Origin of the sequence: Sphaerisporangium aureirubrum (assembly GCF_042658925.1) — a bacterium.
Taxonomy (GTDB): domain Bacteria; phylum Actinomycetota; class Actinomycetes; order Streptosporangiales; family Streptosporangiaceae; genus Sphaerisporangium; species Sphaerisporangium aureirubrum.
Map to the genome: position 1 here is coordinate 1 of NZ_JBHSRF010000025.1, position 57,671 is coordinate 57,671.

Consider the following 57,671-nt stretch of genomic DNA (forward strand, 5'->3'; position numbering starts at 1 on the left):
GGTTCACGCAGGTTTTGACGTTCATGCCTATGGCGGCCGGGGGGGCGGCCATGGCGTTGATGTTCACGGGGGGTGGCGGGGGTAGTCCGATCATGTACGTCGCGGGGGGGATGTTCGCGCTGTCCATGGTGGGGATGAGTCTCAGCCAGCTCGGGCGGGCGTCGGGGGAGCGCAAGATGCGGCTCAACGGGCTGCGGCGCGACTACTTCCGGTACCTCTCGCAGACCCGTAAGAAGGTGCGCAGGGCCGCCAGGCAGCAGCGGGAGGCGCTGACCTGGAACGGGCCCGACCCGGGAGCCTTGTGGTCGGTCGTCATGGGGGCGCGGCTGTGGGAGCGGCGGCCCAGGGACGGGGACTTCGCGACGGTGCGGGTCGGTACGGGGACCCAGCGGCTGGCCGTCCAGCTCGTGCCGCCGGACTCCAAGCCGGTCGAGGACCTCGACGCGATGTCCGCCGGCGCGCTGCGCCGCTTCGTGCGCGCCCACTCCACGGTCGCGGACCTGCCGATCGCCATGGCGCTCCACTCGTTCGCCCGCATCGTGCCCACCGGCGACCCGGCTGCCGTCCGCGACCTCACCCGGGCGCTGATCGGCCAGCTCGCCACCTTCCACTCCCCGGACGACATGCGGATCGCCGTCTGCGCCGGCAAGGAGTGGATGTCCCAGTGGGACTGGGTGAAGTGGCTGCCGCACGCCCTGCACCCGGAGGAGACCGACGCCGCGGGCCCGGTGCGCCTGATGGCCGAGGATCTGCGCGACCTGGACCGGCTGCTCGGCACCGAGCTGAAGGACCGCGGCAGGTTCCGCCCCGGCCCGTCGGTGGAGTCGCTGCCGTACCACGTGGTGATCCTGGACGGTGGCTACGTCCCGCAGGACTCCCCGCTCGGCGCGGACGCCATCCAGGGCGTCACCGTCATCGACCTCAGCGGCACGGCCGCCCCCGCCGAGGAGGGGCTGACCCTGCGCCTGGAGGTGCTGCCCGACCGGTTCAACCGGATCCAGCCCGACCACGCGGGCAAAGAGATCGTCACCGGCCTCGGCCGCCCGGACCGCATGTCCTACCTCCAGGCGGACGGCCTGGCCCGCCAGCTCGCGCCGCTGCGCGCCTCCACGGCCAAGAGCGGCGAGGGCCAGGACGTCCTGGCCACCGACATGACGCTCACCGACCTTCTCGGCGTGCCCGACCCCCGGCGCCTGGACATCGCGGCCCTGTGGCGGAACAGGGCGGCCCGCAACCGGCTCCGGGTGCCGATCGGCCTCGGCGCGGACGGCCGGGTCGTCGAGCTGGACATCAAGGAGTCCGCGCAGGGCGGCATGGGCCCGCACGGGCTCATCATCGGGGCCACCGGCTCGGGCAAGAGCGAGCTGCTGCGCACTCTGGTGCTGGGCCTGGCCACCACCCACTCCTCGGAGATCCTCAACTTCGTGCTCGTCGACTTCAAGGGCGGCGCCACGTTCCTCGGCCTGGAGACGCTGCCCCACGTCTCCGCGGTGATCACCAACCTCGAGGACGAGCTGCCGCTGGTCGACCGCATGTACGACGCGCTGCACGGCGAGATGGTGCGCAGGCAGGAACTGCTGCGCGCCGCGGGCAACTACGCCTCGCTGCGCGACTACGAACGGGCCAGGGAACAGGGCGCCGACCTGCGGGCGCTGCCCACGCTGTTCGTGGTGCTCGACGAGTTCAGCGAGCTGCTGTCGGCCAAGCCCGAGTTCATCGACCTGTTCGTGATGATCGGCAGGCTCGGCCGCTCGCTCGGCGTCCACCTGCTGCTGGCCTCCCAGCGGCTGGAGGAGGGACGGCTGCGCGGCCTGGACACCCACCTGTCGTACCGGGTCGGGCTGCGCACGTTCTCCGCGATGGAGAGCCGCGTCGTGCTCGGCGCCGCCGACGCCTACGAGCTGCCGTCCGCGCCGGGCAACGGCTACCTGAAGTTCGACACCAGCGGTATGACCCGCTTCAAGGCGGCGTACGTCTCGGGCCCGTTCGCCCCCGAGGCCCGCAGGGAGCGGCGCGCCCCCGAGCGGCGCCAGGTCGTCGCGTACGGCACGGCGTACGTGCCGCCGCCGGTCCCGTCCGGGCCGCCCGAGCCGGAGCCCGAGCCCGCGGTGACCGGCAGGGACAGCCTGCTCGACATCATGGTGCGGCAGTTCGGCGGGTACGGCCCGCCCGCGCACCGCATCTGGCTGCCGCCGCTGGCCGAGCCCCTGACGCTGAGCCACCTGCTGCCCCCGCTCAGCATCACCCCCGAGCACGGCCTGACCACCTCCGGATGGGCCGGGCGCGGCAAGCTGCGCGCGGTGCTCGGCGTGGTGGACCGTCCGTTCGAGCAGCGCCGCGACCCCCTCGGGGTCGACCTGTCCGGCGCGGCGGGCCACCTGGCCGTCGCCGGGTCGCCGCAGAGCGGCAAGAGCACCGTGCTGCGCACCCTCATCACCGGCCTCGCGCTCACCCACACCCCGCAAGAGGTGCAGTTCTACTGCCTGGACTTCGGCGGCGGCACGCTCAGCTCCCTGGAGGGGCTGCCGCACGTCGGCGGGGTGGCCAACCGCCTGGACGTCGACCGGGTGCGCCGCACCGTCGCCGAGGTGACCGGGCTGCTGCAGCGCCGCGAGCGGGAGTTCGCCGAGCGGGGCATCGACTCGTTCACCACCTACCGGCGCCAGGTCGCCGGCGGCACCATCCCCGGCGACGGATACGGCGACGTGTTCCTCGTGGTGGACGGCTGGCTCACCGTGCGGCAGGAGTTCGACTCGCTGGAGCCCACCATCACCGACCTCGCCGCCCGGGGCCTCGGATACGGCGTCCACGTGGTCGCCGCGACCAACAAGTGGTCGGAGTTCCGGCCCGGCATCCGCGACCTGTTCGGCTCCCGCCTGGAGCTGCGCCTCGGCGACGCCTACGAATCCGAGGTGAACCGCAAGGCCGCGCTCGCCGTGCCGGAGGGCACCCCGGGACGCGGCCTCACCAGGGACGGCCACCACTTCCTCAGCGCGCTGCCCCGCATCGACGGCCTCCGGCAGGCCGACGACCTCACCGTGGGCGTGCGGGCCCTGGTGGACGGCGTCCGCGAGGCGTGGCAGGGCGCGCCCGCGCCCCGGGTGCGGCTGCTGCCCGCCGTGCTGCCCGCGACCGCGCTGCCCGGCCCCGGGCAGACCGGCCCGCGCATCCCCATCGGCATCGACGAGGCCACCCTGTCGCCCGTGCTCGCCGACTTCGACACCGACCCCCACCTCACCGTCATCGGTGACACCGAGAGCGGCAAGTCGAACCTGCTGCGGCTGGTCGCCGAGGGCATCGTGGCCCGGCACGCCCCCGCGCAGGCGCGGCTGATCGTCGTCGACTACCGCCGCTCCCTGCTGGACGCCGCCTACACCGAGCACCGCATCGGGTACGCCGCCTCCAGCACCACCGCCGCCGAGATGGTGGCCGAGGCCAGGGAGGCCCTGGTCAAACGGCTGCCGCCCGCCGACCTCACCCCCGACCAGCTGCGCTCGCGTACCTGGTGGAAGGGCGCGGACCTGTACTTCGTGGTGGACGACTACGACCTGGTCGCCACCGGCACCAACCCCCTGGCCCCCCTGCTCGACCTGCTGCCCCAGGCCCGTGACATCGGCCTGCACCTGGTGCTGTCCCGCGCGATGGGCGGCGCGGGCCGCGGCATGTTCGACCCGGTCATGCAGCGCCTCAAGGACATGGCCAGCCCCGCCGTGATCCTTTCCGGCGACCGCGACGAGGGCGTCCTGTTCGGCGTCCGCCCGCACGCCCTGCCCCCCGGCCGCGCCTACTACGTGGACCGCCGCTACGGCTCCCGCCTGGTCCAGACCGCCTTCCTGCCCGCCGAGGCGCCTTCACAGGGCTGACGGCGGGCCGCTCAGCCGGCCGGGCCGGGGACAGACAACACGGCTCCAGGACCGAAACCCGCCCGCAAACCCGGCGTAATAGGGCCTTTCTACGCTGCGACGCAGGCGCGAATCCGGGAGGTCACGCATGGCCGCGCAGGTGAAGGACTGATGGGGCCCGGCGGGCCCGTCACTGATGTGAGCAAGTCCAGGGTGGCCGGTGCCGGGGAGGACTTCCGCCGCGAGCACACCACCCTGAGCCGGGCGCTGAGCGACGCCGCTGCCGCGCTGGCCGCACTCGGCGACTTCTGGGGGAACGACGAGCACGGGCAGCTGTTCCACGGTGGCGGCGCGGGGCGCAAGGGCTACCGGGACGCCTCGGCGGAGGCGGCCGAGCACGGTGGCACGATCGCGACGGCCTACGCGCGGATCGGGGACAACCTGGAGCGCATGGGCACCAACCTCCAGGTGGCCGAGTGGGCCACCATCGGGGCGCTCGCGCACGCCGTCTCGGACGCCGGACTCGCCGTGCCCGTCACCAAGGCGGTGACCGAGTGAGCCCCGCTCCGTTCGGCGCGGTGCGGAACCTGGCGAACCGGCACCCGGTCGCGGGGGTGTTCGGTGTCGGGGCGCTGACGCACGGGGCGTTCGTCACGGCGATGCTCGGGGTCGAGTGGCCGGACGGTGACCCGGATCGGCTCCGGGCGGCGGCCGGGATCTGGGACGAGCTCGCGGAGAAGATCGACGACGGGCGGGTCGCGGCCGACGGGGCCGCGGTGCGGGTGTGGCTGGACAACTCCGGCCCCGGCGTGGCGGAGTTCCGGGCCATGTGGAGCGGCATGCCGTCGGGGTCCGCCGGCCCGGGGGCGCCGCTCGGGGACGGCTTCGCGGGTTACCCGGCGGACGTCGCCGCGTACTGCCGCCGCATCGCCGAGGCGTGCCGGGCGTACGCGGGGAGCGTCGATACGATCCGGCACGTGCTGATCGTCCTCGCCGTGCAGGCGTGGGCGAACATGCTGTACACCTCGATGTACGGCTGGACCACGGCCGGGGTGGGCACGCTGGTGCAGAAGCAGATCATGGAGAGGTTCTTCCAGAACCTCGCGCGCTCCCAGCTCAAGATCTTCAAGATCGGCGTGGAGAAGATCGTCCAGCGGGGCTTCTACTACACCCTGGACAGCGTCGCCTACGCCGGCATCCAGCAGGTCCTCCAGGCGGGCATCTACGCCGCCTCCGGGGTGCGCCGCGACCTGGAGGGACGCGACGTGCTGTCCCTCGGGACCAACGCTCTGCAGTTCGCCCAGGCGGCCGGCGCCAACATGGCGTTCGACGCCATGTGGGACCTCAGCAAGGTCCTGCGGTACGCCCCGCGGGACAGCCGGTTCGGCGACTTCCTCAGCCGCCTGTCCGGCTCCGCCGTGTACAGCGTCGTCGGCAACCTGGAACAGGACCCCACCGCCAACCCGGTCCCCACCGACTGGGAGACCTGGCTATCCAAGCTTCTGATCCACGGCGTGCGGTCCATCAAGCCGTCCTGAGCTCAGGCCGGAGGGGCGGGGTGGGCGGCGACGAAGTCGTCCAGGGCCTCCTGGAAGAAGGAGACGGCCGCCGCCACGCCGTCGCGGGTGAACCACTCCGGGTCCTCCCGGCGCGCGGACCGGCCCATGTCGGTCCAGAACGCCGTCTCCGGGATCTCGTCCGCGTCGTCGGGCAGGAACTTCGCCACCTCGGCGGCCGCGTCCCGCGCGGCCTCCCAGCCGAGCACGACGCCCCGGTACCGGTCGGCGTCCGATCGGTCCCTGGCGAAGTGGAGGTCGTCGCGCAGGGCCTGGCGGGCGTAGCCGCCGCTGATCACCCGCCACTGGCCTGCGTCGATCACCTCCGACGTGCCGTGGCCGAACCGGACGCCCTCCCGGCGGGCCGCGAACTCCGTCCCGTACGGCACCAGCACGTCGAACCTGACCGGCAGGCCGATCTCGCGGCCGTCGAAGCGGACCGTCCAGACCTCGCGTCCCTCGGTCAGGGTGGTGTGGGCGTCGTAGTCCGTGACGGAGTCCTTCTCGCCGGCCTCGTCCCCGGCGCGCAGCGCGACGGCCGTCACCTCGATGTACAGATACGCCTCGACGAGGGTTCTGGCCAGAGGCGGCGTCGTCATGCGTGCAGCCCTGCCTTCCGTGACAGCCATGCGGAATCCTGTGCCGACGACCCTATCCACCGCCCCGGGTGGTCAGCGGTGTTCCCCTAGGTCGCGGTAGGTGTCGCGGACGACCAGCAGGCGGTCGACCTGGAAACGGCCCGGTTCGGCGGCGCGCACCCGGCGGCCCCGGTCGGACCAGAACGCCTCGTCCGGCACCCGGTCGGCGCCCGGCGGGACGAACTTCACCACCTCCTCCACCGCGGCCACGGCGACCACCAGCGCCTGCCGCGCGGCCCCCCGATCCCCGGACGGCACGTTCCCCGCGGTCAGGTCCGCCACCCACAGCCACTCCCCGGCGTCCAGCAGCCGGGACGGCTCGGCCCCCCCGAACACCGGGAACCCGGGGGCCACCACCTCCCGCTCGGGCAGCCCGAACTCGTACCTGCGCGCCGCGCCGCACCCCGGGCAGACACCCGAGTACCGGGTGGCCGCCACCCCGCCCGCGTTCACCAGCGCGTCCTCCCAGGAGACCTCCACCGACCCGCACGCCGCGCACGGATGCAGATCCAGGTAGAGATGCGCCTCGTCCCTGGTCCGCGCCACCGGAAGCACCATCACTCTCCTCCTACCTCCCCACGCCCCACGGGCACGGCCTCACGTCCCCCTGCGTTCCCGGCTGCGTTCCCGGCTGCGTTCCCGGCACCGTTCCCGGCGCCGTTCCCGGATCCGGCGCCGTTCACCGGCCCGCCCCCGTTCCCGGGCTTCGCTCCGTTCCCGGCGCCGGTTCTCGCCTCGGGACCCGGCCTGCGTCCGCACAGGCACGGCCCGTCCTGCGGGCACTCGCACTCCTCCTCGTCCGGGGGGATCCACCCGGTGGTGTTCGCCAGCCTGCGCATCCGTGCCCTGAACTCGTCCCTGGTCTCCCCGGGGCGTCCGCCGACGGACCAGGGGCCGTGCCCGCCCGTGTCTCCGGCGCCGGGACCCCGGCCCGGCGGCGGAACGGTGGGCGGGGGCGGGCTCGCGGGCGCCGCCTGGGGGTCGTGGTTGAGGAGGCCGGCCATGCCCGGCCGGGAAGACGGGGCCGGGCCGGGCGCGGACCACGGCGGGGCCGGGACCGTGTGGCCGCGCGCGGCGACGAACCGGGCCAGCCCTTCGATCTGCCCCCGCAGCTCCGGACGCTGCTCCGCGGCGGCCTCGGTCCACCTGCGCGACAGATACCGGTACTCGTCCACCCGCGCCGCCACACACGCGTCCTCGGTCTGCTCCCGCGTCCCCGCCGGATCGGCCGCCGCCAGCGACGGCCGCAGGACCCCCTGCCGAGGCCGGACCTGCGCACTGGAGCCCTCTCCCGGCACGGTCCCCTGCTCGGCTGCGGTTCCCTGCTCGGCTGCGGTTCCCTGCGCGGGGGCGAGGCCCTGCTGAGGGCCGGACTTCTGGACGGGCGCGGTGGTCTGTTCGGTGGTGGGTCCCGGGGCGGGTGTGGGGGTCGGCTGGGGGGCGGTCAGTTTGCGGATGGAGTGGCCTACCTCGTGCAGCATCGCGCGGGTGACCTGGTCGGACGGGACGCGGGGGTCGAGTTTCATCAGGTGCGGGTCCTCGGCGGTGCCCGAGCCGAGGTCGGTCCCGGCCATCAGGTCGTCGGCCAGTTCCCGTACGACGGGGCGGTAGTGCTGCGGGGGGAGGCCGCGGACGTCCACCCGCAGCAGCGGGTCGCCGTCCGCCCACGTCGAGCCCGCGAAGCCGCCGCCGATGTCCGACGGGTGCACCTGCGCCCACGCGGCCCGCATCTCCGGCTCCGCCAGAGGGCCGGACTCGGGTGCCCGGCTCTTGACGAACCCGGACCCGGGGTCCACGGGTGCCGTGGCGCCGATACCGCCCATCGTCGAGCCGGTGATCTGGCCGGGGCCGTCACCCCAGAGCACGGTCGGGAAGATCGGATCCGCGGACCGGGGGATCGGCACGCCACGGCTCTCCAGCTCGGCCTCCACCCGGGCGGCGAAGGTCGGCCCGGCGGTGTCCGGGGGACGGTTGAACAGGGCCCGCAGGTCCAGGTCACCGGACACGGAGGCCGCCCACAGCTCGGGAGGAAGGGTGGCGAAGGCCGCGGCGAAGCCGCCGTCGGGGTCGTCGCTCGCCAGGCCGCCGTCGGTGGTGGCCACGTAGCCGCGCACCAGGCCGTCCTCCCGCACGCCGATCCACACGGGCGTGCGCAGCTCCCGCGCCAGCAGCCGGGCCCAGGTCAGCGCGAGGGGGAGCCGTACCGGGTCGGACGAGGTGACCAGCGACACCGGGCCCGCGCCGCCGGAAGTCCGGCGCCGCACCTCGTCGGCCACCGCCCGGAACACCCCCGCCGCGCCGTCCGGCCGTGCCGCCGGGGGCACGGCGGCGGCGAGGAGCTCGTCCAGGACGTGCGGCGGGGCCGCGTGGGCGGCGGGACGGCGCCACGGAAGGCGCGGAGCGGGGCGGGAATCGTCGTCGAAACGCCAGCCCGGCGGGTGCGCGGGGGCGGCCTCCATGCGGCTCAGCATGTCCCGGTACTCGGTGGCGGGCATCATCAGGAACGCGGTGCCGGTGACCGGCACGGGCAGCGCGGCGCGGGTGCCCGGCCGTTCCGAGCCGTCCCGGCGGACGGTGCGGCGTTCGAAGGCGACGTCGAAGTCCACCCTGAACTCCGCCGTGACGTTGGAGCCCTTGACGAAAAGGCTCGTCTCGTCGCGGTTGCCGCCGCTGGACGACGCGCGGTCCCCGGCCTGCTCCCCGGCCGAGAAGCTCTCGCCGGTTCCGAGCGCGTCCTGTCCCAGGCCGCCGCCGGTCCCGAGGGGGGCCAGCCTGCCGCGGTCCACCGCGGACTCGTACCTGCGCTCCTGCCGGTCCACCCGGCCGACCTCCACCCCCGCGCGGGGCCCGACGACCAGGTGCGGCTCGGACGGCCTGGCGCGGATCCACACCTCCACCACTTCGTCGTACGAGCCGGGGACGGGCAGCCGCGTCACCATGTGCCCCTCGGGGTCGGTCATCAGGCGGAAGTTGGCGGTCCGCGCCATCGGCGCGAGCTCCTGCCCGACGGTCACCCAGTGCTCGCGCACCCCTTCGCGGCCGAGCAGGTCGTCCCCGGCCAGCCGCTCCCGCACCGCGTCGATCAGGGACTCGGCGCGCGTCATCTCGGTGTAGAACGTCCCGGGCAGCGGCGCCTGCCGCGGATCGGGGAACCGGTACGGCTCCTGCGCCGCCCGGTCCGCCGTGATGGTCAGGCCGTCCGGCACCAGCCGCACCGCCCGCCCGCTCAGCTCGATCCGGACCGGCTGGGACGACGGGGAGAGCGGGGCCGGCAGCGAGCGCAGCCGCCGGCTCGCGGCGTCGTAGACCTGGGTGACGCGGGCACCCGCGGCGTGCAGCGGGCGGGTCAGCCGGGTCGCGGGCCGGGTCGGCGGGAGGGGAACGCGTTGGGCCTCGACGACCACCGTCAGGGCGTGGCTGACCCGGTCGGCGCCGTCGAACGACGCGGTGCGCTGCAACAGGGTGCGCTGCACGGTGCTCGACGCCGACCGCGTGTGCCCCCGGTCGGTGCCCACCCCGGTGTTCCCGCCGGGGCCGGACCCGGCGGCGTCGCCGCTCGCGCCGAACCCGCCCGAGTGGCCCGACGACGCGGACCGGCCGCGCAGCCGGTAGGCGTACTGCTGGGTGATGTGCACGACCTCGTCGTTCTTGCCCTCCAGCAGCGTGACGCCCTCGCCCATCTCCGCCCGCACGGTGACGCGCACCAGGTCGGTCCGGTGCGGCCCGACCCGCACCGGCAGCTCCCACTCGAACCCGTGGGCCGCCGCGATGTCGTCGATCTTGCCCCACCAGTTCTCGCCGGCCAGGTCGCCGAACATCGCCCGCCATAGCACCGGATCACTGGCCGCCGCCTCGGGGGCCACGGCGGCGACCGCCCGCATCACCGCGTCGAACGGCTCCATCGGCAGGTTGTCCGGCCCGGTCAGGTCGACCGTCTCGAACGTCGTCAGGCCCATCGCGTCCCGGAAGTGCGCCGGCAGGACAACCTCCGGCCTCGGCCGCTGCCGCGCGGGGTCCAGCATCTCGGCGAGGTCCTTGCTCGGCGCCGACGGGGTGTCGATCCGTCCGGCCATCCTGTCGAACAGCGCCTCGGCGGTGTGCCCGGCCACCAGGGGGCCGACCGGCGTGCCCGCCGTCAGGGCCGCCTCGCGCTCGGCGACGTAGCGGCGCGCCACCCGCAGGGCCATCGCCGGGTCCAGCCACAGGTCGCCGTTGAGGTAGCGCTGCACCGCGTCGGCCACCCGGTGCAGCGGCAGCGTCATCTGGTTCTCGCCGTACAGCAGCAGGGCGTCGCGTTCCGGCAGCGCGTAGAGGATCCTGGCGGGCAGCGTCACCCGCTGGGGATCGTTCGAGCCCGCCTCCCGGCCGGTGACCACGACGTCGGCGGTCATCAGGTAGTGGTTCTTCCTGCCGGTCTCGATGGTGAGCTGCTCGCGGCCCGCCGTCGTGGCGTGCGTCGCCGAGTGCGACGCGCTGCCGGACAGCGCGCCGGACACGCCGAGGCCGCCACCCGGGCCGTCCTGCTGCCGCAGGCCCAGACCGGTGGACGCGCTTCCCCCCACGCCGCGCTGCGCGCCGAGCGTGCTGGAGCTGCTGCCGAGGGCCAGGATGATCTCGCCGGTCACCAGGTCGCCGTCCCCGACGAACGTCGACTCTCCCGGCACCACGTCGATCGACACCGTCGCCTGGGTCTGACCGGCGAGGCGGGGGCGGATCACGACCTCGGTGCGGTGGCCGGAGTACAGCCCGGCGGGGTTGGAGATCAGGTTGCGCACGTTGGCGAACGCCGCCAGGTGATGGAACGCCGCCGTGTCGCGGCGGGCGCTCGCGGGCAGCACCCGCAGGACGGCCTGCATCAGGTCGCCCGCGTCCATGTGCAGCAGCGTCGAGCGGCGCAGCATATCCATGGTCGTGGGCTGGGTGTCCGGGGCCGGGTCCGGTGTGCGGCGCGGCAGCAGGTCGGCGGGGACCAGTAACCGGGCCGGGACGGGGGTCGCCGACGACTCGGGGGAGATGAGCCGCTCGGTGTGGCCGTGGCGGCCGACGATGTCGACCGTCATGCGGTACCCGGTGGCGAACACCGCCGTCTGGCCGTTGCTCTCGATCAGGGTCACCGAGTTGAGGGTGTTCCCCGCCGACCAGGCCGAGCTGCGGCCCCAGGCGCCCTGGGCGCTCGCCTCCGCGCCGGTCCACACCAGGCCGGTGGCTCCGGGGGCGGGCCCGGCGCCGGCGCCGACGCCGAGCGCGGTACTGCGGGAACGGCCCCGGGACCGGGTGGCGGAGCTGGAGCCGATGTTCAGGGACACGTGCGGCTCGGCGGTGGTCACGCCCACGTAGTCGGCGGCCGGGGTGGCCGTCAGCCGCACCCGTACCGTGACGTGCTCCAGCGACTGGCCGAAACCCACGCGGATCAGGTCGAAGAAGACGCCGTCCTGGGCCGCCTGGTCGATGCGGGTGCGCAGCGCGTTCGCCGACAGCTGCTCGGCGACCTCACGCATGTTGGTGAGCTGCGCCTCCCGTTCCACCGGCACGCGCGACAGCCGGGGCATGCCGTCCGGGCCGGGCTCGGGCAGCAGGCCCATCCGCCGCAGCCTTCCCTCGACCTCCTCCTGGCGGCGCGCCACCTCGCCGGGGTCCAGGTCCACCGTGGCCGGGCCCGCGCCGCGCGGGTTGCCCGTTCCCGGGCGCATCCAGCCGGGCAGTGTGGCCTGGCGGCCGGTCGGGGCGCCCGGCGTGGGGTCGTCCCGGAACACGAGCGTGCCGTCCGGGTTGCGGCGGGGGATGCCGTTGTCCCTGACGACGGCCCTCGGGTCCACCGGCCAGCCGTAGCGGGCGGCGTCCGGCTCGGGGGTCTGCACCAGGGCCGTGCTACGGCCGCGCACCGGGAGGTGGGGGAGGGACTGGCCCAGCTCCTGGAACGTCACCTCGTGTGTGACGACCAGCACGTGGGTTTGGGTGTGGCCCATCCAGCGGCGCACCAGCGGCAGGATCGCCATGCCGCCCGAGCTGAGGCCGTCCGAGCGGGACGACGAGCGCTGGAACGTGGCGAACACGCGGGCCTTCAGCGAGGCCAGGCCCCGGGCGCCCGGCCTGGCGTCCGATCCGTCCTTGACGCCGGCGGTGAGGGCGAAGCCCTTGGAGCGGGACGCGGTGGCCGAGCCGCTCGCGCCGGAGAAGCCCACGCCGAGCCACTCCTGGTGCTGCTTGGTGCTGGCGTTGCCCACCAGGACCGGGACGGATCGTACGGTGGAGCGCACCCGCAGGTAGCCGACCGGGCTGCCGTTGTCGCTGATGACCCGCTGGAGGCCGTGCGGGTCCTCGATCGCCTCGTTCAGCCTGCCGGGGAGGTCCTCGGTGAGCACCGTGTGGATCTGCGCCCTGGCGTCCGCGCCCAGGGTGACCTGGCTCCGGCCCGCTCCGCCCATGGCCAGCGCGGCCACCGTGTCGTCGGCCAGCTGGTTGAGGCCTTCCATGGCGATGACCGCGTGCCGGGGGAAACGGGCTCCCGGCTCCCGGGCGGCCGGTGTGAACGGCTTGGCGGGTGCGGGCTCGGTGTGGGCGTGCGAGATCCACAGGTCCAGGGCGGTCGTGTCGCCGGGCAGGCCTTCGGTGACCCGCCGCACCGGTGTCCACGTGCCGGGGTCGCCGCGCCGGTCCGGGACGCGCATGTCCACCTCGTACTCCGCGCGCAGCCGGAACATCGTCGCGTCGCCTCGGTTGTCCGTGACCTGCCCCGGCAGCACGAACTCCGCGGCGCTGCCCGAGGTCTGCGTCAGGTGCCCGCGGCTCCACCGTCCGTTCAGCACCGCGTACTTGGCCAGCTGGCGCACCGCGGCCCAGCCGGGGTCGACCGGCGGCACCAGCCGGGCCAGCGCCACGGGGTCCACCTTGAACGCCGCCCCAAGGAACCGCGCCGTGGTGGCCGCCACCCACCCCCCGCCCTGGGCCAGCCGCCCCACCATCATCTCCGAGGCCGCCACCCCCGGATCCGGCACCTCCACGGCCTCACCGAGCCGCAGGCGGACCCTGATCTCTCCCACGGTGCCGTTGCCGACCCGCAGTACCGCCCCGTCGCCCGACACCAGCCGCCGGTACTCCGCCCGCAACTCCCACATCAGGTCCTCGGCCGTGAACCGCTGCTCGACCCCCCTTTCCGCCAGCAGCCGGTTGACCTCCCGCGTCAACCCCGCCATGTGCGGCAACACCCCGTGCGGCACCCCCGCGGGCAACACCGCCGCCGCCGGCCGCACCACGTCCACCGCCCGCCGGTACGCCTCGAACGCCTCGTCGGCCCCTCGGACCGCCTTCTCCAGCTCCGCGACCCTGCTGGGGGAGAGCCCGGCCGGCGTCGCGACTGCCGCCGTGGTGGGGCCGGTCGCCGGGGTGATGGGGCCGGTGGCCGTCGAGGCGTCGAGGATCGCCACCACGGCGGCGTACGCGCGCTCCAGTTCGGAGGCCCGTTCCGCGGCCGTCCGGTACGCCTTGGCGATCCGCTCGAACCGGTCCGCCGTCAGCCGCTCGTGCGCACGCTCGGCCCGCTGCCTCCGCCTGCGCTCCTGACGCCCCACGTCCTCCGCCGTGGCCGCCTTCCGCGCGAGCTTCTTCGCCTTCCCCGCCCGCTCCGCAGCCTCGGCCGCCCGCCCTCGATTGATCCGCGACCGCTCCCGAAGCCCCTGCTCCGCCGCCGCGAGACTCTCCCGCATCCGCCCGACCCGCTCCACCGGCTCGGCCGCCCGCCGCCCCCCGGGATCCACGTCCTGCCCCGGATGGCCGGAGGGGTCTGGGGCCGCCGTCGCGGGCGGTGCTGTCGTTCGGATACCTTCGGCGGCCCATGGGGGGATCGGCGGCGTCTGGCCGTGGGTCTCCAGGTCGCGAGCGAGGCGCTCCATCTCGGCCTGGTGGTGCGTCCTGGCGTCGACGGCACTCGCGGCCCAGGCAGAGGCGAGGTGACCGTACTCGGCGTACCGCGCCTCGACGTACGCGTCGAACGCACCCATGGCCGGCGCCAGCGGGTTCATCGCCCCGAGGAAACGGCGGACAACGCCTTGCTCCGGGCGGACGGCGCCTTGCTCCGGGCGGGCGGCGCCCTGGGCGGAGTGGACGGTGCCCTGCTCCGGGCGGGCGGCGCCCTGCTCCGGGCGGGCGGCGCCTTGCTCCGGGCGGGCGGCGCTCTGGGCCGGGTGGACGGCGCCCTGCTCCGGATGGACGGCCGGCTGAGGACCGGGGGCGGTGGCGTCCGGCTGTGCCGTCGGGGCGCCCTGGGGGGCGGTGGCGTCCGGCTGTGCCGTCGGGGCGCCCTGGGGGGCGGAGGCCGCGTGGCTGGGGGAGGTCAGGGCGGCGATCTGCCGGGCGATCTCGCGGCGTTCCCGGTCGAGGGGGGCGATCAGTAGGGAGTCGGTGTCCGGCGGCCGGGACGCGGGGGAGCTGTCGGCCTCGTCGGCCAGCTGCCGGGCCGTGTCGTTCAGGTCGTAGGCGGCCACCCGGTCCCAGCGGTGGCCGACGACCTCCTGGGCGACCGAGACGGCCAGGGCAGCGGTGTCGGGGAACGTGTCCGTGAACAGGCCGAGGGCGTTCAGCGCCCCCTCCATCGGCGGCCGATACTCCGCCCTGGCGACGGCGGCCCCGAGCAGGGCCGCCGCCTCGGCCCGCAGCCGCCCCTCCTCGGCCTCGTCGGTCACCCGGACCGCCAGCCGCGCACGCACCCGGTTCACCACATCGGCGGGCACCCGCGACGTCCGCCCCCCGCCCCGCACCCGAACAGTCCCATCCCGAAGCGGCAGCGCCCCCCGCGCCACCACCGGCAACACCTCACTCACCGTCCGATCCACGACCCCCACAACCCGCGGATCCGTGACGACCCCACCCCGCCCGACGATGGCCCCGCTGTTCCCACTCGCGGCGCTGTTCGCGTCCGGGGCGCTGTTTCCACTCGCGGTCCTGTTTGCGTCCGGGGTGCTGTTTGCGTCCGGGGCGCTGTTTCCACTCGCGGTCCTGTTTGCGTCCGGGGTGCTGTTTGCGTCCGGAGTGCTGTTTGCGCTCGGGACGCTGTTTCCGCTCGCGGTGCTGTTTGCGGTCGGGGCGCTGTTTCCGCTCGGGACGCTGTTCCCGCTCGCGGCGCTGTTTGCGTCCGGGGCGCTGTTTCCGTTCGCGGTGCTGTTTGCGGTCGGGGCGCTGCTTCCGCTCGGGACGCTGTTTCCGTCCGGGGTGGCTTCACTGGTCGGAGCGCCGGTCCCGTCCGGTGAGGGGTTCCTGCGGGGTCCTGGTGTCGCGGTGGCGTTCCCCTGTCCTTGAACGGGGCCGCCGCTCTGCGGGCCCCCGCCGGTGGCGGGTGTGCCCGGAGCGGTGCCAGGTGTGGCGGGGACGCTCGCCACGATGCCGGACGGTGTGCCGGACGTGCTTCCGGGTGGCGTGGACGGCGCGGCTCCCGCAGGGGCGCCCGCGCTCGGCGCGGCGGCTGGTGGGACGGCCGGCGTCCCCGGGTTCGCCGTCCCCGGAGCCCCGCCGGTAGGCGAGACCGCCGCGGGATCACCCGGAACGGCCACCCCCGGAGGCGTCACCGGGGCGGCCGGGGGAACTCCCGGAGTGATCGGCGTCGCGGGAGGCGTCGTACCGACCCCCGCACCCGACGCCGGCGGCGACGCCGGCGCGGACGCCGTAGGAGCGCCACTCGTACCGGACCCGCCCGGCGGCGTGTTGGACGTCCCGGCGTTCCCACCCGGCGTCCCGGCGGCCCCGCCCGGGGGAGGAGTGGCGGGCGAAGAGCCCACCGGCCCCCCACCGGTGGGTGCACCGCCGGAGGGCGCACCACTCGTGGGCGCCGCACCCGTAGGAGCGCCGCCTGACGGCGCGCCGCTCGTGGGCCCGGCACCCGACGGCGCGCCGCTCGTGGGCCCGGTACCGGAGCCTCCTGCCGGTCCTGCGCCGGTGCCGGTGGGCGCGGTGGAGGTGGAGCCGCCAGGCCCGCCTGCCGTGGACGTGCCGGCGGGTGCGTTGTCGGGGATGGGCGCGTCCGGCGGCGGTCCACTGGCCGTGGGATTCCCCAGAGAAGCACCACCTGTGCCCGTGCCACCTGTGCCCGTGCCACCTGTGCCCGTGCCACCTGTGCCCGTGCCACCTGTGCCGCCGGAGTTGGTGCCACCCGACCCCGTGCCCCCACCCGTGCCGGTGCCTCCACCTGTGCCGCTCGAGTTGGTGCCACTCGTGCCCCCACCCGTGCCCGTGCCCCCACCCGTGCCGCTCGTGCCACCCGAGCCGGTGCCTGCGCCACCCGTGCCGCCGCCGGCAGGGCTGCCGGTTGGGTGGCCGCCGCTGGTGGGGGCGCCGGTGGTGGGGGTGCTCATGGTGGGGCTGCCGCCTGGTGAGCCGTCGCCGGTGGGACCGTTGGCGCCTGTGGCGGGGGGGTTGCTTCCCGTGGGGGGTGCGGTGGTGGGGGCGGTGGTTGGTGGGGGGGTTGTCGAGAGGGTGCGGTGGGCGTCTGTGGTGTTGGCGGTGGTGGTGGCGTTGTTGAGGGTTGCGAGGGGGTGGGTTACGGCGGTGGCCACGTCGGGGTTGAAGGGGCTGATGGTGTTGGTGCGGCCGGCGCCGCCCATGGCGGCGCCGAGGAGGGACTCGCCGGTGGGGAGGGACCACTGGCCGTAGACGAGGCCGTTGGCGAGGAAGCTGCCGGCGGGGGAGGCGGCCATGTTGTTCAGGCCGGTCTGCACGGCGCGGCCGGGGAAGCGGGCGAAGGCGTTGCCGACCCCGGGGGCGGTGCCGCCCGCGTTGTTCAGGGTGCGCAGCAGGGGCATACGGTTGCTCAGCCTGGACAGCGGAGACGCCAGCTTCAGGCCGATCACGGCGCCGCTGCCCGCGCCGATGGCGGCGGCCTGGGTCTTCTTCCAGTCCCACTCGCTGCGGGTGCCGAGCTTCATCTGCTCGCGCTGGCTGTAGGCGTCGATGAAGACTTCCTCGCCGATCTCCTCGATGATCTCCCTGGTGTAGTGGTTGCTGAGCACCGTGCGGGCCAGCCCGGCGCGCCCGGCGGTCGTCGCGGCGAGGCGGGTGCCGAAGCTGCGCCCGGCGACGGCGACCAGCCGTTGCAGGATGCGCCCGATGGCCGCGCGGGCCGTCGCGGCGATGGGCCCGATCACCGGCGTGGTGGCCCCGGCGGTGAAGAACGCCGCCACCAGCGCGATGAACGCCGCGCTGACCGCCACCCAGAACGCGACGTTGATCGAGATCTTGGAGTACTGCGTCTCGCGCGCGAAGGCGTCGGCCTGCAGCGCATAGGTGAGGTTCTCCAGGCCGAGCGCGGGCACGCTGGAGGCGTCCGACTCCAGCAGGCGGCGGGCCTCGGCGAGGAAGGCGGGCGTCGCGGGCACGTCCCAGCCGTTCAGCACCGCCACGCACGCCTCCACGACCGGCCCGGTCGCGTCGCACAGGTCCTCGCCGAGCGCCTGGTGCGCCCTGGCGAGGTCCCACAGGCCGCTCTCGCTCGCCTCGGGCCAGCTCTGCCCGGAGACGATCATCGCGATCAGCAGGTTCGCCCACCCGGGCAGGCTCTCCCCCCAGGCGGGCGTGACGTCGCTGGTGGTCCCCGCCCCGGTGGCGATGGACGGCTGGCCGCCCCCGCCGGTGGTGTTCGGATCGACCGGACCGCTCGTGCCCTGTGCCACGTCCTCACCCCGTCGTCATGCCGGGCCTGTTCGCTCCCCCGCGAGGCCCGGACTGGTCAGATGCTCTGAATCGCGCGGGCCTGGCCCTCGTCGGTGGTCCTGGTGCGGGTGACGGCGGTGTGGACCTTCTCCCCGAGCACGCCGACGTCCGCGACGATCCGGTCGCCGTCGCGGATCATCCGTTCGGGGCCGCCGTCGCCGAGGTAGGCCGATTTGAATGCCTGGCCGGCCGAGTCGTTCCCCCACGGCGACCGGGCGACGTGCTGCTGAACGGTCTGCTTGCCGCCGGTCCAGGCGGTGGTGACGGCGGACGTCGCGGTGTCCCAGCGGGCCAGGCCGAGCTGGGCCTGCTGATGGCGTATGTCGATGTGGTCGCCCATCGGCGGGTCACCTCTCTCCGGGAAGGCGCGCGGTCATCTGGTCCAGGACGGCCTGGAGGTCGCCTTCCAGGTGGGCCTTCATCTGCTCGCCGGGGATCAGAGGCGCGAAGATCTCGACGACCCGCTCCCGCGCCTTGGCGGCGGCGCTCTGGACGGTGGCGGTGATGGTGTCGGCCAGCTGGCGGGAGTCGGGACGCCGGTAGACGCGGGGGTCGATGTCGAGGCGGACGAGGTCGCCCCGCGCCCCGACGGTGGCGGAGATCAGGCCGTCCGGGGACTTCTCGGTGACCTGGAGGGTGCGCGCCCTCTCGTGCAGGGCCGGGATCTCCTGCTGCATGCGGAGGAAACCCGCCCGCAGTTCGTCGGCGTAGGCCTGCAGTTCCGCCGCGTCCCCGCTCCCGTAGGGCTCCACCGGACCTCCCCGAGCAGCTGTCCTCATGGAACAGAAGGCGTAACCGCATCGGAACGATGCACTAACTTCCGGGAAACAGTGCTATGGCCGCATATTCTGGCATTTCTCCTGATGCTCGGCAAGCTTCGTGCGACGCACGCAAACTACTGAACGGAATATCCGTTTTATGGGCTTTTGTGGGGATAAAGGGTAATCAGAAATCCAGGGGTACGACGTGTTCCCGCAGGCCGGCCACCTCGTCCCGCGGCACCCACCCCCGGTGCACCCCGCGTTCCACCCGCTCCAGGCCGAGCTCCAGCGCCACCGGCAGCAGCCCTCCGACGTACTCCACGAGGAACTCGCCGTCCCGCTCGTCCCGCACCTGGCAGGTGGCCCCCCGCCACTCGCCGATCATGACGGCGAACACCACCTCGTCGCACTCCACGGCGGGCACCGCGCGCACGAACACGCCGGACGCCACCTCGGTGAACCCCTCGGCCGGCCCGCCGGCGCGCAGCCGGATCCACACCCCGTCGGGGCGCGGGTCCGGCACGGCGGGGTACTCGGCGCCGAGCCACCGCGCGCGGTAGCCGTGCCGGACCGCCGGGATCACTCCGCGCTCCTGGGGCGGAACGCGACCAGCAGCCACCGGTCCAGGTCGCCGTCGTACACCGCGCGGCGGTGCTCCTCGCCGTCGGCGGTCAGCTCCCAGATCTCCGCGCCGTGCGGCAGGCCGGCGCCGTCCACCCGGTACTCGCGGATCACCTGGTCGCCGTTCGGCGCGAAGCCCAGGCCGGGGAACGGCGGCTCCTCGATCACCCACCCGGCCACCGCGGCCATGGACTCCTCGTCGACCCCGCCGTACGGCACGCGGTACAGGTTGAGCCCCGCGGCCCGCCACCGCAGCAGGTGCACCGAGCCCTGGGCGGTGCGCACCCCCTCCTCGCCGCCGCGCCCGAGCGCGTCGGCCAGCACGGCCGGGGTGGCGATGTGCGCGACGTCCATGGCGTGGTGGCAGTACCCCGACACCCGCGACTCGCCGCCGGCCAGGTGGGCGTGCAGATCGACCGGGCGCAGCAGCTTCTGCAGCACCGGCGGCCCGGCCCCGGGCAGCGCGTCGCGGTCCTGGGCCAGCGACGGTGCCGCCAGCCGCGCCACCGTGCCCGCCTCCAGGAAGAACCCGGCGGGCAGCCCGGGATTGATCGCCAGCCCCCACCGCGGATCGGGCCATCCGGCCGCCAGCTCGGGCAGGGAGACCACCCGGTGGTACGGCGTCACCTCGCCGATGGACTCCCGCATGGCCTCGGCGGAGGTGAAGGCGACCACCCACACCCGCTCCCCGTTGGCCACCGTCGGCCAGGCGGGCGGCTCGTCGCCGCTCGCGGCCCGCTCGGTGATCGGCAACCCGAACTGCGCGACCCGGAGCAGAGCCAGGCATCCCGCGACATCCTCGTCCGCCCACGCCATGCGCAAGCGCTCCTCCAGCGGCACGTCCACGACGATCACTCTAGGCGTCTGTGGCGCTTGTGCGCGGTCCCTGGCCGCCAGGGGTCAGTCGTCGCCGTCGGCGCGGGCCTCGTCCTCGCCGAGAAGGGGGCGCATCACGGCCTCGGCGCGGCTGGCGACGTTGGTCTCGGCGTCCTTGGCGGCGCGGAGGATGGCCTCCGCGAGGGCCTCGGAGCCCAGGCGCAGGGCCCGGGGGTCGATGTGGAGGGAGGCCAGGGAGCCGCCCGTGCGGACCTCCACGACGACGCGGCCGTCCTCGGCCTCGCCTCTGCCCAGGGTGGCGGACAGGCGGCGGCCGACCTCCTCGAACTGGGCCGTCTGGACGGCGAGCGTCTCCAGTACCTGATCGACCTCGGGGTCACCGGTCGGAGAGAACGGTTCGCCGCGCCACGTCATACGTATTCGCCTTCCGCGTCAATGGATGGGTTCGGAGGTCCCCGGCGCCGCGCGGTCCCGCCGTCCGAGGATCCCCGCCCTCCGGCGCACCGCACGCGTCGCCATATGGCGTCTCACCGTATCGCGAGGGGTCAAACCCCGGTGACCAAAACGAGACTGGGTCAGGCCGACTCGCGGACCACGAGTTCGGTGGGCAGGATCACCGGCCCGGTGTACTCGGCGCCGTCGATCAGGCCGAGCAGCAGCCCGACCGTCTCCTCGGCGACCCGGGCCAGCGGCTGCCTGATGGTGGTGAGCGGCGGATGGGTGGTCATGGCCACCGCGGAGTCGTCGAAACCGGCCACCGCCACGTCTTCCGGCACCCGCCGTCCGGCGGCCCGCAGGGTGGACAGCGCCCCGGCGGCCATGAGGTCCGACCCGACGAACACCGCGTCGATGTCGGGGGCACGTTCCAGCAGGCGCGCCATCGCGCTCTCCCCGCCGAGCTGGGTGTAGTCGCCGTGCTCGATGAGTCGTTTGGCGGCCCGCCGCCCGAGCACGTCGCAGAAGCCCGACAGGCGCAGCGCCCCGCCGGGGGTGTCCAGCGGCCCGGTGATCGTGGCGATGCGCTTGCGCCCCTGCCCGGCGAGGTACCGCGTCATCTGCCGGGCCCCCTCGCGGTCGTCGGCCGCGGCGTACGGGATCACGCCCTCCCGCCCGAGGACGGCGCCCTGCGCCACCGCCGGGATGTCCCGCAGCCGGTCGGGCAGCGGGTCGCCCGCGTGCGTGGAGATGAGCAGCACCCCGTCGGCGTGCCCGCCCCGGACGTAGCGCTCCACGCGGTCGCGGTCGCTGTCGTCCGCGGCGATCATCAGCACCAGCGACACGTCCCGCTCGGCGAGCCGCCGGGTGGCCGTGCGCAGCAGCACGCTGAAGTTGGGGTCCTCGAACAGCTTCTCCTGCGGTTCGGACAGCACCATGACCACCGAGCCGGTGCGCTGGGTGACCAGGCTGCGCGCGTTGCGGTTCACCACGTACCCGGTCTCGGCGATGGCGCGCTCGATCGCCATCTTGGCCGAGGTGCTGACGTACTTGTCCCCGTTGAGCAGCCGGGACACCGTTCCGCGGGACACACCGGCCGCAGCGGCCACGTCGTGGATGGTGGGGCGTCTCCTCTGCACGAGCACTAGCTTTTCACGCCCCCGCTGGACAGGTCGGTCCGCCAGTGGCGCTGCATGGTGAGGAACAGCGCGATCAATGGGATCAGCGACAACAGCGCTCCCGTGAGGATCAGGTTGTAAAGCGCCGGCTGGTTGGCTCCGGCGGCGAGCAGCGTGTACAGGCCGACGGTCAGCGGGAACTTGCGGTCGTCGCCCAGCATGATGAACGGCAGCAGGAAGTTCGTCCAGATCGCCACGAACTGGAACAGGAAGATGGTCACCATGCCGGGCACCATCAGCGGCAGCGCCACCTGGCGGAACGCCCGCCAGTCCCCGGCCCCGTCGATGCGCGCCGCGTCCAGCAGCGAGTCGGGCACCGCGGCCGAGGCGTACACCCGGGCCAGGTAGATGCCGTACGGGCTGAGGATCTGTGGCAGCAGGACCGCCCAGTAGGTGTCGGCGAGGCCGGCCTTGGACAGCAGGAGGTACTGCGGGATGGCGAGGACCACCGCGGGCACCAGGATGCCGCCGATCAGCAGGTTGAAGAACAGGTTCCGGCCCGGGAAGCTGTACTTGGCCAGGGTGTACCCCGAGATCGCCGACACGCCCGTGGACAGCAGGGCGCCCACGCCGGCGTACAGCACGGTGTTCAGCATCCACAGCCAGAACACCCCGTCCCGGTACGCCGCGAGGTCCGCGAGGTTCTCGAACAGCCCGGTGCCGACGGCGAGAGTCCCGGTGGAGAACAGCTCGGCCCGGGACTTGGTGGCCGCGATCACCACCCACGCCACCGGGAACAGGCAGTACAGCGCCCCGCCGAGCAGGATGACGGTCGGGCCCGCCCCCCGGAGGGCATGGGTCCCCTCCCGGGCGGCGGCGCGGGCGGGCAGCGCGGTGGTCGTCATCGGCGCTCCTCGAACGCGCGGTCGCGCACCACGCGCAGGAACCCGAACGACAGCACCAGCGCGATCGCCGCGACGACGATCGAGGTGGCCGCCGCCGAGTACAGGTTCCCGGTGACGAACGCGTCCCGGTACACCTTCATCAGCGGGCTCCACGTCGAGCTGATCGTGTTGGTCAGCGGCCGCAGCGTGGTGGGCTCGGTGAACACCTGGATGGTGGCGATGAGGGAGAACACCGTGGTCAGGATGATCGCCGGGGTGAGGATCGGGATCTTCACCCGCAGCGCGATCGTCAGCTCGCCCGCCCCGTCGATCCTGGCCGCCTCGTAGTAGGTGCGCGGCACCGCCCGCAGCGTGGTGTACAGCACGAGCATGTTGAACCCGACCCCGCCCCACACCGCCACGTTGGCCATCGAGTACACCACCGTGCCCGCGCCGAGCAGGTCCGCCTCGCCGCCGATCGCCGACAGCAGTCCCTGCGCCGGGCTCAGGCTCGGCAGGTACAGGAACCCCCACAGCAGGGTGGCGGCCACCCCGGGTACGGCGTACGGCAGGAAGATGGCGATCCGGGAGAACCGCGCCAGCCGCACGTGCGCGGAGTCCAGCAGCAGCGCGAACAGCAGCGCCAGCCCCAGCATCACCACCAGCACCATGGCGCCGTACCCGAGCACGCGCAGCCACCCGGCCCACAGCTCGCTGTCCCCGATCGCGTCCGCGAAGTTGGCGAACCCGACGTACACCTCCCGCCGCGCGCCGCGGCCCAGCCCGAGCCCGGACACCTTGGTGGCGCGCAGGCTCAGGTAGGCCGTGTACCCGATCGGCAGCGCCAGGAACAGCGCGAACAGCACGATCGCCGGGGTCAGGAACAGGTACGGCGCCGCGCGGGAGCCGCTGCCGCGTCCGGTCATTGCGCGAGCTGGAAGCCGGACTTGCGCATGTCGGCGACCGTCGTCTCCTGCATGACCCGCACCGCGTCCCCGAACGGCGCCTTGTCCCGCAGCGCCTTGTCGAACGCGTCCTTGAAGGCGTTGTAGGTGACGTTGACGTTGGGCCCGAATGTGAAGCCCCGCGCGGTCGCCGCGACCTCGGCGGCCTTCGTCCAGAAGTCGGGCTGGCTGGAGAAGTAGGCGGGCGGCTGGGTGATCGCGCTCTGGCCCTTGGTGGACGCCGGGTACACCGCGCCCTCGTCGATCAGCAGGCGCAGGGCCTGCGGGTCGGTGTTCAGCCAGGTCGCGAAGCGCACGGCCGCGGCGCGGTTCGGCGACTTCTCCGCGACGGCGGTCGACGAGCCGCCCCAGAAGCCACTCGCGTTCTCGCCCGCGCTCCACTGCGGCAGCGGCGCGATGGCCCACTTGCCCTTGCCCTTCGGCGCGTTCGCCTCCAGCACGCCCGGGCCCCACACGGCGGACGGCCAGCTCAGCAGCGTGCCGTCGTTGAGCGCCTTGTTCCACGCGGGGGTGAAGTACGGCATGTCGTCGATGGCGCCCTCGCGCACCAGGCCGCCCCAGTAGTCGGCGACCTTCAGGGTGGCGGCGTCGTCGATGCCGACCTTCCACGCCTCGCCGTTGATGGCCCACCACTGCGCGCCCGCCTGCTGGGCGAGCCCGGCGAACGAGCCCGGGTCCTTGCTGGAGAACGTGCCGAGATACACCTTGGGGTCCTTGCCGCGCACGGTGCGGGCCGCCTTGGCGTACTCGTCCCAGGTCTTGGGGACCTCGATGCCGTACTTCTCGAACAGGTCGGGCCGGTAGTACAGCATCATCGGCCCGCTGTCCTGCGGCACGGCGTACACGCCCTCGGTGCCGAGGGTCACGAGGTTCCACAGCTGCGGGGTGAACTCGCCGCGCACGGACGCGGTCTCGGCCGAGATGTCGGCCACCGCCTCGGCGGCCACGAACGACGGCAGGTGCTGGTACTCCGCCTGCACCAGGTCGGGCGGGTTGCCGGCCTTGGCGGCGGTGAGGAACTTGGCGGAGGCGTCGTCGCCGCCGGCCTGCTTGCTCACCGTGACCTTGATGTCGGGGTTGGCCTGGTTCCACACCGCGACGATCTTGTCCATGTTGGGGACCCAGGTCCAGTAGGTCAGCGTGACCGGTCCCGCGGGGGCCGAGCTCGCGGCCTGGCCGGAGGCGGCGGGGGTGCCGGGGGAGCCGGATCCACCGCACCCGGTGGCCGCCAGGGTGACGGTGAGTAATGCCGTCGCCACGGCGGAAAGGCGCTTGGTGCGCATTCCTGCCTCCATCGTCTGGAGTCATTGATCAAGGATTAAGCGACACACTCTGGGAACGTTCACAGACTGAATCCCGGGTTCTGAGCCGTCAAGGGTTTGTTGCCTGGTCGTTAACTTCCAGTTTCAGGCGGTGCGCCGGGCCACGGCTTCTCAAGCGAAGGCCGCTGAGTTACTGTGCACGTTCACAGAGACTCGGTAGGGAGAAGCCCATGCCCCGGCGCTTTCCGGTCGGTATCGCCTACGGAGGCGACTACAACCCCGAGCAGTGGCCGCGCGAGGTGCAGGAGGAGGACGTCCGCCTGATGCGCGAGGCGGGGGTCGACCTGATCAGCGTCGGCCTGTTCTCGTGGGTGCTGATGGAGCCCGCGCCGGGCGAGTACGACTTCGCCTGGCTGGACGAGGTCGTCGACCGGCTGCACGGCGCCGGCGTCGCCGTCGACCTCGGCACCCCGACGGCGACGCCGCCCGCGTGGTTCTCCCGCCGCCACCCCGGCTCGCTGCCCGTCACCCGCGACGGCGTACGGCTCGGCACCGGGGCCCGCCAGTCGGCGTGCCCGAGCTCGCCGGAGTACCGCGAGGCCACCGCCGCGCTGGCCCGGGCGCTGGCCGGGCACTACCGGGACCACCCGGCCGTGGTGATGTGGCACGTGCACAACGAGTACGGCGCGCCGCTCGGCGAGTGCTACTGCCCGGCCAGCGTGGAGGCGTTCCGCGGCTGGCTGCGCCGCACGTACCGGGACCTGCCGGCGCTCAACGCGGCGTGGGGCACCACCTTCTGGGGCCAGCGGTACGGCGACTGGGACGAGATCGACGCCCCCCGGGCCAACCACACCGTGGTCAACCCCGCGCAGCGGCTCGACTTCATGCGCTTCACCTCCGACGAGCACCTGGCGTGCTACCGCCTGCAGCGCGACATCCTGCGCGAGCTCACGCCGTCCGTGCCGGTGACCACCAACTTCATGGTGACCAACTGCTCCTCGATGGACTACTGGAGCTGGGCACGCGAGGTCGACGTGATCGCCAATGACCACTACCTGCACGCCGAGGAGCCCGACAACCACATCGACCTCGCGATGTCCGCCGACCTCAGCCGCTCGCTCGGCGCCGGACGGCCCTGGATGCTGATGGAGCACTCGGTCGGCGCGGTCAACTGGCAGCCGCGCAACATCGCCAAACGGCCCGGCGAGATGCGGCGCAACAGCCTCGCGCACGTCGCCAGGGGCTCGGACTCGGTGCTGTTCTTCCAGTGGCGGGCCTCCCGCTTCGGCGCCGAGAAGTTCCACTCGGCGATGGTGCCGCACGCCGGCACCGACTCCCAGGCCTGGCGGGACGTCGTCGGGCTCGGCCGCGACCTCGCCGCGCTGGCGGACGTGCGGGGGAGCCGGGTGGCGGCTCAGGTGGCGCTGGTGTGGGACTGGGAGTCGGCCTGGGCGCTCGAACTGGAGTGGCGCCCGTCGGTCGACCTCGTGTTCCGCGAGCGGATGGACGCCTACTACGCCGCGCTGTGGCGCGAGCACGTCACCGTGGACTTCGTGCACCCCACGGCCGACCTGTCGGGATACCGGCTGGTGGTCGCCCCCAGCATGTACCTGCTCACCGAGGCAGGCGCCAAGAACCTCCACCGGTACGTGGAGGCGGGCGGTCACTTGTTCGTGTCCTACTTCTCCGGGATCGTCGACCGCAACGACACCATTCACCCGGGGCCCTTCCCCGGGGTGCTGCGCGAGGTGCTCGGCCTGACGGTCGAGGAGTTCCACCCGCTGCGGGAGGACGAGCTGGTGGAGCTGACCGGCGGCGGCCGGGGGCGCGTGTGGTCCGAGCGGGTGCGCCCGGCCGGGGCGCGTGCCGTGGAGCTGTTCGCGGACGGGCCGGACGCGGGGCACCCCGCGCTGACCCGGCACGACCTCGGGCCCGGCGTCGCGTGGTATCTCGCCACGGCGCCCGGGGACCTGCGCCCGGCGCTGGCCGGGGCACTCGACGCGGCCGGGGTGGAGCGGCCGTACGGGCTGCCGGAGACGCTGGAGATGGTCCGGCGCGGCAGCCACGTCTTCCTGATCAACCATGGCGGCGAGCCCGTCACCGTTCCCGGGGTCTCCGGGCGGGACGCGCTCACCGGCACGGTGCACGAAGGCCACGTCACGATACCGGCGGGCGGTGTGACCGTGGTCCACGAGTTCGGTGCGTCATCTCCCACCTGACCGGAGGTCACGATGAAACGAACCATCGCAGCCCTGCTGTGCGGAGCGGCCCTCGCGCTGCCCGCCATCCCCCCACCCGCCGGGGCCGCGAGCACGGCACTGGCCCCCCTGTCCATCAGGGGCGCCGACGTGTCCAGCCTGCCGAAGTCCGAGGCGTTCGGCGGCCGATGGCTGGACGCGGGCGGCACCCGCCGCGACGCCCTGGCCATCCTCAGGGACAGCGGCGTCAACACCATCCGGCTGAAGGTCTGGGTCAACCCGGCCGACGGCTACAACAACAAGTCGCGGGTGCTCGCCATGGCCCGCCGGGTCAAAGCACTCGGCATGGGCCTGCTCGTGGACTTCCACTACTCCGACAACTGGGCCGACCCCGGCAAGCAGTACAAGCCCGCCGCCTGGACCTCGTACAACTTCACCCGCCTGCGGCAGGCCGTGTACGACCACACCTACGACGTGCTGAACGGCCTCAGGTCACAGGGCACGGCGGCCGACATGGTGCAGGTCGGCAACGAGATCAGCTCCGGGATGCTGTGGGAGGACGGCCGCAGCTCCAACTGGGGCAACCTGTCCCAGCTGCTCATCTCGGGCACCAGCGCCGTCCGCACCGTCTTCCCCTCTGCCAAGATCATCCTGCATCTGCCCGACGGCGGCGACAACGCCCTCTACCGCTGGTGGTTCGACAACGCCCGCTCCCGCGGCGTCCCGTTCGACATCATCGGCTTCTCGTACTACCCCGTCTGGCACGGCACCCTCGCCGCCTTCCGCAGCAACATCAACGACATCACCGCCCGCTACGGCAAGCCGGCTCTCGTCGTGGAGACGGCCTACCCCTTCACCGCCGGCAACGACGACTTCCTGGCCAACGTCGTCGGCGGCTCCGAGCCCTACGCCGGCTACCCCGCCACCTCGGCGGGCCAGACCAACATGCTCCGCGCCGTGAAGGACGTGGTAGCCGCCGTCCCGAACGGCCGCGGCCTCGGCGTCGTCTGGTGGGAGCCCACCTGGACCGCCGTCCGCGGCAGCGGCTGGGACCCCACCGACCCCAACTCCGGCAACGCCTGGGAAAACCAGGCCCTGTTCGACTTCAACGACCGAGCCCTCCCAGCCCTAGCCGAACTGGGCCGCTGACCCCACTCCCACAGGCCTAAACGGCCGACCCCGGCCGCCCCTGACCCGCACCACTCCCGCCGTACCAAACGGCTGCCCCGGGCCGCCACCCCGCACCACCCCCACGGGCGGCCGAACCGGAGCCGCCAACCCCGCACCACTCCCACAGGCGGCCGAACTGGGCCGCCACCCCGCACCGCCCCCGCCGTACTGGCCACGCGTCGCGGATCGGCGCCGGTACGGCGGGACGTGGTACGGAGAATTCGGCGCCGTGGTACGGCGGGAAACCCGTGGTGTGCACGGCGCCGGGTGAAATGGTCCTTGCGGAGGACGCGCTTCGCGCGGAAGCCGCAAGGGCTGTTCTCATGCGGGGGATACCCCCGCACCCCCGGCCCTGCCGGGCTCGTCGTTCCCGCCGCACCCAGCCGAGACGTGCCCCATGCCACCCAAAAGCCTTCCCGGCGGGCGGGCTGACCGGGACTACTTCGGTGTGCTCCATCTTCCGTCCGTCGATGGGAGCCCTGCTCCGGGTCTCGGGACTATCCGTGTCAGCGCCGGTAACAGGGCGGCGCGGGAACTCGTTGTCGGCGACTCTGCTGGCGAGTTGGGTGGCCTCGGTGGAGGCGTGGCCGAGGCGGCAGACGACTTCAATGGGGACGACGTCATTGATGAGTTCGGTGGCGGAGCAGGGCGGGGAGGCTCCGCGTCAGGCCGGGCCGAGGATGCAGAACTCGTTGCCTTCCGGGTCGGCCAGAACCTTCCATGGGACGTCGCCCTGGCCTACGTCGACGAGCGTCGCGCCGAGGGCCGCAAGCCGGGCCACCTCCGCTGCTTGACCGTCAAGGGGGTAGGGCAGCAGGTCGAGATGGACGCGATTCCACGTGTCCTTCAGGTGGGGCGTGCGGAGGAACTCCAGATACGGGCCGACACCCTTGGCGGAACGCAGCAGCGCATGATCGTCGCTCACCTCGTGCGGGGTCCAGTCCATCGCCTCGCCCCAGAACCGGGCCATGGCCCGCGGGTCCACGCAGTCGACGACCACCGCGGCGATCGGCCCGGTGTCCCGGTAGTTCTCCCGAGGTTCCAGGACGCAGAACAGGTTGCCCTCCGGATCGGCCAGAACCGTCCACGGGACGGCGCCCTGCCCCACATCCGCGGGCGTCGCGCCGAGCTCCTTCAGACGCGCGACCAACTCCGCATGATGGGCCGCAGAGTTGGTCGCGAGTTCGATGTGCGCGCGGTATTTCACTGTCTCGGGGTCCGGAACGGCGATGACATCGATGCTGACGGCATCGAGGACCGGCCAAGCGGAACCCACAGGCTTAGCACTGGTCGCACCGGTCCCCTCACTGGAAACACCCCAGCCGAGTGCCTCCGCCCAGAACCGGCCCACCGCCGAGTCATCCCGGGCTTTGAAGTTCACCTGAACAAGTTGCAGCGCCATGCCGCAGACCCTATGCCCAAGGGATGAACCGACGGTCGAGACCGCCGAATTCGGACGGGCAGCAGGAAACCGCTCGCAACTTCCCGCCACACTGGGGTGGGAGGCCATGGCCACACGTCGCGTGACTGTCAGAAACGACCCTTCCCCGAGCAAGATGGGAAGGCGCCTGCGCATCGGGTTGCCCGCCGTAAGACGGCGCCGGTTTCGCCGTACGTGGACCCGGCCGTGTCGGCGCCGGAGAAGTGACCCCATAGATGGGGCGCGGGAGGCACGTCTGCGCCAAGGGTGCTGGGCACGTCTGGGCCAAGGGTGCTGGGCACGTCTGGGCCGGAGCGCGGGGTGCGGGGTGTGGTGGGACACGATGAGCCCGGCAGGGCCGGGGGTGCGGGGGTATCCCCCGCATGAGAGCAGCCTTTGCGGCTTCCGCGCGAAGCGCGCCCCCTCGCAAGGACCATTTCCGTGGGCGCCTGCGCACACCGGGTTGCCCCGCTGTGAACGGCGCTGGTTTCGCCGTGCCTGGATCCGGCCGTGTCGGTGCCGGAGACGCGTGACGAAGTGGATGGTGCGGGAGGCACGTCTGGGTGCCTGCGTACATCGGGGTGCCCGCAGTTAGCGGTGCCGGGTTCGCCGGTACATGGGGTCGGCCGGGTCGGGGTTCAGGGTGGGGCGGGGGGTGTCAGCCGCAGTTGCCGAAGGGGACGGTGGTGGAGGCGGCGCCGGCGGTGCCGGTGAAGCGGACGCATTTGCCCTTGGCGGTTTGGATCACTGGGCCGGCGTAGTAGGCGAAGGAGCCCTTGTCGGTGATGGGGGCCGAGCCCTGGATCTCCAGGGTCGCGGACACCGGGGTGGCGACGCCGATGTTGGCGGTCTTGAGGGTGACCACGCAGTTGGCGCCGGTCGTGGTGTCGTACAGCTGGTAGGTGGTGCCGCCGCTGAAGGTGCTGGAGCGCTGGACGTAGAAGGCGCTGCCCTTGCCGGCCGAGTTGCACACTCGCTGCGGGTTGTACGGGTTGGTGCCCACGGGCTGGGTGCGGGGCAGCGAGTACGACGGGCGGGCGGTGGTGCGCGGCGGGGCGGTGATCGTCCGGGTCACGGTGGGCCTGGGCGGGGCCGGGTGGGTGCCCGAGGGGGTCGGCCGGACCGTGCGGGACACCGTGGGGCCGGGGGTGGCGGTCCGGGACACGCTCGGCTGCGGGGTGGCGGGTCCGGACGCGGTCGGCGTGACGGTGCCGCTCGGCGTCGGCGTCCCGCCAGCGGTCGGGGTGCCACCGGGGGTCGGAGTCCCGCCGGGAGTGGGGGTGCCGCTGAGGGAAGGGCTCGGGGTGCCGTTGTCCGGGGTGGGTGTGCCCGGGGCGCTGGGGGTTCCCTCGGCGGACGGTGACACGGTCACGGTGACCGTGGGGGCCGGGGTCGGGGTGGCCGGGCCGGTCGGGGTCGGCACGGGGGTGGGGGCCGAGGTCGGTACGGCGGGCGGGGTGAACTGAGGGCCGGGGGAGATGGTCGGGACGGACGGGTCGTCGCCGATGTCCAGCGGGTAGACGCCGGACTGGGACGGCCCGGGAGTGACGGCCCACGGGACCGTGACCTGGGCCCGCGGCGCGGAGGTGCCGCCGACGCCGCTGGTACCGCCGGTGTCCGCGGCGCCGTCGCCGGCCGCCGACCCCCCGGCGGCGTCGCCTTCCGCGGCCAGCCGCCCGATCTGCTGCGGTGCCGAGTAGTGGCTCGCGCCCCACAGCCCGAGCCCCGACAGCCCGACCACGAGGCCGAGCCCCGCGGCCAGCCCCACCGGGAACCGTCCGCCGATCTTCTTACGCGTGATCGTCGTCGCGGGCTCGTCCGTACCGGTCACGGCGACGGGCGCCGCCTTCTCCGCGGGCGCCTCCTCGGTGGGCAGCGCCGGAGCCCCCCACACCTGGGCGGGAGCCTCCTGCGTGGGCACCGCCCACACCGCCCCCGCCTCTTCGTTCTCCACCGGCGGCACCACGGCGGCGGGACCGCCGGGAACGGCGGGCAGCCCACCGGACGCCGGAGGCGCGGGCCGGGTGACCCCGGTCACCTCACCGGCGGGCGCCACACCCGGCTGCGGCCCGGCGGCGCGGTCCTGGCCGAGGAGCCAGAGCATGGCGCCCTGCGCGGTGGGCCGGTCCGCGGGAGCGGGCGCCAGGCAGGCGGCCACCACATCGCGCAACGGAGCGGGGAGGACGGTCAGATCGAGGCCGGGCACACCGGACGGGGTGGTCCCGGTCGCGGCGTAGGCGAGCGTCGCGGCCCAGGCGTGGACGTCGTCCGCAGGGGTGCCGGGGACGGGGAGGCCGGGGGAGGGGAGGGCGAAGTCGGTGACGCGGGGGCCGTCCGGGGTCAGCAGGATGTTCTCGGGGCCGAGGGCGCGGTGGGTGAGGCCGGCGAGGTGGACGGCGGTGAGGGCCGTGAGGGCGCCGACGGCCAGGCGCTCCAGGGGGTCGCCGGTCAGCGGGCCGTCCGTCTCGACGGTCTCGCGCAGGGAACGGCCCTCGACGTGCTCGCGGACCACGTACGGCCGGTCGCCGTCCCAGCCGGCGTCCACGACGCGCACCGTGTACGCGCTGGACACCCGCCGTGCCGCGGAAAGGTCGTCGAGGACGGCCGCGCGCGTCGCCGCGTCGGCGCCGGGACGCGGGGGAAGGGACGTGACGACGAACAACCGGTCCGCCGCTTCGCCAGCTGCCGCGGTGCTCCCGGTACCGGCCGGAACCGGAGTCACGCTCACCCGGCCGAGGTAGGCGATGCCGCGGGGACCCTGTCCAAGGCGTCCAAGCAGGGAGTATTCGCCTATTATTTGGGGGTCCCCCGGCATTAGTGCCTGCATGTCCCTTTGCCTTCCCCTGTGGATCACACAATCTCCGCAGCACATGACACCACAGGAACAAGTAACATTCCGGATATTTAGTCACTTGTGTAGCACCTGTTACGGTCTTGTTGATCTACCGGCGAGTAACGGGCCAAGACCTGATCAGGCCTCATGAAATCGCGGCCCCAAGACGGCCGAGCGCCTTTTCGGTCGCCCGCGCACATCTCCCCAGGTCACTCGTCCGGCACGACCGCCCGCCCGGGCCGCCACCCCCGCCTGCGCCCGAGCGGCAGCACCAGGCTCACCCCGGTCACCAGCGCCGCCGCGCCGAGCGCGATCACCGTCACGCCGACCGACATCGAGATGGCCTCCCGGTCCGGCGGCACGGCCTTGCTCACCACGCCGGACGGCAGCGGCGGCGGCACCGGAGGCGCGATGGCGACCGCCTCCGACGGCAGGATCGCGGTGACCGCGAGCAGCGGATTCACCATCCCGGCCCCGTTCCCGGCCCCGGTGGCCCCGTCCGCGGTGACCTCGATGCGCCGCCGCACCCGCACGTTGTCCAGCTCGGGATGCCGGGCCCGCACCAGGGCCGCGACCCCGGCGACGTACGGCGCGGCGTAGCTCGTGCCGTCCAGGTCCTGGCGGTACGCGCCCCCGGGCCAGGTGCTGGTGACGTCCTGCCCGGGCGCGAGCACGGACACCGGTGTGGTGGCGTTGGAGAAGTCGGTGCGGTGCCCGTCCGGCCCGGCCGAGCCCACCGACAGCACGCCGGGGTAGGCGGCGGGGTAGGCGGGCGCGGAGGCGCCGTCGCCCGTGTTGCCGGTGTTGCCCGCCGCGGCCACGATGACGACGTCCCGGGCGAGGGCGTAGTCGACGGCGGCCTTCAGGTCGGGCTGGTCGTTGGTCTGGATGGACACGTTGACGACCTTGGCGCCGAGCTCGGCGGCCCGCACGATGCCCCGCGCGAGCAGCGCCACGTCGCCCCGCTCGTCGTTGGTCTGCTTGATGGAGATGAGCCGGGCCTTCGGGGCGACCCCGCTGAACGGGATCTCCGGCATGTCCGCCCCCGCGATGATCCCCGCCACCGCCGTCCCGTGCCCGAGGCAGTCCCGCGCCCCGGTCCCGGTGAGGTCGACCGCCTTGGCCACCCGCACCTGCGGATGCCGCGCGTCCACCCCGCTGTCGATCATCGCCACCGTGACGCCCTCGCCCCGGGTCAGCGGCCACACCCCGGTGAACGCCAGCCGCCGCTGCCCCCACGACTCCCCGACCTGCGTCCCGCCCCGCTGCGGCGCGCACCGCACCGGCGCCGCCTCCGCGAGCACGGGCGCCGCGCCCGGCCCCGCCGCCAGCGCCAGCGCCAGCCCGGTGGCGAGAACCCCTCGACCGCCCATGCCCCAGCCCCCTCACGCGAGCCGCACCGGCGCACGCCGTACGGGTCCGCCGCAGAAGCGTAGTGCGGCCGTCGCCCGTCCGGGGCGGGGACGGCGGCAAGCATCCACGCCGGGGCCGCGCGCCATGAAGATCCCAACAGCCGGTAAGCGTTGACGATCAACGAGGTTGCCGGGGGAGCGGCCGGGAAGTAACCCCTCGGCGGGAGCCGGGGAATCCCGCGTGCGGGATGTCGGGGGAGCGCGATGCGCGTCACTGGTGTGTTCCTGGTCTGCGCCCTGTTCGCCTGGGCCACGGCGGCCTGTGGCCCAGGCGACGGCGCGGCGGGCCCCGAGGAACTGGGCCGGGCCCGCGCCGCCGTGACCAGGCTGATCGACCCGAACGTCGACTTCGCCCACCGCGCCGACACCGCCTGGCACTCGCCCTTCCAGCCCGCCGAGCGGGACTGCGCCCGTCTCTTCGACCTCGCCGAGGGCAGGCCGGACGAGGAGGAACCCGCCCTCGCCGAGTCCGCCTCCTTCGAGGGCGACCACCTCGGCGAGACCGCGGGGGTCGTCCTCGCGGTCTATCCGGACGGCGACGCGGGCCAGGCCCTGCGCCACATCCGCGACCTGATCCGTTCCTGTCCCTCCGCCACTATGGACAGCGCGGGCCGCGGTGACCGCCTCGTCGCCTCCGGGCTTTCCCTGCGCCCCCTCGGCGACGGCATGGAGGCCCGCCGTTTCCGCGGCCGGGTGGGCGGCTACCCGTACGAGATGCACCTGGTCGTCGTGCGGACCGGCGACCTGCTCATCTCCCTGGTCCACACGGGCGTGGCCCACCTCGATCCCGCGCAGACCGAGCGCCTCGCCGAGTCCATCACGGCCGCCGTCCAGGAGCCCGCCGGCCAGTGATCCGGGTGGCGGGACGGTATGACGGCCGGGCGGGGGGGACCAGTAGCCTTGGCGCGTGAGCGAGAAGAGCCTCGATCCTGAGGACAGCAAGATCATTACGCTGGCGCGGGCGGTGCGGGCGCGGAACGGCACCGCCGAGGGGGCGGCCGTGCGGGACGAGACCGGGCGCACCTACACGGCGACGAACGTGGACCTGCCGTCCTTGAAGCTGACCGCGGTGCAGGTGGCGGTGGCGATGGCGGTGTCCGGCGGGGCCGTGTCGCTGGAGGCGGCGGCCCTGGTCACCGACGGTGAGGAGCCGTCCGACGAGGACACCGCGGTGATCGAGGATCTCGGCGGCGCGGTGCTTTTCCTGGCCGCGCCGGACGGCACCGTGAAGGGCCGCTTCATCTGATCCGGGACAATGGGGAGCGTGAGTTCCTCAGCCACTAAGTTCCGTGCCGGTTTCGCCTGTTTCGTCGGCAGGCCCAACGTGGGTAAGTCGACGCTTATGAACGCGCTGGTCGGCGCCAAGGTGGCCATCACGTCCTCCAAGCCGCAGACGACCCGCCGCGCCATCCGCGGCATCGTCCATCGGCCGGGCGCGCAGCTCGTCGTCGTCGACACCCCTGGCCTCCACCGGCCCCGTACGCTCCTCGGCGAGCGCCTGGACAGCCTGGTGCTGTCCACGCTGACCGAGGTGGACGTGATCGGTTTCTGCGTGCCCGCCGACGAGCAGATCGGCAGGGGCGACCGCTTCATCGCCGAGAAGCTCGCCGCCGTCAAGAAGACACCGGTCGTCGCCGTGCTCACCAAGTGCGACCTCGCCGACCGGGAGCAGATCGCGCGCCGGCTGCTCGCCGTGTCGGAGCTCGCGGACTTCGCGGAGATCATCCCGGTCTCGGCGGAGTCGGGGGACCGGCTCGACGTGCTCGCCGACCAGCTGATCGAACGGCTGCCGGAGTCGCCGCCGCTCTACCCGGACGGCGAGCTGACCGACGAGCCCGAGCAGATGCTGGTGGCCGAGCTGATCAGGGAGGCCGCGCTGGAGGGCGTGCGCGACGAGCTCCCGCACTCCATCGCGGTGGTCGTGGAGGAGATGGGCCCCCGCGAGGGCCGGGACGACCTGCTGGACGTGTACGCCCACATGTTCGTGGAGCGCCCTTCGCAGAAGGCCATCGTGATCGGCCCTAAGGGCGCGCGGCTGAAGGACGTCGGCACCCGGGCCCGCGCCCAGATCGAGGCCCTGCTCGGCACCCGCGTCTACCTGGACCTGCGCATCAAGGTCGCCAAGGACTGGCAGCGCGACCCCAAGCAGCTGCGCCGTCTCGGCTTCTACGACTGAGCCGTCTGAGCCGATTGAGCCGATTGAGCCCTCGCGACCGAGCCGCCTGGGAAGGCCCGGTCGTCTGAGCCGTCACGCCGGAGACGCCCGGCCCGCCTCGGCCTCCCCCCAGGTCAGCCTGGCCCGCAGCGCCGGGGCGTCCGGGGCGAGGGCGGAGACCAGGGTGCCGGGACCGGCGAGGGGCAGCACGGCGCAGCCCTCGGAGAGCAGCGGAGCCGCCGGGCGCACGCCGGTGAGCAGCACGCTGCCGACGCAGCGGGCGTCGCCGTACACCGCCGGGCTGCCGTCCACCGCGGGGTCGCCCACGGAGAGCTCCTGACGCAGCAGGGGCACGCCGCCGGCCGTGGCGTCGAAGCGCGAGCGGCAGGCGCCGGGGCGTTCGCCGTGCCGGCCGAACACGATCTCCTCCCGCCAGGACACCACCGCGTCCTCGTCCAGTTCCAGCCGTACGTCCATCCGGTGATCGCACCCGGCCGCGAGCACGGTGGGCTCGGGGGCGTAGCGCAGCACCGCCCCGGCGCCCACCCGGGCGCGCACCGTCACGCGGGAGGTGCCGGGGCCGGGCAGCACCAGGGTGCTCGCCACCGACGCGATCTCCAGCGTGGTCCCCGCGGCCACGTCGACCACCAGTTCCAGCAGGTCGCCGCCGAGCGGGCCCGCCGCGGTGGAGACCAGATGGACCCGCTCCGGCCCGGTCTGCCGCAGGGTCAGCGGCGGATCCGACCGGAGCGAGCGGAGCACGGTGCGCCCGCCGGCCCGTTCGGTGCCGACCACCGCCCGCGCCCGCAACGTACGCCGCTCGACCTGGAGCACTCAGGAACCGGAGGTCGGGACGGCGTGGCCGTGCGGCCCGGTCTGGGCGTGCGCCCAGGCCTGGGTGACCCCGTGGACCCACTCGGCCACGGCGTACACCTCCGGTACCTCACGGATCGAGGTGAACAGCACGGGTTTGCCGTCCCGTACGGCCGCCGCGTCCCTGGACATGACGGTCAGGTCGGCGCCGACGTGCTTGGCGAGGTCGGTCTTGTTGATGACCAGAAGGTCGGCGCCGGTGACCCCGGGGCCGCCCTTGCGGGGCACCTTGTCGCCGCCGGACACGTCCAGCACGAAGATCTGCTGGTCGGCCAGCCCTCTGCTGAAGGTCGCGGTCAGGTTGTCCCCGCCGCTCTCCACGATGACGAGGTCGAGCGGCCCGAAGCGTTCCTCCAGGGTCTCGATCGCGTCGAGGTTGGCCGCGATGTCGTCGCGGATGGCGGTGTGGGGACAGCAACCGGTCTGCACGGCGACGATGCGCTCGGGGTCGAGCACCCCCGCGCGGCGCAGGAAGTCGGCGTCCTCGGTCGTGTAGATGTCGTTGGTGACCACACCGAGGCGCAGAACCGGTCCGAGTGTGCGGCACAGCGCCGCGACCAGGGCGGTCTTGCCGCTTCCGACCGGGCCGCCGACGCCGAGGCGCAGTGCCCGGCCGTGCGGGTCGGGACGGTCGTGGCGGTCGTCGTGATTAGCTGACAAAGAGCCGTACCTCCGTGCGTAGGTGCTGTTCGGCCAGCAGATCGAGTGCGGGGGCGGCATGCGCGGGAAGCTCCTCCCACGCGGTGCCGGCGTGCCCCGCGCGGGCCACGCCTTCGAGCTCCGGCGCGAGGCCGGCGAGCACCCGGTGCACGACGACGGGGTCGAGCCCGAGCAGCCGGACCGCCGCGGTGGCGGGCCCGGTGATCGTGGTGTACGCGGACGCGAGGGCCGCGTCGTACGGATCGCAGCCCGCCGCCGCCGCGACGGCGCCGAGCGCGATCGGATGGTGCGTCCCCTCCGGCAGGGCCTTCGCCAGCGCGTCCAGCGCGGCCGAGGGCCAGATGCGCCGCGCGCTGCGCAGCAGCAGCCGCCCCTGGGTGCGGCTCGCGTCCCGCTGCGCGGGCGACGCCGTCCGCGCGTCCGCCTCGGCGTCCAGCTCCCGCCAGGCGCCTGCCGGGCCCTCGTCCGGTGCTTCCGCACGGCCCGGCCGTCCGGCACCGTCCGGCATTCCGGCGGGCTCCGAGGCGCCGTCCGGGTCCGATGCCGCCAGCGCGCACGCTGCCGCGGCGAGCGCCGCGGCGACCAGCCCGGTGGTGGCCAGGCGTCCGCGCAGGAACGCCGTCAGGTCGCCGGAACCGGTGATGGCACCGGTTCGCACCGCCTGTTCGGCGCCCCCCGAGTGGGCGTGGCCGCCGGCCGGGAGCCGGGAGTCGGCGAGGAGCAGCAGCGCCGCCGTCATGGTCAGAACAGGAAGTAGCGCTGGGCCATGGGGAGTTCCACGGCCGGGGCGGGTTCGATGAGCTCGCCGTCCACCCGGACGGCGAAGGTGTCGGGATCGACGTCCACGACGGGCAGAGTGTCGTTGTGCGGCATGAACGACTTCCCCCGCCGCCGCACGTCCGCCACCGGCACCAGCCGCCGGTCGACGTTGAGCCGCCCGGCCAGCCCGCCCTCCAGGGCGATGGGCGCCACGAAGTGCAGCGACGTCGCCGCGGCCGTCTTCGGCGCGGCGCCGAACATCGGGCGCGGCATCACCGGCTGCGGCGTGGGGATGGACGCGTTGGCGTCGCCCATCTGCGCGTACGCGATGACGCCGCCCTTGAGCACCACGTCGGGTTTCACGCCGAAGAACGCCGGTTCCCACAACACCAGGTCGGCGAGCTTGCCGGTCTCCACCGACCCGACGTGCGCGTCCAGCCCGTGCGCCACGGCCGGGCAGATGGTGTACTTCGCCACGTACCGCTGGGCGCGCAGGTTGTCGGCGGGCCCGTCGCCGGGCAGGGCGCCCCGCCGTTTCTTCATGACGTGCGCGGTCTGCCAGGTGCGGATCACCGTCTCGCCGATCCGCCCCATCGCCTGGGAGTCCGAGCCGATCATCGAGATCGCCCCGATGTCGTGCAGCACGTCCTCGGCGGCCATGGTGGACGGCCGGATCCGCGACTCGGCGAACGCGAGGTCCTCGGGTACCGCGGGGTTGAGATGGTGGCAGACCATCAGCATGTCGAGGTGCTCGTCCAGGGTGTTCACCGTGTGCGGGCGCGTCGGGTTGGTCGAGGACGGCAGCACGTTGCCGTACGAGGCGACCTTGATGATGTCGGGCGCGTGCCCGCCGCCCGCCCCCTCGGTGTGGTAGGCGTGGATCATCCGGTCGCCGATGGCCGCCAGCGTCGACTCGACGAACCCGGCCTCGTTCAGGGTGTCGGTGTGGATGGCCACCTGCACGCCGGTCGCGTCGGCGACCCGCAGGCAGGCGTCGATGGCCGACGGCGTGGTGCCCCAGTCCTCGTGCAGCTTGAACCCCGAGGCCCCGGCGCGCAGCTGCTCCAGCAGCGCCTCTTCGCTGACCGTGTTCCCCTTGCCGAGCAGGGCGACGTTGACGGGCATGCCGTCCATCGACTCCAGCATGCGGGCGAGGTACCACGTGCCGGTGACGGTGGTGGCCTTGGTGCCCTCGGCGGGCCCGGTGCCGCCGCCGATGATCGTGGTCACCCCGGCGGCCAGGGCCTCGTCCACGATCTGCGGGCAGATGAGATGGACGTGCGAGTCGATGGCCCCGGCCGTGAGGATCTTGCCGTTGCCGGACAGCACCTCGGTGGAGGGGCCGATCACCAGGTCGGGATGGACGCCGTCCATGGTGTCGGGGTTGCCGGCCTTGCCGATGGCGGCGATGCGGCCGTCCCGCACGCCGATGTCGGCCTTCACCACGCCCCAGTGGTCGAGGATCACCGCGCCGGTGATGACCAGGTCGGGGGCGCCCTCGGCCCGGGTCGCCCGGGCCTGTCCCATGGATTCGCGGATGACCTTGCCGCCACCGAAGACGACCTCGTCGCCCCCGCCGTCCTGGCCCCTGCTGAGGTCCTCCGACACTTCGACGAACAGATCGGTGTCCGCGAGACGGATCCGGTCGCCGGTCGTCGGGCCGTACAGGACGGCGTATCTCGGGCGTTCGATCGCCGGTTCAGGCATTCGCGTCCCCGTCCGCGCTGGTGGTCGATGGTTCGGTGGCGGGCGGTCCGTGGTCGAGCGGCCCGGCCCATTCGGGGCGCAGGCCGGGGACGACGCGGCGCCCGCCGATGGGCACGAGGGTGACGTCACGCTCGACGCCGGGCTCGAACCGGACGGCGGTGCCCGCGGGCACGTCGAGCCGCAGCCCCCACGCGGCGGAGCGGTCGAACTCCAGCCCGGGGTTGGCGGCGGCGAAGTGGTAGTGCGACCCCACCTGGACGGGCCGGTCGGCGGTGTTGACGACACGCAGGGTGACCCGCTCGAGTCCCGGGTTGAGCGGGACGGGCGGGCCGGTGTGCACGATCTCTCCGGGGATCATCGGCGTGTCTACTGGATCGGCCGGTGGACGGTGACGAGCTTGGTGCCGTCGGGGAACGTCGCCTCGATCTGCACCGATTCCAGCATCTCGGGGATCCCCTCCATGACGTCCTCGCGGCGGAGCACCTTGCGGCCCGCCTCCATCAGGTCGGCCACGCTGCGGCCGTCCCTGGCGCCCTCCAGCAGGAAGGAGGCGATGATCGCGGTCGCCTCCGGGTGGTTCAGGCGCAGCCCACGGGCTTGCCGGTCACGGGCGACACCCGCCGCTACATGGATGAGCAGGCGTTCCTGTTCGTGTGGGGTGAGCCGCATGGCCGGACCCTAGGCAACCGCGGTTTCGGTGACGTGACGTGGGGATTTCCGATTCGTGTCGGCCCCACCGGAGCCCTCTGTCACCATACTCCGCCCGGCCGCGCACTCAATTCACCAGAATCTTTCGCTATCGGTGAGAAATCCACGCGTGGCGTTTCCCCCATTCGGCCGGCGCGAAAACCCTTATGGTGCCGGGTCTCTGAAGTGCGGTCGTGTTGTTGCGGTGAAGAGCCGGTAAACGGCAATTAACAATCGCGACGTTGTCGCGAAACCTCGTTCGCACACCTTTGCGGCAGACGGGTCGGTGCGGGGGCCGTATCGGCAAGGAGGAGTAATTGCGGAATTCAGCTTGGCGCATCGGGGCCGCCGTCGCGCTCTTGGCGACCGGACTCACCGCCTGTGGCGGTGAGCCGACGACGGCTTCGGGCGGTGCCTCCGCAGGGGCTGGGAACGACACGATCAAGGTAGGCATTCTGCACTCGCTGAGCGGCACCATGGCGATCAGCGAGGTCACCGTCAGGGACGCGGAACTGCTCGCCATCGAGGAGATCAACGCCGCGGGCGGCGTGCTCGGCAAGAAGATCGAACCGGTCGTCGAGGACGGCGCGTCCGACTGGCCCACCTTCGCGGAGAAGGCCACGAAGCTGATCGCCCAGGACAAGGTGGCCACGGTGTTCGGCGGCTGGACCTCCGCCAGCCGCAAGGCCATGCTCCCGGTCTTCGAGAAGCGCAAGGGCCTGCTGTGGTACCCGGTGCAGTACGAGGGCCTGGAGAGCTCTCCGAACATCTTCTACACCGGCGCCACGACCAACCAGCAGATCGTCCCCGGTCTGGACTACCTGAAGGAAGAGGGCAAGAAGAAGATCTTCCTGGTCGGCAGCGACTACGTCTTCCCGCGCACCGCCAACAAGATCATCAAGGCGTACGCGGCGGCGAACGGCATGGAGATCCTCGGGGAGGAGTACACGCCGCTCGGCCACACCGAGTACAGCACGCTGGTCAACAAGGTGGTGCAGGCCAAGCCGGACGCGGTGTTCAACACGCTGAACGGCGACAGCAACGTGGCCTTCTTCAAGCAGCTGAAGAGCGCCGGGGTCACCGCCGAGCAGATGCCGGTCATGTCGGTCAGCGTCGCCGAGGAAGAGGTCAAGGGCATCGGCGTCGACAACATCGCCGGGCACCTCGTGGCGTGGAACTACTACCAGACCACCGACAACCCGGCCAACAAGAAGTTCGTCGACGCGTTCAAGGCTAAGTACGGCGCCGACCGTCCGACGTCCGACCCGATGGAGGCCGGCTACAACGCGGTCTACCTGTGGGCCGAGGCGGCGAAGAAGGCCGGCAGCGTCGACATCGAGGCGGTGAAGAAGGCGGCCGGCGGCATCGCGCTGGAACTGCCCGAGGGTCTGGTGACCATCGACGGCGAGAACCAGCACATGTACAAGACCGCGCGGATCGGCGTGATCGAGGCCGACGGCCTGATCAAGGAGGTCTGGAACTCCGGCAAGCCCATCAAGCCCGACCCCTACCTGAAGACCTACTCCTGGGCGGGCGGCCTCACCTAACAGGAGGCGTGCCCGACGAAAGAGCGTGGCCGGGCGAGGGTCTCACCCGGCCACACCAGAACGGGTTCCGGGACGCGGGAGGCGACCCGACCGCGGGAAGCACCGCGGCGCGGCGACGCGGCGCCCCCGCGTTCCGGAACCGGCAGGGCCGTCCCCGCCCGCCGTACAGAAGGGATCTTCGGCTTATGCACAACGGGACTGACATGGCCGGCGCGCCGGACGTGCCGTCATGGCGGTCGGCCCGGGCGCGAGGGAGGTGACGGCCAGGTGGAGGCGGTAGTCAACCAGCTCCCCATCGGACTGTCCATCGGGGCCGTGCTGCTGCTCATCGCGCTCGGCCTCACGTTCACGTTCGGCCAGATGGGCGTGATCAACATGGCGCACGGCGAGTTCATCATGGCCGGCGCGTACACCGCCTATCTGCTGCAGGACTGGGCCGGACGCCAGGCCGTGCTCGTCGCGCTCCCGGTCGCGTTCGCCGTGGCCGGCGTCATGGGCTGGATCCTCGAACGCACGGCCATCCGCCACTTCTACGGCCGCCCCCTCGACACGCTGCTGCTCACCTGGGGCGTCAGCCTGGTGCTCCAGCAGCTCGCCCGCGACCTGTTCGGGGCGCCCAACGTGCAGGTCTCGGCGCCCACCTGGCTTCAGGGCGGCCTCGGCATCCTGCCCTACAACCGCATGTTCATCATGGCCCTCGCCATCGGCAGCGTCGTCGCGATCTGGGTGTACATGACGCGCAGCTCCCACGGGCGCCGCATGCAGGCGGTCATGCAGAACCGCCAGCTCGCCGCGGTCAGCGGCATCAACACCGGGCGGGTCGACCAGCGCACGTTCTTCATCGGCTCCGGCCTCGCCGGGATCGCGGGCGTGGCGCTCACCCTCATCGGCCCGGTGGGCCCGGCCCTCGGCACCTACTACATCGTGGACGCGTTCCTCGTCGTGGTGGCCGGCGGCCTCGGGCAGCTGCGCGGCGCGGTGCTCGCCGCGGCCGCGCTCGGCCTGCTCAACTCCTACGCCGAGTTCTGGACCAACGCCAGCCTGGCCAAGGTGATCGTCTTCGTGGCCATCATCGCGTTCCTCCAGGTCAGGCCGCAGGGCCTGTTCGTACTTCGATCGAGGGCGCTCACATGACGACCACCGTTCGCGACGTCGTGACGGTCGCGGCCCCGCCACCCGGGCCGTCCTGGGGCACGCGCCTGCGCGGCCCGGCCGTGTTCGCCACCATCGCGGTGCTCGCGCTGGTGGTGGCCCCGCTGCTGCTGGAGCCGTTCCGGCTCGGGCTGCTCGCCAAGTACCTCTGCTACGCCATCGTGGCCCTCGGCATCGGCCTGGCCTGGGGCCAGGGCGGCATGCTGACCCTCGGCCAGGGCGTGTTCTTCGGCTTCGGCGGCTACGCCATGGGCATGTACCTCAAGCTGCACGACGCCGGGGGAGACCTGCCGGACTTCATGGTGTGGAGCGGCGTGGAGAAGCTGCCCGGGCTGTGGGTGCCGTTCGGCAATCCCGTGCTCGCCGTCGTGTTCGCGGTGGCCGGGCCCGTGCTGCTCGCGGTGCTGCTCGGCTCGCTGGTGTTCCGGCAGCGCGTGCGCGGCGCGTACTTCGCCATCCTCACCCAGGCGCTCGCCGCCGCCCTGGTCATCCTGCTGGTCGGCCAGCAGGGGCTCACCGGCGGCACCAACGGGCTCACCAACTTCTTCGACCTGTTCGGCCAGGACCTGGCCGCCGACAACACCCAGCGCGGGCTGTACATCGTGGTCGCCGTCGTGCTCGGCCTGCTGTACCTGCTGGCCTGGCAGATGGTGCGCAGCAGGTTCGGGCGGCTGCTCATCGCGGTGCGCGACGGCGAGGACCGGGTCCGGTTCCTCGGCTACAACCCCGCGACCGTCAAGACCATCACCTTCGCGGTGTCCGCCGGCATGGCGGGGCTGGCCGGGGCGCTGTTCGTCCCGGTCGTCGGCATCATCTCGCCCGCGCTGCTCGGCGTGGTGCCCTCGCTCGAACTGGTCGTCGCGGTCGCGGTCGGCGGCAGGTTCTCCCTGGCCGGCGCCATCCTCGGCGCCGTGGTCATGGGGTACGCCAAGACCTCGTTCAGCGAGCAGTTCGCCGACGGCTGGCTGTACCTGCAGGGCGCGCTGTTCATCCTGGTCATGACGCTCGCGCCGAAGGGCATCTTCGGGGTCGCCGCCGCCGCGCGCGGCATGATCGCCGCACGCAGGAGGGAGCCCGCATGACCGAGCACGACGGCGCGCTGCTGGAGGTGCGGGACCTGGCGGTGGTGTTCGACGGGTTCCGCGCCATCGACGGCATCGACTTCACCGTCCAGCACGGCGAGCTGCGCTTCCTGATCGGCCCGAACGGCGCGGGCAAGACCACCCTGATCGACGTCATCACCGGGCTCACCAAGCCCGCCGCCGGGTCGGTGCGGTTCGAAGGGATCGACCTGGTGGGCCGCAAGGAACACGAGATCGTCCGGATGGGCGTGGGACGCACCTTCCAGACCTCGGTGGTGTTCGAGAAGCTCACCGTCGTGGAGAACCTCGACCTGGCGGCGTCCTTCCGCAGGCCGCTGTGGTCGCTGGCGCGGCGGCGGCGCGGGGTCTCCGACGCCGTCGCCGCGGCGATGGAGATCACCGGGCTGGACGCCCTCGCCGGGCGCCCGGCCGGGGTGCTGTCCCACGGGCAGCGGCAGTGGCTGGAGATCGGCATGCTGATCGCGCAGCGGCCCCGGCTGCTGCTGCTGGACGAGCCGGTGGCCGGCATGTCGGCCGACGAGCGGTCGCGCACCGGGCTGCTGCTCACCGAGATCGCCAAGGACCACACGGTCATCGTGATCGAGCACGACATGGAGTTCCTGCGGCGGTACGCCTCGGTCGTCACCGTCCTGCACGAGGGCAAGGTGCTGACCGAGGGATCGGTGGACGAGGTCCGCGCCGACCCGCACGTGCAGGAGGTCTACCTCGGCCGGGCACGGGAAGAGGCCGGCGCCGGGGACCACGACGCGAGGGGTACGGCGGCCGTCGGCACGTCCGCCGGGGAGGTGAAGTGATGCTGTCGGTACAGGGCCTGGAGGCCGGGTACGGCAGGGCGCGCGTGCTGTTCGGCGTGTCGTTCGAGGTGGAGCCGGGGAGCCTGGTCTGCGTCATGGGGCGCAACGGCGTCGGCAAGACCACGCTGCTCAACACGGTGATGGGCGTGCTGCCCGCCACCGGGGGCACCGTCACGTTCGAGGGCACCGACGTGACGCGCCTGCCGCCGCACGAGCGGGTGCGGCTCGGCCTGGGCTACGTGCCGCAGGGGCACGAGACGTTCCCGCAGCTCAGCGTGCAGGGCAACCTGCTGGTGACGCTGGAGGCCTCCCCGCACAAGGACCCCACCGCGATCGACGAGGCGCTGGAGGTGTTCCCCCGGCTCAAGCCGCTGCTGAAGCGGCGGGCGGGCTTCCTGTCCGGGGGCCAGCAGCAGCAGCTCGCCATGGCGCGGGCGCTGGTCACCCGGCCCAAGCTGCTGATCCTGGACGAGCCCACCGAGGGCATCCAGCCGTCCATCATCCTGGAGATCGAGGAGGCCATCGAGCGGCTGCACGGCTCGGGGCTCGCGGTGCTGCTGGTCGAGCAGTACCTCGACCTGGCGCTGCGGCTCGCCGACCGCTTCCTGATCCTGGACGCCGGGCACGTCGTGCGCGACGGCACCGCCGACGACCTGCACGACGAGGAGGTGCACCGGCTGCTCGCCGTGTGACGCTCACTCCTTGCGCGCGCTCTCCCGGGGGAGCGGGCGCAGGGCGTACTGCGCGTCGAAGGCCGGGCGCTCGGAGCGGATCGGCGGCAGGCGCGTGAAGTTGTGCCGGGGCGGCGGGCAGGAGGTGGCCCACTCCAGCGAGTTGCCGTGGCCCCAGGGGTCGTTCACGGTCACCTTCGCCCCGCGCCGCCAGGTCAGCCAGGCGTTGAAGAGGAACGGCAGCGTGGACGCGCCGAGGAGGAACGCGCCGGCGGACGACAGCTGGTTCATGATGATCAGATTGGGCTCCGCCGGGTAGTCGGCGTAGCGGCGCGGCATGCCCTGCGTGCCGAGCAGGTGCTGGACGAGGAACGTCAGGTGGAAGCCGGGGAACAGCATCCAGAAGTGGAGCTGCCCGAGGCGTTCGTTCAGCATCTTGCCGGTCAGCTTCGGCCACCAGAAGTAGAAGCCGGAGAACATGGCGAACACCACGGTGCCGAACAGGACGTAGTGGAAGTGCGCCACCACGAAGTAGGTGTCGCTGACGTGGAAGTCCAGCGGCGGCGACGCCAGGATGACGCCGGTCAGGCCGCCGAACAGGAACGTCACCAGGAACCCCACCGCGAACATCATCGCCGTGGGGAAGACCAGGTGGCCGCGCCACATCGTGCCCACCCAGTTGAAGAACTTCACGCCGGTGGGCACCGCGATCAGGAAGGACATGAAGGAGAAGAACGGCAGCAGCACGTGCCCGGTGACGAACATGTGGTGCGCCCACACCGCCGCGGACAGCCCGGCGATGGCGATGGTCGCGCCCACCAGGCCGATGTACCCGAAGACCGGCTTGCGGCTGAACACCGGCAGCACCTCGGTGATGATGCCGAAGAACGGCAGCGCGACGATGTAGACCTCCGGGTGGCCGAAGAACCAGAACAGGTGCTGCCACAGCAGCACGCCGCCGGTGGCCGGGTCGTAGATGTGCGACCCGAGCCTGCGGTCGATCACCAGCGCCATCAGCGCCGCCGCCAGCACCGGGAAGGCCAGCAGCACCAGCATGCTGGTGAGCAGCACGTTCCACGTGAAGATCGGCATGCGGAACATCGTCATGCCCGGCGCCCGCATCGCGATGATCGTGGTGATGAAGTTGACCGCGCCGAGGATGGTCCCGAGGCCCGACATCACCAGCCCCATGATCCACAGGTCCGGCCCGACGCCGTCCGAGTACTGGGCCCGCGACAGCGGCGTGTACCCCGTCCAGCCGAAGTCCGCCGCCCCGCCCGCCGTCACCATCCCCGCTATGACCATCAGCCCGCCGAACAGGAACAGCCAGTAGCTGAGCATGTTCAGCCGGGGGAACGCCACGTCCGGCGCCCCGATCTGCAGGGGCATGATCGCGTTCGCGAACCCGGCGAACAGCGGCGTCGCGAACAACAGCAACATCAGCGTGCCATGAATGGTGAAGTACTCGTTGTACGTCTTGGCCGACACGAACTGGAGCCCCGGCGTGAGCAGCTCCGCCCGGATCACCATCGCGAGCAGCCCCGCGAACATGAAGAACCCGAACGCCGTGATCAGATAAAGATTCCCGATCACCTTGTGGTCGGTGGTCGAGGCCCATTTCACCAGGGCATAGCCGAAATTCCGCCGCCGTGTCTCCCGCTCCGGCAGGACATCCGAGACCATCCGCCCACCCCCGTCCGCCCGTGGCGGCCATACCTCCCTTCATTCCCCCGGTGTCTACGCGTCAGGGCGGATTCCCGCCAAACCCCTGCCAAAGCAAGCGGTGACCCGCCGCTTCGCGCGGCGGGTCACCGTTCGGGGCAGGTCTTACTCGAAGCCCCAGTGGCCGGAGTCCTGGAACAGCCGGGCCGGGACGGAGTCGGCGATGGCCTTGTAGCCGGTCGGGTTGAAGTGCAGGTGGTCGCCCACGTCGTAGGCAGGCAGCAGCTGACGGGGGTTCGCCGGGTCACGGGTGACCCTGTCGAAGTCGATCACCGCGTCGAACCGGCCGCTGGTGCGGATCCAGCGGTTGACGATCTGGCGCGCGTTCTCACGGAACCCGTCCGGGTCGTCGTAGCCGGGGACGTTGCCGCCGAACGCCGTGATCGTCGCGCCGTACACCTTGAGGTTCTTGGCGTGGGCCCGCGTGATGATCTGCTCGTACGCCGCGATCAGGTCGGCCGCGACCGTCTCCTGCGCGGCCTGGGTGGCGGCGGCCGTGCCGATGTCGTTCACGCCCTCGAAGACCAGCAGCCACTCGGCGCCGCTCTGCGCCAGCACGTCCCGGTCCAGCCGGGCCAGCGCGTTCGGCCCGAGGCCGTCGTTCATGACCCGGTTGCCGCCGGCGGCCTGGTTGAGCACCGCGATGTCGCGGGTGGACGGGTTGGCCTGCAGGCGGTCGAGCAACTGGTCGGGCCACCGGTCGTTCCCGTTGGTGGTGGAGCCGCGCCCGTCGGTGAGCGAGTCACCGAGCATCACCACGCCCGCCGTCGAGCCGGGAGACCACACCTCGACCCCGCTGAGGAAGTACCAGTGGTCGGTCCGCGTGGCCCCGGTCAGATCCTGGTCGGTGACGTGGTCACCGGAGACGATGTACGACGAGGTCCGGGAGCCGGGGTGCGAGGTGATGTTGTTGGAGGCCTGGCCCGTGGCCAGGTAGATGGTCACCGCCAGGTTGGTCCGCGGGGCCAGGGTGAAGTTCAGCGGGTCGGACACCGCCAGCGACCCGACCGGGATCGACACGCCGGGCCGCCCGTTGAAGGTCACCGGACGGGAGGTCCCCGCCTGGATGCCGGTGACCCCGGCCGCCCCGCCCGCGGGAAGGGCGATCGACACCTTGGTGATGGGCAGCGCGACGCCGCCGAAGGCGTTGGAGAACCGCAGCCGCATCTGCCGCCCGCCGACCGTCACGCGCACCGTCTGCCGGAGCGTGGCGTCGGCCAGCACCAGGCCGTCCTGCGTGAACGGAGCCGGCGGCATGTTGCCCGGCTCGGTCAGCTGGGGCATCGACACCCATGTGTTGACCCAGTGCGATGCGCTCGACCCGCCTTTCGCGCCGCCGCCCGCCGCCGGTACGGGCTCCTTCTCCGCTCCCACCGCCCCGATCGCCGGTGCGGCGACGACGACGGCGAAGGCGACCGCGACCGCGGTGATCAGCCTGGAGGTCGGCGACGTCGCGCCCGGGGGCTCTCCGAGCCCCGCCGCGGGCCTCGGCCGAATCCCGATCCACCCTTGCCAAGCGCGGCCGCGCACCGCCGGTAAGCGCGCGGACATTAGGCGTCGCATCAGAGGTCTCCTATCGACCGTGGCTCCGCGAGTGAGTTGAGTCTGAAACGTTTCAACGGATTACCTGAACGTTTCCGGCGCAACGTACGCCACGCGGTTCACACGGTCAATGGATCACCAAGCGATCAAAGGAGCCCACGCAGGAAGAGCCGCCGGAGGGCATGTAAATGTGTCCCTACCTGCGATTGAAAGCTTTCGGCGTCATCCGGGCAACTGAAAGTTTCAGTTCCCGGAATCAGGGGCGCCGTTACTGCTGGTAGTTCTCCACCTCGTTGACCGGCCGCGGTGCCGCGTTGTCGGGGTCCTCGCCGTACTCCCGGTGGGCCTTGCGCTGACGCAGCAGATCCCAGCACTGGTCGAGGGACTCCTCCAGGTGCCGGACCCGGCTCCGCTCGTCCTCTGAGGACACGTCGCCGGACGACACGCGCTCCCGCAGCGCGTGCTCCTCCGCGATCAGTTCCTTGATCTTCGAGAAGATCTCCCCGTCCTGCATGCCGCCTCCCAATTGGTTCTAGGGGGAGCTTACGGGTACCGCGTGTCATACCCTGGCAAGGCTGGCCGACAAGCCCTTGACCAGCACGGGGACGCCGGGCCGGGCCCGGGGAGACGGCCGGGGGCGGCCACCAGGTGAGACGCCGTCTCACCGACCCCCCTCCGTCTGCTAACGTCGAACGTATGCTGCGCGGGCTGCTTCTTAGCCGCCGCGGCGAGGGCCTGTAAGAGGCCGGCTCCCTCGCCGCGGAGCGATGTGCTGCGCGTCGGCCGCCAGAGGATTCCCCGGTGGCGACACTCCCAAGGCGAGAGAGAGCTCTCCTGTGCCGCCCCGGTTCTGACAAAACCGACGAGGAGCACGGATGTACCCCCAGCAGCAGCCCAGCCCCATGCCGTTCCAGCGCTACGAGGCGTACACCCCCGTACGCCTGAAAGACCGCACCTGGCCTGATCAGGTGATCGATCGGGCCCCGCAGTGGTGCGCCGTCGACCTGCGGGACGGCAACCAGGCCCTGATCGACCCCATGGACTCCCACCGCAAGCTGAAGATGTTCGAGCTGCTGGTCTCCATGGGCTACAAGGAGATCGAGGTCGGCTTCCCCGCCGCCTCCCAGACCGACTTCGACTTCGTCCGCCGCATCATCGAAGAGGGCCGCGTCCCCGACGACGTGGTGATCCAGGTGCTGACCCAGGCCCGCCCCGAGCTGATCGAGCGCACCTTCGAGTCGGTGCGCGGCGCCAAGCAGGCCATCGTCCACCTGTACAACTCCACCTCCACGCTGCAGCGGCGCGTGGTGTTCGGCCAGGACAAGGACGGCATCACCGCCATCGCCGTCGAGGGCGCCAAGCTGTGCAAGAAGCTGGCCGACCAGATGACCGGCACCACGATCTTCTTCCAGTACTCCCCGGAGTCCTTCACCGGCACCGAGCTGGAGTACGCCGTCGAGGTGTGCGACGCCGTCAACGACGTCTGGCAGCCCACCCCCGACCACAAGGTCATCATCAACCTGCCGGCCACCGTCGAGATGGCCACCCCCAACGTCTACGCCGACCAGATCGAGTGGATGCACCGCAACCTGCGGTACCGCGACTCCATCGTGCTGTCGCTGCACCCCCACAACGACCGCGGCACCGCCGTCGCCGCCGCCGAGCTGGGCTACCAGGCCGGGGCCGACCGCATCGAGGGCTGCCTGTTCGGCAACGGCGAGCGCACCGGCAACGTCTGCCTGGTCACCCTGGGGATGAATCTCTTCTCCCAGGGCATCGACCCCCAGATCGACTTCGGCGACATCGACGAGATCCGCCGCGTCGTCGAGTACTGCAACCAGCTGCCCGTCCACCCGCGCCACCCCTACGGCGGCGAGCTGGTGTACACCGCCTTCTCCGGCTCCCACCAGGACGCCATCAAGAAGGGCCTGGAGTCCCTGGAGCGCGACGCCGTGGCCGCCGGTGTGCCCGTGGACGCCCACACGTGGGCCGTGCCGTACCTGCCGATCGACCCCAAGGACGTCGGCCGCACCTACGAGGCGGTCATCCGGGTCAACAGCCAGTCCGGCAAGGGCGGCGTCGCGTACATCATGAAGGCCGAGCACGGCTTCGACCTGCCGCGCCGCCTGCAGATCGAGTTCTCCGGCGTCATCCAGGGCCGCACCGACACCGAGGGCGGCGAGGTCACTCCCCCCGAGATGTGGAAGATCTTCAGCGACGAGTTCCTCCCCAACCCCGCCAAGCCCTGGGGCCGCTTCGCCCTCCTGGCCCACCGCAACGTCTCCCGGGTGGACGAAAAGGACGTCATCAGCGCCGACATCCGCATGGACGGCGAGATCCGCGAAATCGAAGGCGTAGGCAACGGCCCCATCTCCGCCTTCGTGGACGCCCTCAGCCGAGTAGGCATCGACCTCCGCGTCCTCGACTACAGCGAACACGCCATGAGCTCCGGCTCCGACGCCCGAGCCGCCGCCTACGTCGAATGCCACCTCTCCGACCAAACCCTCTGGGGCGTAGGCGTAGACGCCAACACCGTAACGGCTTCCCTGAAAGCCATCCTGTCGGCCGTCAACCGAGCCACCCGCACCTGATCCGACAGGTCTCTGTGCCCGATTCGGCCGGTACCGTGAGCGCCTTCACTCGCCGGGTGGACCCTGTCCCCCGGCGAGCAAGGCACTCCTTTCCCGGCGCCGGTACGGCGAGACGCGGTGCGGCGAATCCGGCGCCGTCGTACGGCGGATAACCCGCGTTGTGCGCGGCGCCGGTGAAACGGTCCTCGCAGAAGGGCGCGCTTCGCGCGAAAGCCGCAAGGGCTGTGCTCATGCGGGGGACACCCCCGCACCCCCGAGCCTGCCGGGCTCACCACACTCCACCGCGAAGAGTCCCGGTTCATACCTGCCGTTCTTTTTTGTGACCGCCGGTCCGGCTCGCCCCCGACCCGGCTCCACACCCCACCGCCCAGCCACCGGGTTCTGGTCGCATTCTTCGGGTTGCGTGTGCACTGGCGCCGCGATATGGGACGTGGTATGGCGAACCCGGCGCCGCCATACGACGAGAAACCTGCCGTAGGTCACCAGACCAGGGATAACTGACATCAGGGATCAACGACTTCAATTTCCTAGCCCCGCCTTAGCCCGGAAGCGTCAGACCGTGAATGGTGGACGGGTCGAGTTCACGCCGGATGTCATCGAGCCGTGCGGCGAGGTCAGGATCAACAGCCGCAAGTTTCTGCGGATCTGTCCGAGTTTGCAATTGCTGCGCCCATAGAACGGAGTGCCCCTGTTCCAGAAGCTGGACCGCGGAGTCTGGCCGCCGGTTGTGGAGGGCCCAGGCGGCCGCGTCGCACGCCACTCCGCTCCAGATGCCGAGTAGCTTCTCTTGAGCCGTCCGCTGAAGGCCGCGCCAGGCCACGACGGGGAGCAAGGCGACAGCGGCCTGGTATCCCGCGACGGCGTTATCCGGATCGCCCTGAGCCGCGGCGCGCCGACCCCACTTGATGGCGGCGGCGATTCGTGCCGGAGGGGCGCCGACGGTGGATTCGCTGGCCTCCTTCCAAGCGCTGAACGCTTCCTGGAGGTCCGCACGGTTACCAGTGCCGAGGAACCTCGCTTCGAGCGCGCTGCCCCAGTTCGACAGGTGGGACGTTCGATTGTGGTGGTTTGCCGCGGTCAGAGCCACCGCTTCGCCGGCGTGTCCGACCGCCTCATGCAGATCTTCTGGTCGGCCGCGCAGCCGGAGTACGAGACCGAGATTGTTCAGGTGACCCGCTCTGTCCGGACGTGCTTCAGGTGACGCCGCCAGAACGGCACGAAGGGCCGCCGCCGCCTCTGAGGCGTCGGCCTCGCGCTCACGCGGGTCAGGATGTGGAACGGGAAGGCCCGACATGAAGTTGATCCGAGTCTGCAGGACGACAGCCAGGTTGCCCTGGCAGAGGACCCATACCGGATGCCGCTCGTCCGCATGGGACACCGCCTCCCTCGCGACGCTCACCGCTTCGCTGATATCCGTGAACCCTTCTGCAAGGCTTGTCAGTCCCATGGTGGCGCGGGTCTGCAACGCGCTGCTGAGATTCAGCAGACGTCCCGGGAGCTGGGGGTGCTCCGGGGGTACGCCCGCGACGATCTCCCGGCCGATGCGGACGGCCTCATCTATATCGCGTCGCTGATGGGTCTGCTCGAAGAGCAGCAGAAGACTGCCGATCAGATTCGTGTCGATCGTGGCTTGAGAATCCGGCCGTGTCTCCAACGACCGCGCTCGGCGGTACTGCGATACGGATTCGACCAGGTAGGCGAGTCGGCCGGTGCGCTGGAAACCTATTCGCAGGGTTAGAGCGAGATTGGCCAGGAAGGTCGGTCTACCGGGATGGGTCGCGTATTTGCCGCTCACCGAGGCGCGCCCGATAAAAAGTGAATCGTCCAGATCGGCCAGGTGTCCCCGCATGGTGAATCTGTGTTGAAGAGCCACTCCGAGGTGCGCCATGACGGGTGCGCGATCGATGGAATCTTCCGGGAGGCCGCGGAGAGCCTGCCTTCCGGCGATCACCGCCTCGTCGGCCGCGTCGAGATCGTCGTGGTCGTCGGCGTACGTCGCCAGCGCACCGCATAGATTACTCAGCATGGGGATTCTGGCACCAGGGCGATCACATCTGATGACATCGAGCCCGCATCTCCAGAGGGCGATCGCACGCTGCAAAGATTCGTGATCTCCGGTCCTCTCGTAACGATCCGCGTGTTCCACGGCCGCCGCGTTCAGGGCCATCTCGTCGACGTTGTCCCCGAGCTCCGGCAGGATCGAGAAGGACGGTGGGAGCATCCTCGGATCGATTCGACGAATGACAGCTATCCAGGTCGTCACCTGCTGGTGATCCCAGGCGTCGTCGTCCTCCGGCAGCGCACGATAGCGGAGAATATGAAAATTCAACAGACATGCCGCCGCCGCGAGATCGCAGCTGTACCGTCCCCCCGACAACTCCGCGAGCTTCTCGGCCTCGCGTCGCGCTTCCGGTTCGAGAACCGCTTGAGGACCATGCTGTATAGCTGTTCCGATCCGGGCCGTAAGTGCCTGCATCAGTGTGATCTGGTGCGACGACTCATCCTGAATCATCTGCTCAAGCCCTCCAATGTTCCTGACTGGGCGGCGCTTGTGCGAGGCCCGGAGAAAAGACAACATGGATGTAGCCACATAATCCTCCTAGTGACACATCACCGCCAGTTCGATCAGTGCTGGAAGCCTTCTTCGGTCCTAGTGGAGGGCATGATGAGTAAACACGTTGATCCCGGTGAGTCGGCCGATGAGGCGATGAGGCTTGTCGAGCTATTCGATCAAACCGGCATCCGGACATATATGGACAATGCGATAAGGTACTTCCGTAGTGCCGTGGCCGCTGTGCCTCCTGGTCGTGCCGATCGTCCGATGTACCTGGCTGATTATGGGGCGTTGCTGGATATCTATTTTCAGCGGACCGAAGAGGCCGGTGTGATTACCGAGGCAATATCGGTGACTCGTGAGGCGATCACACTCACTCCCCGGGGCGACCCGGATCGCCCCGGCCGCTTGGCCAACCTAGCGACCGCCTTGCTGCACCAGTACGAGCGGTACGGTCCGCCGATGGCGCTGGCGGAAGCCGTCGAGGTGGGCCGTGAGGCGGTCGCCTCCGCTCCACCCGGCCATCCCGATCGTTCGTTGTGCCTGGCGAATCTGGGTGCCGCGTTAGGCGGCCACTATCAAAGGACGCAGGACTTCGGGGCGCTGACCGAGGCCATCGATGTGCTCCGGGAGGCGATCGGCTTACGGCCGTCCGGCGGCCCGGGGCTTGCCGTCCGCATGTTTAACCTGGGCAGGGCGCTCCGGTGCAAGTATGAGCGGACCCTCGACGTCGAGGTTCTGATCGAGGCCGTCGAACGGTGTCGCGCGGCGATGGCCTTGCGCCGGCCCGGCACTTTCGGGCACGGCAAGATCTTGCACGAACTCGCGACGACGCTGCGTTACCAGCATGAGCGTGACGGAGACCTCGAAGTCCTGGCGGAGGCCGTCGAACTGGCCCGTGAGGCGGTCGACGAGACTGCGGTCGGACGGCCTGAGCGCGTCGAGTGCCTGTCCGGTCTGGCCAAAGCATTGCGAGCCTCCTACGGCTCGACCCGGAGCCTGGAGGCTTTGACCGAAGCCAACGGGATGGTTCTTGAGGCGATCGCAATCCTCAGCACCAGACTGAAGGAAGCCGGACGGAGTACGGGGTCACCGTCCTGCAGCTGACGGAGCCCCAGCTCTACCGCCGAAAGATTCATGAAACGTGCGGCGCGTCATCCTTGTACGCACGACCGACGTGTCGATCCTGTTAGGGGGAGCTTGACCGGCTTCGGCGCGGATGCGTTGATGCGGGGGACGAATCCACTCCGTGGACGGCGGCGGGTTTCGTGACGGGGATCGGTGTTCGGCGAGTGTCCCTGGCTTCCCGCCATCTTGGTGATCAAGGGAAAGGGAATTCCGATGTCCGTACGCCGGTATGCACGGGTGCTGTCGACGATGCTCGTCGTGGGTGCCGCCCTGGTGTCGTTCACGCCGACGGCGGCGCAGGCCGCGCCCGAGGAGTGCAAGCGGGGGACCATCTGCGGGTGGAGCGGCCAGTACTTCACCGGCCGGGTGACCGTCCTTCCGCCGGGCGCGGGGTGTGTCAACACGCCGTTCCCCCTCAACTCGGCCCTGAACAACTTCGGCAGCCCGGGCATCCCGGCAGTCGCCCTGCTGTACACCGGACCGAACTGCACGGGACGGTTCATGGTCAACGTGACGCCGCAGTCCCGCTACCCGGTGCTCCCCGCTCCCGCGCTGAGCGCACTTCTCGCCTGGTGACCTGACCTCACAGAGACCTCACAGAAGTTCTGCGGGGACCTCCAGCACGGCGTGCCAGCATCTCGCCGCATGAGATGCCAACGTCGTACGGAGGGGCAACGATGATCGAGGTAAGGGGGATCAGTAAGCGGTACCGCGAGGTCACGGCGGTCGACGGGCTGAGCTTCCAGGTGCGGCCGGGGGTGGTCACGGGCTTCCTCGGTCCCAACGGGGCCGGCAAGACCACCACGATGCGGATGATCCTGGGGCTGGACGCGCCGAGCGGCGGGGACGCCCTCGTGCTCGGCGTGCGGTACGCGACCCTGTCCGCGCCGATGCGCGCGGTGGGGGCGCTGCTGGACGCGGGCGCGGCGCATCCACGGCGTACCGTGCGGAACCATCTGGTGTGCCTGGCGGACAGCAACGGGATATCGCGGCGGCGGGTGGACGAGGTGCTGGGCCTGGCCGGGCTGGCCTCGGTGGCGGGCCGCCGGGCCGGGACGTTCTCCCTCGGCATGCGGCAGCGGCTCGGCATCGCCGCGGCCCTGCTCGGCGACCCCGCGGTGCTCATCTTCGACGAGCCCGTCAACGGCCTGGACCCTGAGGGAATCCTGTGGATCCGCACCCTGATGCGGGACCTCGCCGCCGAGGGCCGCACGGTGCTGGTGTCCAGCCATCTGATGAGCGAGATGGCGCTCACCGCCGACCACCTCGTCATGATCGGCCGTGGCAGGCTGATCGCCGACACCTCCACGGAGGAGGTCCTGCGTGCCCGCGAGGTCCTCGCCCGCACCCCCGACGCCCGCCGCCTCGCCCGCGCGCTGACCGCCATGGGCGCGCAGGTGCGGCTGGACGGTGAGGAGCTGACCGTCACCGGTGCCACGCCCGAGGAGGTGGGACGGCTCGCCGCGGCCGAGGGCGCCGTCCTGCACGAGCTCACCGCGCGCCGCACGTCCCTGGAGGACGCCTTCATGGAGCTGACCCGCGCCGACGTCGAGTTCGGAGCGGCCCGATGAGCGCCACGACCGGCAGGGACGAGAACGGACAGGTGAAGGTGGGGCGGGGCATGGCCGGGAGGGATGGGATGGCGCGGGGGACCGGCTGGGATCTCGCGTCCGTGGTGGCGCGTGGTAGGGCGCGGCTTGTGGACGTGCTGCGGTCGGAGTGGTCCAAGGCGCGTACGCTGCGGTCCACCTGGATCACGTTGCTGGCCGTCGTGCTGGCGGGTGCCCTGTTCGCCGCGCTGTTCGCGGGGGCGGCGGGCCGGGAACAGGAAGGCGTGGTGGACGAGGCGGTGCACCCGTTGAACTGGGTGTTCCGCGGGCTCGTCATCGTGCAGATCATCGCCGGGTACCTCGGAGCCCGCGCGGTCACCGTGGAGTACGCGACCGGCACCATGCCGGGCTCCCTCACCGCGGCTCCGCGCCGCGGGCGGATCCTGGCGGCGAAGGCGGTGGTGTACGCGGCCATGGCGCTGGTCGCGGGCTGGGTCACCGCGCTGACCATGTTCCTCGTCGGCCGGGCGGTGCTGGCCGCCAAGGGTCTGCCCGTCTACACCTTCACCGAGCCCGGCGTGGCGCGGGCACTGGCGGGCGTCGGCCTGCACATGGCGGTGATGAGCCTGTTCGGGCTCGCGATCGGCCTGCTGGTCCGCTCCACCGCCGGGGCCGTGACCGTCCTGACCCTCGTGGCCCTGCTGATCCCGGCGATGTCGTCGCTGTACCCGGACTGGCTGGCGGCGTTCGTCGTGAAGTACTTCCTGACGACGGCGGGAGCCCGGATCGCCGGCGTGGGGGAGCAGCCGCCCCTCCTCCCGGCATGGGCC

General features: G+C 72.0%; 43 protein-coding genes (1 of these 43 running past the window's edge). 18 read left to right on the forward strand and 25 right to left on the reverse strand.

The features are described 5' to 3' along the window. The first annotated feature begins 23 nt into the window (after window positions 1-23). The 3 genes from eccCa to ACFP1K_RS18330 all read left to right on the forward strand — a co-directional run bounded on the left by eccCa (window position 24) and on the right by ACFP1K_RS18330 (window position 5,380). Window positions 24-3,863, forward strand: coding sequence for a type VII secretion protein EccCa (eccCa, locus tag ACFP1K_RS18320; RefSeq protein WP_380754571.1), 3,840 nt, complete (start codon window positions 24-26; stop codon window positions 3,861-3,863). A gap of 177 nt (window positions 3,864-4,040) precedes the next feature. Next, window positions 4,041-4,400 (forward strand): hypothetical protein, encoded by a 360-nt coding sequence (locus tag ACFP1K_RS18325; protein WP_380754575.1) that lies wholly within the window; start codon window positions 4,041-4,043, stop codon window positions 4,398-4,400. Beyond that, complete coding sequence (locus tag ACFP1K_RS18330) at window positions 4,397-5,380, forward strand: WXG100-like domain-containing protein (RefSeq protein WP_380754578.1); 984 nt, start codon at window positions 4,397-4,399, stop codon at window positions 5,378-5,380. Before ACFP1K_RS18325 ends, ACFP1K_RS18330 begins: the two co-directional genes overlap by 4 nt. Before the next feature lie 2 nt (window positions 5,381-5,382). Here the strand turns inward: ACFP1K_RS18330 and ACFP1K_RS18335 are convergent, their stop codons facing one another. The 12 genes from ACFP1K_RS18335 to ACFP1K_RS18390 form a co-directional block, all read right to left on the reverse strand. Further along, the gene (locus ACFP1K_RS18335) at window positions 5,383-5,997 is read right to left on the reverse strand and encodes a hypothetical protein (RefSeq protein WP_380754581.1); all 615 of its coding nucleotides are present in this window, start codon (window positions 5,995-5,997) and stop codon (window positions 5,383-5,385) included. A gap of 72 nt (window positions 5,998-6,069) precedes the next feature. Then, entirely contained in the window at window positions 6,070-6,594 is a 525-nt protein-coding gene (locus ACFP1K_RS18340; protein ID WP_380754584.1) for a hypothetical protein, read from the reverse strand. After that, window positions 6,594-17,690, reverse strand: a complete 11,097-nt coding sequence (locus tag ACFP1K_RS18345) for a WXG100-like domain-containing protein (RefSeq protein WP_380754587.1) — start codon at window positions 17,688-17,690, stop codon at window positions 6,594-6,596. The genes ACFP1K_RS18340 and ACFP1K_RS18345 overlap by 1 nt, the downstream gene beginning before the upstream one ends. A 56-nt stretch (window positions 17,691-17,746) precedes the next feature. Further along, the gene (locus ACFP1K_RS18350) at window positions 17,747-18,070 is read right to left on the reverse strand and encodes a hypothetical protein (protein WP_380754590.1); all 324 of its coding nucleotides are present in this window, start codon (window positions 18,068-18,070) and stop codon (window positions 17,747-17,749) included. A gap of 7 nt (window positions 18,071-18,077) precedes the next feature. Beyond that, window positions 18,078-18,482 carry a YbaB/EbfC family nucleoid-associated protein gene (locus ACFP1K_RS18355; RefSeq protein ID WP_380754593.1) on the reverse strand — a complete coding sequence of 135 codons (405 nt, stop codon included), beginning with the start codon at window positions 18,480-18,482 and terminating at the stop codon, window positions 18,078-18,080. A 193-nt stretch (window positions 18,483-18,675) separates the two neighbouring features. After that, window positions 18,676-19,074, reverse strand: coding sequence for a hypothetical protein (locus tag ACFP1K_RS18360; RefSeq protein ID WP_380754596.1), 399 nt, complete (start codon window positions 19,072-19,074; stop codon window positions 18,676-18,678). Further along, window positions 19,071-19,958 carry an SseB family protein gene (locus tag ACFP1K_RS18365; RefSeq protein WP_380754599.1) on the reverse strand — a complete coding sequence of 296 codons (888 nt, stop codon included), beginning with the start codon at window positions 19,956-19,958 and terminating at the stop codon, window positions 19,071-19,073. Before ACFP1K_RS18365 ends, ACFP1K_RS18360 begins: the two co-directional genes overlap by 4 nt. Before the next feature lie 54 nt (window positions 19,959-20,012). Next, window positions 20,013-20,363 (reverse strand): YbaB/EbfC family nucleoid-associated protein, encoded by a 351-nt coding sequence (locus tag ACFP1K_RS18370; protein ID WP_380754602.1) that lies wholly within the window; start codon window positions 20,361-20,363, stop codon window positions 20,013-20,015. A gap of 161 nt (window positions 20,364-20,524) precedes the next feature. Then, entirely contained in the window at window positions 20,525-21,523 is a 999-nt protein-coding gene (locus ACFP1K_RS18375) for a LacI family DNA-binding transcriptional regulator (RefSeq protein WP_380754605.1), read from the reverse strand. A 5-nt stretch (window positions 21,524-21,528) separates the two neighbouring features. Then, on the reverse strand, window positions 21,529-22,407 hold the full coding sequence (locus ACFP1K_RS18380; RefSeq protein ID WP_380754608.1) for a carbohydrate ABC transporter permease: 879 nt from the start codon (window positions 22,405-22,407) through the stop codon (window positions 21,529-21,531). Continuing rightward, window positions 22,404-23,312: a carbohydrate ABC transporter permease gene (locus ACFP1K_RS18385; RefSeq protein ID WP_380754611.1), complete on the reverse strand. Its 909-nt coding sequence runs from the start codon at window positions 23,310-23,312 to the stop codon at window positions 22,404-22,406. Before ACFP1K_RS18385 ends, ACFP1K_RS18380 begins: the two co-directional genes overlap by 4 nt. Further along, on the reverse strand, window positions 23,309-24,634 hold the full coding sequence (locus ACFP1K_RS18390) for an ABC transporter substrate-binding protein (protein ID WP_380754614.1): 1,326 nt from the start codon (window positions 24,632-24,634) through the stop codon (window positions 23,309-23,311). The genes ACFP1K_RS18385 and ACFP1K_RS18390 overlap by 4 nt, the downstream gene beginning before the upstream one ends. Before the next feature lie 209 nt (window positions 24,635-24,843). Between ACFP1K_RS18390 and ACFP1K_RS18395 the strand changes: the two genes are divergently transcribed. Both ACFP1K_RS18395 and ACFP1K_RS18400 read left to right on the forward strand, forming a co-directional pair. Then, on the forward strand, window positions 24,844-26,832 hold the full coding sequence (locus ACFP1K_RS18395) for a beta-galactosidase (protein WP_380754617.1): 1,989 nt from the start codon (window positions 24,844-24,846) through the stop codon (window positions 26,830-26,832). Between the two features lie 12 nt (window positions 26,833-26,844). After that, window positions 26,845-27,960 (forward strand): glycoside hydrolase family 53 protein, encoded by a 1,116-nt coding sequence (locus ACFP1K_RS18400; protein WP_380754619.1) that lies wholly within the window; start codon window positions 26,845-26,847, stop codon window positions 27,958-27,960. A 685-nt stretch (window positions 27,961-28,645) separates the two neighbouring features. Here the strand turns inward: ACFP1K_RS18400 and ACFP1K_RS18405 are convergent. From ACFP1K_RS18405 to ACFP1K_RS18415, 3 genes are all read right to left on the reverse strand, one after another. Next, window positions 28,646-29,383 (reverse strand): VOC family protein, encoded by a 738-nt coding sequence (locus tag ACFP1K_RS18405; protein ID WP_380754622.1) that lies wholly within the window; start codon window positions 29,381-29,383, stop codon window positions 28,646-28,648. Between the two features lie 676 nt (window positions 29,384-30,059). Continuing rightward, the gene (locus ACFP1K_RS18410; RefSeq protein WP_380754624.1) at window positions 30,060-32,129 is read right to left on the reverse strand and encodes a serine/threonine protein kinase; all 2,070 of its coding nucleotides are present in this window, start codon (window positions 32,127-32,129) and stop codon (window positions 30,060-30,062) included. Between the two features lie 314 nt (window positions 32,130-32,443). Next, window positions 32,444-33,607: a S8 family serine peptidase gene (locus ACFP1K_RS18415; RefSeq protein ID WP_380754627.1), complete on the reverse strand. Its 1,164-nt coding sequence runs from the start codon at window positions 33,605-33,607 to the stop codon at window positions 32,444-32,446. Window positions 33,608-33,850: 243 nt separating this feature from the next. On the opposite strand from ACFP1K_RS18415, the gene ACFP1K_RS18420 reads away from it, so the two are divergent. The 3 genes from ACFP1K_RS18420 to era are packed head-to-tail and all read left to right on the forward strand — an operon-like array spanning window position 33,851 to window position 35,822. Beyond that, entirely contained in the window at window positions 33,851-34,498 is a 648-nt protein-coding gene (locus tag ACFP1K_RS18420) for a hypothetical protein (protein WP_380754629.1), read from the forward strand. 55 nt (window positions 34,499-34,553) lie between these two features. Further along, complete coding sequence (locus tag ACFP1K_RS18425; RefSeq protein WP_380754631.1) at window positions 34,554-34,892, forward strand: cytidine deaminase; 339 nt, start codon at window positions 34,554-34,556, stop codon at window positions 34,890-34,892. A 9-nt stretch (window positions 34,893-34,901) separates the two neighbouring features. Next, entirely contained in the window at window positions 34,902-35,822 is a 921-nt protein-coding gene (era, locus tag ACFP1K_RS18430; RefSeq protein WP_380754634.1) for a GTPase Era, read from the forward strand. A gap of 72 nt (window positions 35,823-35,894) precedes the next feature. Here era and ACFP1K_RS18435 read toward each other — a convergent pair whose 3' ends face one another. Genes ACFP1K_RS18435 through ACFP1K_RS18460 form a run of 6 tightly spaced genes read right to left on the reverse strand, consistent with a single transcriptional unit; the run spans window position 35,895 to window position 40,469 of the window. After that, the gene (locus tag ACFP1K_RS18435; protein WP_380754636.1) at window positions 35,895-36,635 is read right to left on the reverse strand and encodes an urease accessory protein UreD; all 741 of its coding nucleotides are present in this window, start codon (window positions 36,633-36,635) and stop codon (window positions 35,895-35,897) included. Continuing rightward, entirely contained in the window at window positions 36,636-37,334 is a 699-nt protein-coding gene (ureG, locus tag ACFP1K_RS18440; RefSeq protein ID WP_380754640.1) for an urease accessory protein UreG, read from the reverse strand. After that, a complete protein-coding gene (locus ACFP1K_RS18445) occupies window positions 37,324-38,073 on the reverse strand; it encodes an urease accessory protein UreF (RefSeq protein ID WP_380754642.1) in 750 nt (249 codons plus the stop codon). The genes ureG and ACFP1K_RS18445 overlap by 11 nt, the downstream gene beginning before the upstream one ends. 2 nt (window positions 38,074-38,075) lie before the next feature. Continuing rightward, window positions 38,076-39,800: an urease subunit alpha gene (locus ACFP1K_RS18450; protein WP_380754646.1), complete on the reverse strand. Its 1,725-nt coding sequence runs from the start codon at window positions 39,798-39,800 to the stop codon at window positions 38,076-38,078. Beyond that, a complete protein-coding gene (locus tag ACFP1K_RS18455; RefSeq protein ID WP_380754649.1) occupies window positions 39,793-40,158 on the reverse strand; it encodes an urease subunit beta in 366 nt (121 codons plus the stop codon). The genes ACFP1K_RS18450 and ACFP1K_RS18455 overlap by 8 nt, the downstream gene beginning before the upstream one ends. A gap of 8 nt (window positions 40,159-40,166) precedes the next feature. After that, window positions 40,167-40,469: an urease subunit gamma gene (locus tag ACFP1K_RS18460; RefSeq protein WP_380754651.1), complete on the reverse strand. Its 303-nt coding sequence runs from the start codon at window positions 40,467-40,469 to the stop codon at window positions 40,167-40,169. A gap of 335 nt (window positions 40,470-40,804) precedes the next feature. Between ACFP1K_RS18460 and urtA the strand changes: the two genes are divergently transcribed. The 5 genes from urtA to urtE all read left to right on the forward strand — a co-directional run bounded on the left by urtA (window position 40,805) and on the right by urtE (window position 45,775). Then, window positions 40,805-42,034, forward strand: coding sequence for an urea ABC transporter substrate-binding protein (urtA, locus tag ACFP1K_RS18465; RefSeq protein ID WP_380754654.1), 1,230 nt, complete (start codon window positions 40,805-40,807; stop codon window positions 42,032-42,034). A gap of 267 nt (window positions 42,035-42,301) precedes the next feature. Next, window positions 42,302-43,168 (forward strand): urea ABC transporter permease subunit UrtB, encoded by an 867-nt coding sequence (urtB, locus tag ACFP1K_RS18470; RefSeq protein ID WP_380754658.1) that lies wholly within the window; start codon window positions 42,302-42,304, stop codon window positions 43,166-43,168. Continuing rightward, a complete protein-coding gene (urtC, locus tag ACFP1K_RS18475) occupies window positions 43,165-44,268 on the forward strand; it encodes an urea ABC transporter permease subunit UrtC (RefSeq protein ID WP_380754661.1) in 1,104 nt (367 codons plus the stop codon). The genes urtB and urtC overlap by 4 nt, the downstream gene beginning before the upstream one ends. Further along, on the forward strand, window positions 44,265-45,083 hold the full coding sequence (urtD, locus tag ACFP1K_RS18480; protein WP_380754664.1) for an urea ABC transporter ATP-binding protein UrtD: 819 nt from the start codon (window positions 44,265-44,267) through the stop codon (window positions 45,081-45,083). Before urtC ends, urtD begins: the two co-directional genes overlap by 4 nt. Further along, a complete protein-coding gene (urtE, locus tag ACFP1K_RS18485) occupies window positions 45,083-45,775 on the forward strand; it encodes an urea ABC transporter ATP-binding subunit UrtE (RefSeq protein WP_380754667.1) in 693 nt (230 codons plus the stop codon). The genes urtD and urtE overlap by 1 nt, the downstream gene beginning before the upstream one ends. Before the next feature lie 3 nt (window positions 45,776-45,778). Here urtE and ctaD read toward each other — a convergent pair whose 3' ends face one another. The 3 genes from ctaD to ACFP1K_RS18500 form a co-directional block, all read right to left on the reverse strand. Beyond that, window positions 45,779-47,437: an aa3-type cytochrome oxidase subunit I gene (gene ctaD / locus ACFP1K_RS18490; RefSeq protein WP_380754670.1), complete on the reverse strand. Its 1,659-nt coding sequence runs from the start codon at window positions 47,435-47,437 to the stop codon at window positions 45,779-45,781. Window positions 47,438-47,581: 144 nt separating this feature from the next. Then, on the reverse strand, window positions 47,582-49,039 hold the full coding sequence (locus ACFP1K_RS18495; RefSeq protein ID WP_380754673.1) for an SGNH/GDSL hydrolase family protein: 1,458 nt from the start codon (window positions 49,037-49,039) through the stop codon (window positions 47,582-47,584). 247 nt (window positions 49,040-49,286) lie between these two features. After that, window positions 49,287-49,532 carry a DUF2630 family protein gene (locus tag ACFP1K_RS18500; RefSeq protein WP_380754676.1) on the reverse strand — a complete coding sequence of 82 codons (246 nt, stop codon included), beginning with the start codon at window positions 49,530-49,532 and terminating at the stop codon, window positions 49,287-49,289. Between the two features lie 361 nt (window positions 49,533-49,893). Here ACFP1K_RS18500 and leuA point away from each other — a divergent pair, with 361 nt between their 5' ends. Further along, a complete protein-coding gene (gene leuA, locus ACFP1K_RS18505) occupies window positions 49,894-51,609 on the forward strand; it encodes a 2-isopropylmalate synthase (protein ID WP_380754679.1) in 1,716 nt (571 codons plus the stop codon). Between the two features lie 538 nt (window positions 51,610-52,147). On the opposite strand, the gene ACFP1K_RS18510 is transcribed toward leuA, so the two are convergent. After that, on the reverse strand, window positions 52,148-54,121 hold the full coding sequence (locus tag ACFP1K_RS18510; protein WP_380754682.1) for a hypothetical protein: 1,974 nt from the start codon (window positions 54,119-54,121) through the stop codon (window positions 52,148-52,150). Between the two features lie 90 nt (window positions 54,122-54,211). Between ACFP1K_RS18510 and ACFP1K_RS18515 the strand changes: the two genes are divergently transcribed. From ACFP1K_RS18515 to ACFP1K_RS18530, 4 genes are all read left to right on the forward strand, one after another. Next, entirely contained in the window at window positions 54,212-55,270 is a 1,059-nt protein-coding gene (locus tag ACFP1K_RS18515) for a hypothetical protein (RefSeq protein ID WP_380754685.1), read from the forward strand. Window positions 55,271-55,504: 234 nt separating this feature from the next. After that, window positions 55,505-55,867, forward strand: coding sequence for a peptidase inhibitor family I36 protein (locus ACFP1K_RS18520; protein ID WP_380754688.1), 363 nt, complete (start codon window positions 55,505-55,507; stop codon window positions 55,865-55,867). Between the two features lie 101 nt (window positions 55,868-55,968). Continuing rightward, on the forward strand, window positions 55,969-56,862 hold the full coding sequence (locus ACFP1K_RS18525) for an ABC transporter ATP-binding protein (protein ID WP_380754691.1): 894 nt from the start codon (window positions 55,969-55,971) through the stop codon (window positions 56,860-56,862). After that, window positions 56,859-57,671: the 5' portion of an ABC transporter permease subunit gene (locus ACFP1K_RS18530; protein WP_380754694.1), read on the forward strand. It continues 78 nt past the right edge of the window; the window shows 813 of its 891 coding nt (coding positions 1-813); it begins with the start codon at window positions 56,859-56,861; its stop codon lies off the right edge, out of view. The genes ACFP1K_RS18525 and ACFP1K_RS18530 overlap by 4 nt, the downstream gene beginning before the upstream one ends.

Bases quoted from the DNA above. Each gene is read 5' to 3' on its own strand.
- eccCa (WP_380754571.1), top strand. From the start codon at position 24: ATGCCTATGGCGGCCGGGGGGGCGGCCATGGCGTTGATGTTCACGGGG.
- ACFP1K_RS18335 (WP_380754581.1), bottom strand. From the start codon at position 5,997: ATGACGACGCCGCCTCTGGCCAGAACCCTCGTCGAGGCGTATCTGTAC.
- ACFP1K_RS18340 (WP_380754584.1), bottom strand. From the start codon at position 6,594: ATGGTGCTTCCGGTGGCGCGGACCAGGGACGAGGCGCATCTCTACCTG.
- ACFP1K_RS18350 (WP_380754590.1), bottom strand. From the start codon at position 18,070: ATGGGCGACCACATCGACATACGCCATCAGCAGGCCCAGCTCGGCCTG.
- ACFP1K_RS18370 (WP_380754602.1), bottom strand. From the start codon at position 20,363: ATGACGTGGCGCGGCGAACCGTTCTCTCCGACCGGTGACCCCGAGGTC.
- ACFP1K_RS18380 (WP_380754608.1), bottom strand. From the start codon at position 22,407: ATGACGACCACCGCGCTGCCCGCCCGCGCCGCCGCCCGGGAGGGGACC.
- ACFP1K_RS18385 (WP_380754611.1), bottom strand. From the start codon at position 23,312: ATGACCGGACGCGGCAGCGGCTCCCGCGCGGCGCCGTACCTGTTCCTG.
- ACFP1K_RS18390 (WP_380754614.1), bottom strand. From the start codon at position 24,634: ATGCGCACCAAGCGCCTTTCCGCCGTGGCGACGGCATTACTCACCGTC.
- ACFP1K_RS18395 (WP_380754617.1), top strand. From the start codon at position 24,844: ATGCCCCGGCGCTTTCCGGTCGGTATCGCCTACGGAGGCGACTACAAC.
- ACFP1K_RS18400 (WP_380754619.1), top strand. From the start codon at position 26,845: ATGAAACGAACCATCGCAGCCCTGCTGTGCGGAGCGGCCCTCGCGCTG.
- ACFP1K_RS18405 (WP_380754622.1), bottom strand. From the start codon at position 29,383: ATGGCGCTGCAACTTGTTCAGGTGAACTTCAAAGCCCGGGATGACTCG.
- ACFP1K_RS18415 (WP_380754627.1), bottom strand. From the start codon at position 33,607: ATGGGCGGTCGAGGGGTTCTCGCCACCGGGCTGGCGCTGGCGCTGGCG.
- ACFP1K_RS18420 (WP_380754629.1), top strand. From the start codon at position 33,851: ATGCGCGTCACTGGTGTGTTCCTGGTCTGCGCCCTGTTCGCCTGGGCC.
- era (WP_380754634.1), top strand. From the start codon at position 34,902: ATGGGGAGCGTGAGTTCCTCAGCCACTAAGTTCCGTGCCGGTTTCGCC.
- ACFP1K_RS18445 (WP_380754642.1), bottom strand. From the start codon at position 38,073: ATGACGGCGGCGCTGCTGCTCCTCGCCGACTCCCGGCTCCCGGCCGGC.
- ACFP1K_RS18450 (WP_380754646.1), bottom strand. From the start codon at position 39,800: ATGCCTGAACCGGCGATCGAACGCCCGAGATACGCCGTCCTGTACGGC.
- ACFP1K_RS18455 (WP_380754649.1), bottom strand. From the start codon at position 40,158: ATGATCCCCGGAGAGATCGTGCACACCGGCCCGCCCGTCCCGCTCAAC.
- ACFP1K_RS18460 (WP_380754651.1), bottom strand. From the start codon at position 40,469: ATGCGGCTCACCCCACACGAACAGGAACGCCTGCTCATCCATGTAGCG.
- urtC (WP_380754661.1), top strand. From the start codon at position 43,165: ATGACGACCACCGTTCGCGACGTCGTGACGGTCGCGGCCCCGCCACCC.
- urtD (WP_380754664.1), top strand. From the start codon at position 44,265: ATGACCGAGCACGACGGCGCGCTGCTGGAGGTGCGGGACCTGGCGGTG.
- urtE (WP_380754667.1), top strand. From the start codon at position 45,083: ATGCTGTCGGTACAGGGCCTGGAGGCCGGGTACGGCAGGGCGCGCGTG.
- ctaD (WP_380754670.1), bottom strand. From the start codon at position 47,437: ATGGTCTCGGATGTCCTGCCGGAGCGGGAGACACGGCGGCGGAATTTC.
- ACFP1K_RS18495 (WP_380754673.1), bottom strand. From the start codon at position 49,039: ATGCGACGCCTAATGTCCGCGCGCTTACCGGCGGTGCGCGGCCGCGCT.
- ACFP1K_RS18500 (WP_380754676.1), bottom strand. From the start codon at position 49,532: ATGCAGGACGGGGAGATCTTCTCGAAGATCAAGGAACTGATCGCGGAG.
- leuA (WP_380754679.1), top strand. From the start codon at position 49,894: ATGTACCCCCAGCAGCAGCCCAGCCCCATGCCGTTCCAGCGCTACGAG.
- ACFP1K_RS18510 (WP_380754682.1), bottom strand. From the start codon at position 54,121: ATGATTCAGGATGAGTCGTCGCACCAGATCACACTGATGCAGGCACTT.
- ACFP1K_RS18520 (WP_380754688.1), top strand. From the start codon at position 55,505: ATGTCCGTACGCCGGTATGCACGGGTGCTGTCGACGATGCTCGTCGTG.
- ACFP1K_RS18525 (WP_380754691.1), top strand. From the start codon at position 55,969: ATGATCGAGGTAAGGGGGATCAGTAAGCGGTACCGCGAGGTCACGGCG.